The 56557-nt window shown below is 73.4% G+C and carries 55 protein-coding genes and 1 pseudogene (2 of these 56 running past the window's edge); 19 read left to right on the forward strand and 37 right to left on the reverse strand.

Features of this window, described 5'->3' with window-relative positions:
* Positions 1-113, forward strand: the 3' end of a protein-coding gene (locus tag SNR22_RS11160) for a phosphatidylserine decarboxylase (protein ID WP_320066447.1). The gene continues 1141 nt to the left of window position 1, outside the view; the window shows 113 of its 1254 coding nt (coding positions 1142-1254); its start codon lies beyond the left edge, outside the window; it ends in the stop codon at positions 111-113.
* A gap of 61 nt (positions 114-174) precedes the next feature.
* Here SNR22_RS11160 and SNR22_RS11165 read toward each other — a convergent pair whose 3' ends face one another.
* The 3 genes from SNR22_RS11165 to SNR22_RS11175 all read right to left on the reverse strand — a co-directional run bounded on the left by SNR22_RS11165 (position 175) and on the right by SNR22_RS11175 (position 3436).
* Positions 175-1092 carry a CDP-alcohol phosphatidyltransferase family protein gene (locus tag SNR22_RS11165; protein WP_320066448.1) on the reverse strand — a complete coding sequence of 306 codons (918 nt, stop codon included), beginning with the start codon at positions 1090-1092 and terminating at the stop codon, positions 175-177.
* 343 nt (positions 1093-1435) lie between these two features.
* Positions 1436-2338 (reverse strand): NUDIX domain-containing protein, encoded by a 903-nt coding sequence (locus SNR22_RS11170; protein WP_320066449.1) that lies wholly within the window; start codon positions 2336-2338, stop codon positions 1436-1438.
* 150 nt (positions 2339-2488) lie between these two features.
* Entirely contained in the window at positions 2489-3436 is a 948-nt protein-coding gene (locus SNR22_RS11175) for an NUDIX hydrolase (protein WP_320066450.1), read from the reverse strand.
* Positions 3437-3580: 144 nt separating this feature from the next.
* On the opposite strand from SNR22_RS11175, the gene SNR22_RS11180 reads away from it, so the two are divergent.
* Positions 3581-3967 carry a PspC domain-containing protein gene (locus tag SNR22_RS11180; RefSeq protein WP_320066451.1) on the forward strand — a complete coding sequence of 129 codons (387 nt, stop codon included), beginning with the start codon at positions 3581-3583 and terminating at the stop codon, positions 3965-3967.
* 16 nt (positions 3968-3983) lie between these two features.
* On the opposite strand, the gene guaA is transcribed toward SNR22_RS11180, so the two are convergent.
* Together guaA and SNR22_RS11190 are read right to left on the reverse strand one after the other, a co-directional pair.
* Entirely contained in the window at positions 3984-5540 is a 1557-nt protein-coding gene (gene guaA, locus SNR22_RS11185) for a glutamine-hydrolyzing GMP synthase (protein WP_320066452.1), read from the reverse strand.
* A gap of 62 nt (positions 5541-5602) precedes the next feature.
* Entirely contained in the window at positions 5603-7300 is a 1698-nt protein-coding gene (locus tag SNR22_RS11190) for a GMC family oxidoreductase (protein WP_320066453.1), read from the reverse strand.
* A 138-nt stretch (positions 7301-7438) separates the two neighbouring features.
* Between SNR22_RS11190 and SNR22_RS11195 the strand changes: the two genes are divergently transcribed.
* Positions 7439-8557, forward strand: coding sequence for an LCP family protein (locus SNR22_RS11195; protein WP_320066454.1), 1119 nt, complete (start codon positions 7439-7441; stop codon positions 8555-8557).
* Between the two features lie 5 nt (positions 8558-8562).
* Here SNR22_RS11195 and SNR22_RS11200 read toward each other — a convergent pair whose 3' ends face one another.
* On the reverse strand, positions 8563-9411 hold the full coding sequence (locus SNR22_RS11200) for a LysR family transcriptional regulator (RefSeq protein ID WP_320066455.1): 849 nt from the start codon (positions 9409-9411) through the stop codon (positions 8563-8565).
* A gap of 138 nt (positions 9412-9549) precedes the next feature.
* Between SNR22_RS11200 and SNR22_RS11205 the strand changes: the two genes are divergently transcribed.
* Positions 9550-10281: an SDR family oxidoreductase gene (locus SNR22_RS11205; protein ID WP_320066456.1), complete on the forward strand. Its 732-nt coding sequence runs from the start codon at positions 9550-9552 to the stop codon at positions 10279-10281.
* A gap of 23 nt (positions 10282-10304) precedes the next feature.
* On the opposite strand, the gene SNR22_RS11210 is transcribed toward SNR22_RS11205, so the two are convergent.
* The 4 genes from SNR22_RS11210 to guaB all read right to left on the reverse strand — a co-directional run bounded on the left by SNR22_RS11210 (position 10305) and on the right by guaB (position 16185).
* Complete coding sequence (locus SNR22_RS11210) at positions 10305-11759, reverse strand: M1 family metallopeptidase (protein WP_413775622.1); 1455 nt, start codon at positions 11757-11759, stop codon at positions 10305-10307.
* Positions 11760-11876: 117 nt separating this feature from the next.
* Entirely contained in the window at positions 11877-13274 is a 1398-nt protein-coding gene (locus tag SNR22_RS11215) for a M1 family metallopeptidase (RefSeq protein WP_320066458.1), read from the reverse strand.
* Between the two features lie 199 nt (positions 13275-13473).
* Entirely contained in the window at positions 13474-14592 is a 1119-nt protein-coding gene (locus SNR22_RS11220; protein WP_320066459.1) for a GuaB3 family IMP dehydrogenase-related protein, read from the reverse strand.
* A 30-nt stretch (positions 14593-14622) separates the two neighbouring features.
* Positions 14623-16185 (reverse strand): IMP dehydrogenase, encoded by a 1563-nt coding sequence (gene guaB, locus SNR22_RS11225; protein ID WP_320066460.1) that lies wholly within the window; start codon positions 16183-16185, stop codon positions 14623-14625.
* A 233-nt stretch (positions 16186-16418) separates the two neighbouring features.
* Between guaB and SNR22_RS11230 the strand changes: the two genes are divergently transcribed.
* Complete coding sequence (locus SNR22_RS11230; protein ID WP_320066461.1) at positions 16419-16829, forward strand: DUF5319 domain-containing protein; 411 nt, start codon at positions 16419-16421, stop codon at positions 16827-16829.
* A gap of 2 nt (positions 16830-16831) precedes the next feature.
* Here SNR22_RS11230 and SNR22_RS11235 read toward each other — a convergent pair whose 3' ends face one another.
* Positions 16832-17650, reverse strand: a complete 819-nt coding sequence (locus SNR22_RS11235) for a helix-turn-helix transcriptional regulator (RefSeq protein WP_320066462.1) — start codon at positions 17648-17650, stop codon at positions 16832-16834.
* A 255-nt stretch (positions 17651-17905) separates the two neighbouring features.
* Between SNR22_RS11235 and SNR22_RS11240 the strand changes: the two genes are divergently transcribed.
* Positions 17906-18289 (forward strand): WhiB family transcriptional regulator, encoded by a 384-nt coding sequence (locus SNR22_RS11240; RefSeq protein ID WP_320066463.1) that lies wholly within the window; start codon positions 17906-17908, stop codon positions 18287-18289.
* Positions 18290-18772: 483 nt separating this feature from the next.
* Here the strand turns inward: SNR22_RS11240 and SNR22_RS11245 are convergent, their stop codons facing one another.
* From SNR22_RS11245 to groES, 3 genes are all read right to left on the reverse strand, one after another.
* Positions 18773-20374, reverse strand: coding sequence for a molybdopterin-dependent oxidoreductase (locus SNR22_RS11245; protein ID WP_320066464.1), 1602 nt, complete (start codon positions 20372-20374; stop codon positions 18773-18775).
* 136 nt (positions 20375-20510) lie between these two features.
* Positions 20511-22157: a chaperonin GroEL gene (gene groL / locus SNR22_RS11250; protein ID WP_320066465.1), complete on the reverse strand. Its 1647-nt coding sequence runs from the start codon at positions 22155-22157 to the stop codon at positions 20511-20513.
* Between the two features lie 69 nt (positions 22158-22226).
* Entirely contained in the window at positions 22227-22541 is a 315-nt protein-coding gene (gene groES, locus SNR22_RS11255) for a co-chaperone GroES (RefSeq protein WP_320066466.1), read from the reverse strand.
* Positions 22542-22968: 427 nt separating this feature from the next.
* Here groES and SNR22_RS11260 point away from each other — a divergent pair, with 427 nt between their 5' ends.
* The 6 genes from SNR22_RS11260 (at position 22969) to SNR22_RS11285 (ending at position 29137) form a co-directional block, all read left to right on the forward strand.
* Positions 22969-24168: a THUMP-like domain-containing protein gene (locus SNR22_RS11260; RefSeq protein WP_320066467.1), complete on the forward strand. Its 1200-nt coding sequence runs from the start codon at positions 22969-22971 to the stop codon at positions 24166-24168.
* Positions 24169-24377: 209 nt separating this feature from the next.
* Complete coding sequence (locus SNR22_RS11265) at positions 24378-25472, forward strand: sugar ABC transporter substrate-binding protein (protein ID WP_320066468.1); 1095 nt, start codon at positions 24378-24380, stop codon at positions 25470-25472.
* A 33-nt stretch (positions 25473-25505) separates the two neighbouring features.
* On the forward strand, positions 25506-26315 hold the full coding sequence (locus SNR22_RS11270; protein WP_320066469.1) for an ATP-binding cassette domain-containing protein: 810 nt from the start codon (positions 25506-25508) through the stop codon (positions 26313-26315).
* A complete protein-coding gene (locus SNR22_RS11275) occupies positions 26312-27574 on the forward strand; it encodes an ABC transporter permease subunit (protein WP_320066470.1) in 1263 nt (420 codons plus the stop codon). The genes SNR22_RS11270 and SNR22_RS11275 overlap by 4 nt, the downstream gene beginning before the upstream one ends.
* A gap of 28 nt (positions 27575-27602) precedes the next feature.
* A complete protein-coding gene (locus SNR22_RS11280; protein ID WP_320066597.1) occupies positions 27603-28784 on the forward strand; it encodes an ROK family protein in 1182 nt (393 codons plus the stop codon).
* A gap of 62 nt (positions 28785-28846) precedes the next feature.
* Positions 28847-29137 carry a DUF1707 domain-containing protein gene (locus SNR22_RS11285; RefSeq protein ID WP_320066471.1) on the forward strand — a complete coding sequence of 97 codons (291 nt, stop codon included), beginning with the start codon at positions 28847-28849 and terminating at the stop codon, positions 29135-29137.
* Positions 29138-29186: 49 nt separating this feature from the next.
* Here the strand turns inward: SNR22_RS11285 and SNR22_RS11290 are convergent, their stop codons facing one another.
* From SNR22_RS11290 to ung, 7 genes are all read right to left on the reverse strand, one after another.
* Entirely contained in the window at positions 29187-29441 is a 255-nt protein-coding gene (locus tag SNR22_RS11290) for a hypothetical protein (RefSeq protein WP_320066598.1), read from the reverse strand.
* 32 nt (positions 29442-29473) lie between these two features.
* Positions 29474-30520 (reverse strand): tRNA (adenosine(37)-N6)-threonylcarbamoyltransferase complex transferase subunit TsaD, encoded by a 1047-nt coding sequence (tsaD, locus tag SNR22_RS11295; protein WP_320066472.1) that lies wholly within the window; start codon positions 30518-30520, stop codon positions 29474-29476.
* 6 nt (positions 30521-30526) lie between these two features.
* The gene (gene rimI / locus SNR22_RS11300) at positions 30527-30982 is read right to left on the reverse strand and encodes a ribosomal protein S18-alanine N-acetyltransferase (protein ID WP_320066599.1); all 456 of its coding nucleotides are present in this window, start codon (positions 30980-30982) and stop codon (positions 30527-30529) included.
* Between the two features lie 129 nt (positions 30983-31111).
* Entirely contained in the window at positions 31112-31789 is a 678-nt protein-coding gene (tsaB, locus tag SNR22_RS11305) for a tRNA (adenosine(37)-N6)-threonylcarbamoyltransferase complex dimerization subunit type 1 TsaB (protein WP_320066473.1), read from the reverse strand.
* A 142-nt stretch (positions 31790-31931) separates the two neighbouring features.
* Entirely contained in the window at positions 31932-32135 is a 204-nt protein-coding gene (locus SNR22_RS11310) for a hypothetical protein (RefSeq protein ID WP_320066474.1), read from the reverse strand.
* Positions 32132-32419: a hypothetical protein gene (locus SNR22_RS11315; protein ID WP_320066475.1), complete on the reverse strand. Its 288-nt coding sequence runs from the start codon at positions 32417-32419 to the stop codon at positions 32132-32134. Before SNR22_RS11315 ends, SNR22_RS11310 begins: the two co-directional genes overlap by 4 nt.
* A gap of 163 nt (positions 32420-32582) precedes the next feature.
* Positions 32583-33284, reverse strand: a complete 702-nt coding sequence (ung, locus tag SNR22_RS11320) for a uracil-DNA glycosylase (protein WP_320066476.1) — start codon at positions 33282-33284, stop codon at positions 32583-32585.
* Positions 33285-33542: 258 nt separating this feature from the next.
* Between ung and SNR22_RS11325 the strand changes: the two genes are divergently transcribed.
* Positions 33543-34946 carry a lipase family protein gene (locus SNR22_RS11325; RefSeq protein WP_320066477.1) on the forward strand — a complete coding sequence of 468 codons (1404 nt, stop codon included), beginning with the start codon at positions 33543-33545 and terminating at the stop codon, positions 34944-34946.
* Positions 34947-35024: 78 nt separating this feature from the next.
* On the opposite strand, the gene tsaE is transcribed toward SNR22_RS11325, so the two are convergent.
* From tsaE to SNR22_RS11350, 5 genes and pseudogenes are all read right to left on the reverse strand, one after another.
* On the reverse strand, positions 35025-35537 hold the full coding sequence (gene tsaE, locus SNR22_RS11330; RefSeq protein WP_320066478.1) for a tRNA (adenosine(37)-N6)-threonylcarbamoyltransferase complex ATPase subunit type 1 TsaE: 513 nt from the start codon (positions 35535-35537) through the stop codon (positions 35025-35027).
* Positions 35534-36622, reverse strand: coding sequence for an alpha/beta hydrolase (locus SNR22_RS11335; RefSeq protein ID WP_320066479.1), 1089 nt, complete (start codon positions 36620-36622; stop codon positions 35534-35536). Before SNR22_RS11335 ends, tsaE begins: the two co-directional genes overlap by 4 nt.
* Positions 36623-36636: 14 nt before the next feature.
* On the reverse strand, positions 36637-37755 hold the full coding sequence (alr, locus tag SNR22_RS11340; protein ID WP_320066480.1) for an alanine racemase: 1119 nt from the start codon (positions 37753-37755) through the stop codon (positions 36637-36639).
* 138 nt (positions 37756-37893) lie between these two features.
* Positions 37894-39363 (reverse strand): NAD(P)H-hydrate dehydratase, encoded by a 1470-nt coding sequence (locus tag SNR22_RS11345; RefSeq protein ID WP_320066481.1) that lies wholly within the window; start codon positions 39361-39363, stop codon positions 37894-37896.
* Between the two features lie 68 nt (positions 39364-39431).
* Positions 39432-39557 (reverse strand): annotated as a pseudogene (locus SNR22_RS11350) (holo-ACP synthase); the annotation flags it as partial.
* A 179-nt stretch (positions 39558-39736) separates the two neighbouring features.
* Between SNR22_RS11350 and SNR22_RS11355 the strand changes: the two are divergent.
* Both SNR22_RS11355 and SNR22_RS11360 read left to right on the forward strand, forming a co-directional pair.
* Positions 39737-40033, forward strand: coding sequence for a hypothetical protein (locus SNR22_RS11355; protein ID WP_320066482.1), 297 nt, complete (start codon positions 39737-39739; stop codon positions 40031-40033).
* A complete protein-coding gene (locus SNR22_RS11360) occupies positions 40030-41712 on the forward strand; it encodes an alpha/beta hydrolase (protein ID WP_320066483.1) in 1683 nt (560 codons plus the stop codon). The genes SNR22_RS11355 and SNR22_RS11360 overlap by 4 nt, the downstream gene beginning before the upstream one ends.
* An 86-nt stretch (positions 41713-41798) precedes the next feature.
* Here SNR22_RS11360 and glmS read toward each other — a convergent pair whose 3' ends face one another.
* A complete protein-coding gene (gene glmS, locus SNR22_RS11365) occupies positions 41799-43712 on the reverse strand; it encodes a glutamine--fructose-6-phosphate transaminase (isomerizing) (RefSeq protein WP_320066484.1) in 1914 nt (637 codons plus the stop codon).
* Positions 43713-43940: 228 nt separating this feature from the next.
* Here glmS and SNR22_RS11370 point away from each other — a divergent pair, with 228 nt between their 5' ends.
* Positions 43941-45128: a pyridoxal phosphate-dependent aminotransferase gene (locus SNR22_RS11370; RefSeq protein ID WP_320066600.1), complete on the forward strand. Its 1188-nt coding sequence runs from the start codon at positions 43941-43943 to the stop codon at positions 45126-45128.
* 33 nt (positions 45129-45161) lie between these two features.
* Here SNR22_RS11370 and SNR22_RS11375 read toward each other — a convergent pair whose 3' ends face one another.
* Positions 45162-45788, reverse strand: coding sequence for a PadR family transcriptional regulator (locus tag SNR22_RS11375; protein ID WP_320066485.1), 627 nt, complete (start codon positions 45786-45788; stop codon positions 45162-45164).
* 105 nt (positions 45789-45893) lie between these two features.
* On the opposite strand from SNR22_RS11375, the gene SNR22_RS11380 reads away from it, so the two are divergent.
* Together SNR22_RS11380 and SNR22_RS11385 are read left to right on the forward strand one after the other, a co-directional pair.
* Positions 45894-48725 (forward strand): FtsX-like permease family protein, encoded by a 2832-nt coding sequence (locus SNR22_RS11380; protein ID WP_320066486.1) that lies wholly within the window; start codon positions 45894-45896, stop codon positions 48723-48725.
* A 2-nt stretch (positions 48726-48727) separates the two neighbouring features.
* Positions 48728-49474, forward strand: a complete 747-nt coding sequence (locus SNR22_RS11385) for an ABC transporter ATP-binding protein (RefSeq protein WP_320066487.1) — start codon at positions 48728-48730, stop codon at positions 49472-49474.
* Between the two features lie 81 nt (positions 49475-49555).
* Here the strand turns inward: SNR22_RS11385 and glmM are convergent, their stop codons facing one another.
* The 5 genes from glmM to SNR22_RS11410 all read right to left on the reverse strand — a co-directional run bounded on the left by glmM (position 49556) and on the right by SNR22_RS11410 (position 52867).
* The gene (glmM, locus tag SNR22_RS11390) at positions 49556-50911 is read right to left on the reverse strand and encodes a phosphoglucosamine mutase (protein WP_320066488.1); all 1356 of its coding nucleotides are present in this window, start codon (positions 50909-50911) and stop codon (positions 49556-49558) included.
* A 114-nt stretch (positions 50912-51025) separates the two neighbouring features.
* Positions 51026-51571: a 30S ribosomal protein S9 gene (rpsI, locus tag SNR22_RS11395; protein WP_320066489.1), complete on the reverse strand. Its 546-nt coding sequence runs from the start codon at positions 51569-51571 to the stop codon at positions 51026-51028.
* Positions 51572-51591: 20 nt separating this feature from the next.
* Complete coding sequence (gene rplM / locus SNR22_RS11400) at positions 51592-52035, reverse strand: 50S ribosomal protein L13 (RefSeq protein WP_320066490.1); 444 nt, start codon at positions 52033-52035, stop codon at positions 51592-51594.
* 291 nt (positions 52036-52326) lie between these two features.
* Positions 52327-52620, reverse strand: a complete 294-nt coding sequence (locus SNR22_RS11405) for a hypothetical protein (protein ID WP_320066491.1) — start codon at positions 52618-52620, stop codon at positions 52327-52329.
* Entirely contained in the window at positions 52610-52867 is a 258-nt protein-coding gene (locus tag SNR22_RS11410) for a DUF6364 family protein (protein ID WP_320066492.1), read from the reverse strand. The genes SNR22_RS11405 and SNR22_RS11410 overlap by 11 nt, the downstream gene beginning before the upstream one ends.
* Positions 52868-53170: 303 nt before the next feature.
* On the opposite strand from SNR22_RS11410, the gene SNR22_RS11420 reads away from it, so the two are divergent.
* Positions 53171-54259: a uroporphyrinogen-III synthase gene (locus SNR22_RS11420; protein WP_320066493.1), complete on the forward strand. Its 1089-nt coding sequence runs from the start codon at positions 53171-53173 to the stop codon at positions 54257-54259.
* Positions 54260-54393: 134 nt separating this feature from the next.
* On the opposite strand, the gene SNR22_RS11425 is transcribed toward SNR22_RS11420, so the two are convergent.
* The 4 genes from SNR22_RS11425 to SNR22_RS11440 all read right to left on the reverse strand — a co-directional run.
* Positions 54394-55017: an ATP/GTP-binding protein gene (locus SNR22_RS11425; protein ID WP_320066494.1), complete on the reverse strand. Its 624-nt coding sequence runs from the start codon at positions 55015-55017 to the stop codon at positions 54394-54396.
* A complete protein-coding gene (locus SNR22_RS11430) occupies positions 54998-55363 on the reverse strand; it encodes a DUF742 domain-containing protein (protein WP_320066495.1) in 366 nt (121 codons plus the stop codon). Before SNR22_RS11430 ends, SNR22_RS11425 begins: the two co-directional genes overlap by 20 nt.
* A gap of 68 nt (positions 55364-55431) precedes the next feature.
* On the reverse strand, positions 55432-55839 hold the full coding sequence (locus tag SNR22_RS11435; RefSeq protein ID WP_320066496.1) for a roadblock/LC7 domain-containing protein: 408 nt from the start codon (positions 55837-55839) through the stop codon (positions 55432-55434).
* A protein-coding gene (locus SNR22_RS11440; RefSeq protein WP_320066497.1) for a nitrate- and nitrite sensing domain-containing protein crosses the window boundary here: on the reverse strand, positions 55836-56557 show its 3' portion. It continues 2380 nt past the right edge of the window; the window shows 722 of its 3102 coding nt (coding positions 2381-3102); its start codon lies beyond the right edge, outside the window; it ends in the stop codon at positions 55836-55838. Before SNR22_RS11440 ends, SNR22_RS11435 begins: the two co-directional genes overlap by 4 nt.

The following is a 56557-nucleotide window of genomic DNA, read 5'->3' on the forward strand; positions in this document are numbered from 1 at the left end:
TCCGGTTCGGCTCACGGACCGACGTCTACCTGCCGGTCGACGCGGCCGACCCGCTGGTCGGACCGGGCGACAAGGTCATCGGCGGGTCCACGGTCATCGCCCGCTGGCGCTGACCCCGGGCACAACAGCAGGGGCGCCGCTTTCGCGGCGCCCCTGCTGTTTTCGTTCGTCGGGTCAGACGGTGCGGCGCTGGTGCAGCCAGAGCAGCGGGCCACTGACCAGGTAACCCATCACGACCAGGGCGAAGGTCAGCCGGACGTCGACCAGCGCGCCGACCACCGGGGCCAGCCACAGCCACGGCGGCAGCTTGACCAGCCGGGCCAGCTTCGCGTAGGGGAAGCTGGAGACCATCGCGACGGCCAGCAGCGCCACCCCGGCGATCTGTACCAGGCCGGGCAGCGGCAGCCCGATGGCGACGGTCAGGGCGAGCACGGCCGCGGCCATCGTGGTCGGCACGCCGCAGAAGAAGCGGCCGTCCTTCGGCGAGACGTTGAACCGGGCGAGCCGGATCGCCGCGCAGGCGGCGACGAGCGCGGCGGCCATCGCGGCTGCGGCGCGCGGTGCCTCGCCGGCGAGCGAGGCGTAGACCACAACCGGGGCGGCGAGGCCGAACGAGCACATGTCGGCCAGCGAGTCCATCTGGGCACCGAACGGACTGGCCACCCCGAGCTTGCGAGCAAGCAGGCCATCGAGCCCGTCGAAGACGACGCAGGCGATGAGGAGGAGCGCGGCAAGGCGCGCCTCACCCTGCATGGCCATGAAGATGGCGTTGATGCCGAGCACCAGGCTGGCCAGGGTACAGGCGTTGACCAGCGCGAACTTGGCCCGGCGGGCCGCCGTCCGCTCGCCCGGCAACAGCGGGATCGACATCGACGCCGCGTCATCGACCGGGGTGCTGGGGGCGAGCGCCGGACTCACCGGCACGATCGCCTGGAAGTCGGCGCGCTCGTACCGGTCGACGCCGTACCGACGGCGCTGCCGGTCGAGGTAGCGGTGCTCGGGTGAGGCCAGATCGCCGCCGGTGGCGGTGCCCTCGCGGCGACCCACCCGGACGAGCAGGACCTGACGGGCGAACGTGCTGCTGCGGCGCAACCGGCCCGCCCAGCGACGCCCTGCGGGGCGCGGACTGTCAGTCGTACGACGCCGGCGCCATGGGGCTCTCGGCACGTTTCCTCCATCACCGAATCGGCTGGCCGCCACGGGGGCGGGCGTCCGGCTATCTCGTGCCGGACCGCTGCTGGCCCGGCAGCCGTTCAAGCGGAGTACACCATTACATAGGGGACTGGGACTTGGCGATAGCTGCCGGTGATACCTACATCTCCGTCAAACCGCGCGAACCGCCTCTTCATTCCCGTCTCGGGCTTCATCGCCCGTTTCTCGTCAACCCTGCCTACAGACTACCGGAGTCCGTCGATGACGGCCGGGCGGGCGGGTGCTATGCGGTCTGATGTCCGATTGCCAGCGCCGCGACCTCGGTCATCAGGAGCCCCTGGAGCTGGTCGGGGAAAAACCAGGCCGCCTCCGCCGTCGATCCGCCGGCCGGCTCGGTGACCCGCGCCTCGGTCGGGTGGTCCACCACCACCCGGTAGACCACCCGAACCCCGTGCCAGTCCAGCGGCCGGCCCTCCGGCCCTTGCGCGGCGGGACTGTGCAGGTTGTGCACCATCAGCAGGTCGGCCACCCGACCGAGCTGGCCCGCCTCCTCGACCAGTTCGCGGAGCAGCCCGGTGGCCGGCTGCTCTCCGTGGTCGGTGCCGCCGCCGGGCAGGTGCCACCGGCCAGCACCCGGGTAGCCGTCCGCGATCAGCGTGAGCAGCACCCGCCCGGACGGGTCGGTGACCAGGCCGTACGCCGCGAAGCGCTGCCGCCGGCCGATCGACAGCGGCGGGTACGGCGAGCGGGACACGACGGGACGCGACGGGGTGACCGGCAGCCCGAGCGCCTCGGCGGTGAACGGCATCAGCGGCAGCCCGGTCGCCTCGTCGAGGCTCACCCAGCGCACCAGGTCGGTGGTGCCGTCGGTCTCGTTCCGCAGCGCGCCGCCGGTCGCCTCCACGGCGAAGACGATCCGGTCGGTGTGCACCGCGACACCCACGTCGGGCAGCGCGATGACGTCCGCGACAGCGGCGACCGGCCCGGCCGTCGCGACGGCGAGCCCGGTCTGGTCGGCGAACTCCCGCACGACGTGCGCCTCGGGTTCTTCCCCATGCCCCAGCCCACCTCCGGGCAGCTGCCACACCCCCGGGAAGTCGGCCAGCTCGGCCCCCCGCACGAGCAACACCCGCCCATCCCGATCCCGGCAGACCCCGTACGCCCCCACCCGCCGCCGCCGCTCCACACCCCCGCCCTCTCTCCCTCTCCCGCACCCAGGTACCCGTCGATCATGAAGTTATCGCCCACCGCCCCGGCGTGTCGCGACAATAACCTCATGATCAACGCTGCTCACCCCGGGTGGGGGTGGGGGTGGGGGTGGGGGTCAGGGTGGGGGTCAGGTCAGGTGGGCGGCTTGGACGGCTTCGGCGGTGACCTCGGTGAGGCGGTCGGCGGGGAGGGCGCCGAGCTCGTCGCGGGCGAACCAGCGGGCCTCGCAGGTGGAGCCGCCGACGTCCGTCACGGTGGGCGGGGCGGGCTGGTCGACCGCCACCCGGTAGAAGGCACGTACGCCGTGCCAGTCGATTGGGTAACCCTCCGGGCCGAGCGAGGCGGCGTCACGGTGGCTGGCCACGCCGAGCAGCTCGATCAGCCGGCCCCGCTGACCGGTCTCCTCGACCAGCTCCCGGATCAGCGCCGCGCCCGGCTGCTCGCCGTAGTCGGTGCCCCCGCCGGGCAGGTGCCAGCAGCCGGCCCCCGGGTACCCGTCGGAGACCCGGGTCAGCAGCACCCGGCCCTCCGGGTCGGTGGCCACCGCGTACGCGGCGAAGCGCTGGGCCCGGTGCAGCCCGTCCGGGCCGGGAACCGCGTAGAAGGAGGGGAACTCCGGGGCCTCGTCGGGCACCACGTCGGCCGAGGAGGTGGGCAGGCCGAGGGCCCGCGCGGTGAACGCGCGCAGCGGCAGCTCACGTGCCTCGGTGAGGGTGAACCAGCGGACCAGGTCGGTGGGTCGGTCGACCCGGTCGGCCAGCGTGCCACCGCGCACCGAGACCTGGTAGATGAGCCGGTCGGTGTGGATGGTGATGCCCCGCTCGGGCAGGGCCCGCATGTCCGCCAGGACGTCGGCCAGGCCGGCGACGGCGACCGAGAGCCCGGTCTCGGCGGCGGTCTCCCGGACGACGGTGTGGAACGGGTCCTCGCCGTGGTCGACCGCACCGCCGGGGAGGGACCAGGCGCCAGGGGTACCGGAGCGCTCCGATGCGCGAACCAGCAACACCCGGCCGACTGAATCAGCACAAACTGCGTATGCCGCGATCCTGCGGAGCGGCTCCAGCATGGTGGTCACGGGGGGAAATTCTCCCCGGCCAGCGTTACGCGAATCGAAAAGAGTCAGATTCCTGACTGAAGACTGGATCATCAGGGATCGGCCAGGGTAAGGATCGGGGCCCTCACCGAGGTCGGCGCGTCGCCCGACGCGGACCGTGGAGACATGACCTCGACACAGTCACACCAGCCCCCGTACAAGCAGCTCCGCCGCCCCACCACCGACCGGATGGTCGCCGGGGTGGCCAGCGGCCTCGGCCGCTACTTCGCCGTCGACCCCACCCTGGTCCGGGTCGCCTTCGCCGTCGTGGCCCTGCTCACCGGCGGGGTCGCCGCCCTCGCGTACCCGATCATGTGGTTCCTGATGCCGGAGGAGCCGACCGGCGCCCCGGCCTGGCCGCACCCGGCGGAGAACGCGACGCCCGGCCCGGCACCGGCGGCACCCACCCCGGGGTACGCCTCGGCGCCGTCCTACCCGCCGGCCGCCCCCCACACCGGCCCGGCCGACCAGCCCACCCAGGGCATGGGGTCGGTGCCGCCGACGGCCGGCTGAGCCGACCGGGGCGGGATCACTCCCACTCGATGGTGCCCGGCGGCTTGCTGGTGACGTCCAGGACCACCCGGTTCACCTCGGCCACCTCGTTGGTGATCCGGGTGGAGATCCGGGCGACGACCTCGTACGGCAGCCGGGACCAGTCGGCGGTCATCGCGTCCTCGCTGGAGACGGGGCGCAGCACCACGGGATGCCCGTAGCTGCGCCCGTCGCCCTGCACACCGACGCTGCGCACGTCGGCCAGCAGCACCACCGGGAACTGCCAGACCCCCCGGTCCAGACCGGCGGCGGTCAGCTCCTCACGGGCGATCAGGTCGGCCTGGCGCAGCAGGTCGAGCCGCTCCCGGTCGACCGCGCCGATGATCCGGATGGCCAGGCCGGGGCCCGGGAACGGGTGCCGCCAGACCATCGCCTCGGGCAGCCCCAGCTGGAGCCCGAGCGCCCGGACCTCGTCCTTGAAGAGCGTGCGCAGCGGCTCGACCAGGGCGAACTTCAGGTCCTCCGGGAGGCCGCCGACGTTGTGGTGACTCTTGATGTTGGCGGTGCCGGTGCCGCCGCCGGACTCCACCACGTCCGGGTAGAGGGTGCCCTGCACCAGGAACTCGACGTCGCCGTGCGAGGCGATCTCGCGGGCTGCGGCCTCGAAGACCCGGATGAACTCCCGACCGATGATCTTGCGCTTCTGCTCCGGGTCGATCACCCCGGCCAGCGCGCCGAGGAACCGGTCGGTCGCGTCGACGACCTTGAGCTTGATGCCGGTGGCGGCGACGTAGTCCTTCTCCACCTGCTCGGCCTCCCCGGCCCGCAGCAGCCCGTGGTCGACGAAGACGCAGGTGAGCTGGTCGCCGACCGCCTTGTGCACCAGGGCGGCGGCAACGGCCGAGTCCACCCCGCCGGAGAGGCCGCAGATGACCTCCTTGTCGCCGACCTGGGCACGGATCCGGGCCACCTGCTCGTCGATGATGTTCTCGGGCGTCCAGGTCGGCTCGATGCCGGCGATGTCGTAGAGGAAGCGGGTCAGCATCTCCTGGCCGTGCGCGGTGTGCCCCACCTCCGGGTGGAACTGGACGCCGGCGCGGCGGCCGGCCAGGTCCTCGAACGCGGCGACCGGAGCGCCCGCCGACTCGGCGGTCACCGTGAAGCCGGCCGGGGCCTCGGTGACACAGTCGCCGTGGCTCATCCAGACCGGCAGGTCGGCCGGCAGATCACGGAGCAGCACACCGGGCTCGAGGAGGCGAGGGCGCAGCGGGGTGCCGCCGTACTCCCGGTTACCGGTCCTCGCCACGGTGCCACCGAGCGCCTGGGCCATCGCCTGGAAGCCGTAGCAGATGCCGAAGACCGGGACGCCGGCGGTGAACATCCCCGCGTCGATCTGCGGGGCATCGGTGGCGTAGACGCTGGACGGGCCGCCGGAGAGGATGATCGCGGCCGGGTTCTTCGCCAGCATCTCGGCCACCGGCATCGAGTGCGGCACGACCTCCGAATAGACCTTCGCCTCACGCACCCGGCGCGCGATGAGCTGGGCGTACTGGGCTCCGAAGTCCACGACGAGGACGGGACGAGGCGTGCTCATGGGCAGGAAGCCTACCGACAGTCACACCGGCTCCGGGCGGCGGCCGGCCACTCCCAGTTCCCTCACCCCCGCAGGGCGCCGGGCGCGTCCGCCGGCACGGCCGGGTGGGCCGGCGGCACCGGGTCGAGGCGCAGGTACGGCTCCCCGAGCGGCGGGCGCGGGTCGGCCTCGCCCTTGTTGGGCCAGAAGGACATCGCCCGTTCGGCCTGGGCGGTGATGGTCAACGACGGGTTCACCCCGAGGTTAGCCGAGACGGCCGCCCCGTCCACCACGTGCAGGCCCGGGTGCCCGTACACCCGGTGGTAAGGGTCGATCACCCCGTCGGCGGGGGTGGCGCCGATCACCGCCCCGCCGAGGATGTGCGCGGTCACCGGGATGTTGAACGGCTCGGTGAGCGACCCGCCCGGCGTGCCGTCGATCTCCTCGGCGAGCAGCCGGGCCGCCGTGTTGCCGGCGGGGATCCAGGTCGGGTTGGGCGCGCCGTGGCCGGGGCCGGAGACCATCCGCCGGCCGAACAGGCCGCGCCGCCAGCGGGTGGTCAGCGAGTTGTCGGCCGACTGCATCACCAACGCGATGATGGTCCGCTCCGACCAGTTGCGGACGGTGAGCATCCGGGCGGCGGTCCCGGGTTGCCGCAGCAGGGTGGCCACCCAGCGACGGATCCGGTGCGGGCCGCCGTCGACCAGCAGCGACTGGAGCAGCCCCATGGCGTTGGAGCCCCGCCCGTAGCGGACCGGCTCGATGTGGGTCTGCGGGTCGGGGTGGAAGGAGCCGGTGATCGCCACCCCCTCGGTGAAGTCCAGCCCCTCGGCCCGGGCCCGTCCCGGCGGCACGGACGCGCCGAGGATCGCCTCGGAGTTCGTCCGGGTCAGCTCGCCGACGCGCGGCGACAGGGCGGGCAGCGCCCCGGTGGCCCGCATCTCGTGCAGCAGCCGCTGGGTGCCGAGCGCACCGGCCGCGAAGACCACCTCGTCGGCGTGGAACACCTGGCGACGGTTACGCAGCCAGGCCCCGGTGCGGACCGTCTCGACCCGGTAGCCGCCGCCGGCTGCCGGGCGGACGGCGGTGACCGTGGTCAGCGGGTGCACCTGCACGCCGAGCCGCTCGGCCAGCCACAGGTAGTTCTTGACCAGGGTGTTCTTCGCCCCGTGCCGGCAGCCGGTCATGCACGCGCCGCAGTGCGTGCAGCCGGTGCGCTCCGGGCCCGCCCCGCCGAAGTACGGGTCGGCGACCCGCTCCCCCGGCCGGCCGATGTGCACCCCCACCGGGGTGGAGTGGTAGGTGTGCCCGACCCCCATCCGGTCGGCCACCGCCCGCATCGCCCGGTCCGCCCGGGTGTGCACCGGGTACGTGGTGACGCCGAGCATCCGCTTCGCCTGGTCGTAGTGGCGGGCCAGCTCGGCCCGCCAGTCGGTGATGTCGCGCCACTGCCGGTCGCCGTAGAACGCGTCGAGGGGCTCGTAGAGGGTGTTCGCGTAGACCAGTGAGCCGCCGCCCACCCCGGCGCCGGAGAGCACCAGCACCCCGCCGCCGGCCTTCCGGCCGGCGGACCGCAGCAGGGTGATGCGTTGCAGGCCGTAGCAGCCGAGTTTCGGCGCCCAGAGGAACCGGCGCAGCCGCCACGAGGTCTCGGGGAACTCCTCGTCGGTGAAGCGCCGCCCGGCCTCCAGGACGCCCACCGAGTAGCCCTTCTCGGCCAGTCGGAGCGCGGTGACGCTGCCGCCGAAGCCGGACCCTATGACGAGGACCTCGTACCGCATCAACGCATCATTACCGACGGGTAGCTATCGCGCCACTGCCCGTTTTCGCGCGATCATGCACAACGCCGCCGGCGATCCGTCGTCACGCGGCCGCAACCCGACGCCTCGGTCGGGGCGTTGTACGGGCGGGGGTGCGACATGACCGGACAGGCGGAGACTCCACGCCGGAGATGGCGACCGGGGCTGGCCGTCCTCGTGGCGGCCGTCCTCGTGGCGGCCGGCGCGACGGTCGGCATCCGACTGACCGCCGACCGGCAGCCCCAGCGCGAGGCCACGCCGGCCACCGCCGCGCCCACGCCGTCCACCGCCGCGCCGAGCCCCACGCCTCCGCCGGGGGCGGACGTGACCGGCCCGCTGAACCTGCTCCTGGTCGGCGTGGACACCCGGGTCAGCGTGCCCGGCTGGGAGCCGCACGGCGACGCCGTGCTGGTGGCGCACGTGACGAAGGAGCTGGACCAGGCGTACGTCTTCTCACTCCCCCGCGACCTGCTGGTCGACATCCCGGCCTTCACCAAGGCCGGATACTCCGGCGGCAAGACCAAGCTCACCCACGCGATGAGCTACGGCAGCCGGGTGCCCGGCAAGCCGAAACAGCCGAGCACCGCCCAGGGATACGAGCTGCTGCGCAGCACGGTCAGCGGGTACACCGGACTGCGCATCGACGCCGGGGCGGCGGTCACCTTCCAGGGTTTCGAGAAGCTGGTCAACGCGGTCGGCGGGGTCGACATCTACATCGACCAGCGAACCGTCTCGCTGCACCGGCGGCCGGACGGCCGGCACCGCGACCCGGCACCGGGCGGCAACGGCTACGTCGGGCCGCAGATGGTGTACGAGAAGGGCGAGCGGCACCTCTCCGGTTGGCAGGCGCTGGACTACGCCCGGCAGCGCTACGGCCTGGACGGCGGGGACTACGCCCGGCAACGCCACCAGCAACAGCTGATCCGGGCGCTGATGCGCAAGATTCAGGGGGAGGGCCTGTCCCGGCAGCCGGACCGGGTCGAGGAGATCGTCGGCGCGCTGGGCGACACCCTCAGCTATGCGGGCGGGCCTCGGATCGTCGACCTCGCGTACGCCCTCGGTGGGCTGCCGGCCGACCGCCTCGTCCTGGTCGGCCTGCCCGGCGAGGGGGTCGGCAAGGGCAGCGCCTACCGCGGCGAGCAGCTCAAGCCGGTCGGCCGGGAGTTCCTCACCGCGCTGAAGAAGGGCCGCGCCGAGGAGTACCTGGCCGCCCACCCCGAGCTGGTGGTGAAGAACTAGCCCGGCTAGAGCCGGGTCGCGGTCCGGATCAGCTCGGCGAGGGGCCGGGACCGGCTGTGCGGCGGCCACGCGATCACCGTCGTCACCGTGGGCGCATCCAGCACCGGCACGACGGCGAGGTCAGGGCGCAGCTGGAACCGGCACGACTCGGGCAGGACCGCCGACGCCCGGCCGAGCGCGATCAACTGGTACAGCTGCGCGGGGTCGCGAACCTGCGGACCGGGGCCGTCCGGGTACGTGCCGTCTCGGTCTGGCCAGCGCGGCAGCGGCAGGCCGGGAATGTCCGTGACGTCGGCCATCCGCAGGTGGGCCCGGCTGGTGAGGGGATGCCCGGCCGGCAGGATCACCACCTGCCGCTCCGTGCACAGCTCCTCGGTGTCGAACCCGGCGATCGAGTCGAACGGCCGATGCAGCAGCGCCACGTCCGCTCGCCCGTCGCGCAGCAGCCGCTCCTGCTCGCCGATCCCACACAGGTGCACCTCGACGGCGACCGCACCGGGTTCGGCGGCGTATGCGTCGAGCAGCTTCGCCAGCAGTTCGCTGGACGCTCCGGCCTTGGTGACGAGGACCAGGCCGGAATGGCCGGTCACGGCGAGGGCAGCACGGCGGGTACGGCGGTCGGCGGCGGCGACCGCGTCGAGGGCCGCCCGGCCCTCGACCAGCAGCACCGAGCCGGCCTCGGTCAGCGCGACGGTACGGCTGGTGCGTTCCAACAGCGCCACCCCGAGCCGCCGTTCGAGCTGCCCGATCGCCCGCGACAGCGGCGGCTGCGCGATCCCGAGCCGCTGCGCGGCCCGGCCGAAGTGCAGCTCCTCGGCGACGGCGACGAAGTACCGCAGCTCCCGCGTCTCCATGCCTCCACGGTACGCGCGCAACGGCCCGTGCCACGCCGGCCGGAGCGGCGCACGAGACCCAGGGTCGATACCCGGAAGGTATCGCTGCCCACCCAAACGGTGTTGGCCGCCCTGCCGGACACGGACAGGATCGACTGCATGAGCGAACAGACAATCGCGCTGATCACCGGCGCCAACAAGGGAATCGGGTACGAGATCGCGGCCGGCCTGGGCGCCCTCGGCTGGAGCGTCGGCGTCGGCGCCCGGGACGAGCAGCGCCGGGAAACCGCCGTGGCGAAGCTGCGCGCGGCCGGCATCGACGCGTTCGGCGTGCCGCTGGACGTGACCGACGACGCGAGCGTGACCGCCGCCGCCGGACTGGTCGAGGAGCGTGCCGGCCGCCTCGACGTGCTGGTCAACAACGCCGGCGTGACCGGTAGCGCACCGCAGCTGCCCACCACGGTCGACCTCGCGGTCGTGCGGACCGTCGTGGAGACCAACGTGATCGGCGTCATCCGCGTCACCAACGCCATGCTGCCGCTGCTGCGCCGTTCGGCGTCGCCGCGGATCGTGAACATGTCCAGCGGCGTCGGCTCCCTCACCCGGCAGTCCACCTCCACCGACGAGCTCTCGACCGGCCCGGTGGCCGTCGCCTACTCGCCGTCGAAGACGTTCCTCAACGCCGTCACCGTCCAGTACGCCAAGGAGCTGCGCGACACGAACATCCTGATCAACGCCGGCTGCCCCGGCTTCGTCGCCACCGACCTCAACGGCTTCCGGGGCATCCGCACCCCCGAACAGGGCGCGGCGATCGCGATCCGGCTCGCGACCCTGCCCGACGACGGCCCCACCGGCGGATTCTTCGAGGACGCCGGGGTGGTGCCCTGGTGACGGCGGGTCGGCGCGACCCCGCCTCAGCGGGCCGCGGGTCGCGCCGGCCGCTCGGTGCCGTACAGCCAGGCGTCGAAGAGCGCGTCGAGCTGCCGGCCGGAGACCCGCTCGGCGAGGGCGACGAACTCCGCGGTGGTGGCGTTGCCGTCGCGCTTGTCGGCCGCCCAGGTCCGCAGCAGCTCGAAGAACACCCGGTCGCCGACGGTGGTACGCAGCGCGTGCACGGTCATCGCCCCGCGCTGGTACACCGACTCGCTGAACAGGTTCGCCGCGCCCGGCCGCCCGGGCGGGGTCCGCCAGACCTCACCGGACGAGCCGGCGTACACCATGTCGAACGACTGCCGCACGGTCCGCCCGCTGCGGTGCTCCTCCCAGAGCCACTCCGCGTACGTGGCCATCCCCTCGTTGAGCCAGATGTCCTGCCACCTCGCCAACGCGACGCTGTTGCCGAACCACTGGTGGGCCAGCTCGTGGGCGACCACCCCGGTGTTCTCGCCCCTACGGAAGAAGGTGGCCGAGTAGACGGGGCGGCTCTGCGTCTCCAGCGCGTAGCCGATGCCCGGCTCGGAGACGACCACCCCGCCGTACGCGTCGAACGGGTACGGCCCGAAGACGCCCTCCAGGTAGTCGGCCACCTCGATGGTGCGGGCGACCGAGGCGTCCCCGGCGCCCTTCGGCAGCTTCGTGGTGACGGCGCTGAACACCGGCCGCCCCTTGTGCTCGCCACGGGTCACCCGGAACTTGCCGATCGCCACCGCGCTCAGGTAGCTGGCCATGGGCGAACGCTCGGCCCACTTCCAGGTGGTCCAGCCGGCGCGGGTGCTATTGCCCACCGGCACCCCGTTGCTGACGGCGGTCAACCCCTCCGGCACGGTGATCTCGAAGTCGTAAGCGGCCTTGTCGGAGGGGTGGTCGTTGACCGGGAACCAGGTGCTCGCCGATTCAGGCTGGCCGAGGGCCACCGCGCCGTCGGAGGTGTGCCGAAAGCCGCCCTCGCCGAGGTCCTCGTTGCGCAGCGGCTCCGGCGTGCCGTCGTAGCCGATCTCGGCGGTGAAGCCGTTGCCGGAGGTCAACCCGGCGGCGGGGGTGACGACCAGTTCGCCGTCGGCGTGGGCGTGCCGGGCTGGTGCGCCGTCCACAGTCACCGCGCGCACGGTCAGCCCGACCAGGTCCAGGTTGAACGAGGAGAGGTCCACGGTGGCGGTGGCCTGCACGGTGGTGGTGCCGGAGAGCCGGTCCTTCGCCGGGTCGTACCGAACCTTGACCGTGTACCGGGTGACGTCGTACCCGGCGTTGCCGTACCCGGGAAAATACGCGTCGCCCACCCCGGCCCCGCCGGGCTTGAACTGCCGCGAGGGGGTCGGCGACGGGGTGGCCCGCTGCCCGGACGGCTCGGGGGCGGCCGAGGAGCAGGCGGCCGGCCCGAGCACCACTGCCAGCAGCAGCCCGGTGCCGAGGCGCAGCCCTCGCAGGCGCAGCGTCATCACGTCGTCCCTCCCGGGGCGGAAACCTCTGGCCCGTCGGCCCCCGGCCGGTCCGCTCCGCCCGCGGCAGCCTACCGAGCGTGCGCCACCCGGCGGTCACGCAGGGTGGGATCAGGGCAGGGCGGGGGCGGCGCCGCCGACGAGCCAGGCGTCGAAGAGCGCGTCGAGCTGCCGGCCGGAGACCCGCTCGGCGAGGGCGACGAAGTCGGCGGTGGTGGCGTTGCCGCCGCGCCGCTCGGCCGTCCAGACGCGCAGGGCCCGGAAGAAGACCTCGTCGCCGACGGTACGCCGCAGCGCGTGCACCGCCAGCGCGCCCCGCTGGTAGACGGCGTCGCCGAACATGTCCGCCCGGCCCGGGTCGACCGACGGCCGGGACCAGTCGGTCGCCGCGTACCGCAGCTCGAAGGCGCGTTGCGCGGTCCGGCCGCCGTCGTGCTCGGCCCAGAGCCATTCGGCGTACGTCGCGAAGCCCTCGTTGAGCCAGATGTCGCTCCACCGGGTCAACGAGACGCTGTCGCCGAACCACTGATGGGCCAGCTCGTGGGCGACCACAGCGGTGTCCGGCCGGCCCGAGCGGAAGAAGCCCGGCCCGTAGACCGGCCGGGACTGCGTCTCCAACGCGTACGAGACGCGGTCGTCGGCGAGGGCGATCCCGCCGTACGAGTCGAACGGGTACGGCCCGATTCGATCGGCGAGGAAGTCGACGATCTCCCCGGTGCGGGCGATCGAGGCGGCGGCCGGCCCGTCCGACGGAAGTCCCGCCGCGACGGCGGTGACCATCGGCTTGCCGGCGTGGGTGCTCGTGGTGACCCGGTAGTCGCCGATCACCAGCGTGCAGAGGTAGCTGGCCATCGGCGCCCGCTCGGCCCAGCGCCACGTGGTCCAGCCGCCGCTGCCGCTTCGCCCCGCCGGGACCCCGTTGCTGAGCGCGGCGAGGCCGTCGGGGACGGTCACCTCGACGTCATAGGTGGCCTTGTCGGAGGGGTGGTCGTTGACCGGGAACCAGGTGGCCGCCGAGTCGGGCTGGCCGAGGGCCACCGCGCCGTCGGCCGTGGCGAGGAAGCCGCCAACGCCCAGCTCGCTTCCGACCGGCACGGGCACCCCGGCGTACTCGACGTCAACCGCGAACCGGGCACCCCTCGCCAGCCCGCGTGCCGGGGTGACCACCAGTTCGCCGCCGTCGCGGGTGTGCCGGGCCGGGGTTCCGTCGACGCGGACCGTGGAGACGGTGAGGCCGCTGAGGTCGAGGTTGAAGCGGGACAGGGCGGCGGTCGCCGTGGCGGTGACCGTGGCGTGCCCGGTGAGCCGGTCGTCGGCCGGGTCGTAGCGAACGCGCAGCCGGTACCCGGCCACGTCGTAGCCACCGTTGCCGTGCCCGGGGACATACGGGTCGCCGACGTCAACCGCGCCGCGGCGCGGACGGTCGGGGTCCGAGGGCGCCCCCGGGCATCCACCGAGGACACCCAAGGCAGCCACGGCGAGGCCCCCGGCCAGCAGCGGCCGCCCCACCCAACCCCTGCGAACCCCCCCACGCGCAACTCCCCGGACCACCCACCCCACCACTCGAAACACCCTCCACCCCACCCCGCACCCCTCCACCCCACCCCACCCCGCTCTCCCACCCGCCTTATTCACGGAAAGAGTGGTTATTCCGGCCGGAATAACCACTCTTTCCGTGAAAGTGCAGCACGCAGAGGCGGGGGGTGGGTTAGCGGTCGAGGACCAGGCCAACCTTCTGGAACTCCTTGAGGTCGCGGTAGCCGCACTTGGCCATTGCGCGGCGTAGGCCGCCGAAGAGGTTGAGCTGGCCGTCCGGCTCGTCGGCCGGGCCGAACAGCAGCTGCTCCATCTCGCCGAGCGGCTCGCCGGCCACCTCGAAGGCGCCGCGCGGGAGCGACGGGTGGCTGGCCGCCGAGTGCCACCACGCGCCGCCGGCCGGGGCCTCCTCGCAGAGCGTCAGCGGCTCGCCGAGCATCACCGCGTCCGCGCCGCAGCCCAGCGCCTTGGCGATGTCACCGGAGGTCTGGATGTCCCCGTCGGCGATGAGGTGCACGTACCGGCCGCCGGTCTCGTCCAGGTAGTCACGGCGGGCCGCGGCGGCGTCGGCGATCGCGGTGGCCATCGGCACCCGGATGCCGAGCACCGACTCGGTCGTCGACCAGTCGTCGCCGCCGATCCCGACGATCACCCCGGCCGCGCCGGTGCGCATCAGATGCAGCGCGGTCTTGTAGTCGGTGCAGCCGCCGACGATGACCGGGAGGTCGAGGTCGGCGATGAACTCCTTGAGGTTCAGCGGCTCGTCGGTGGTGGAGACGTGCTCCGCCGAGACGATGGTGCCCTGGATGACCAGGATGTCCACCCCGGCGTCGAGGATCACCGGGGCCAGCGCCAGGGTGTGCTGCGGGGAGACCCGGACGGCCACCGTGCTGCCGCCGGCCCGCAGCTCGCGTACCCGCTCGGCGATGAGGTCCGGTCGGATCGGCTCGGCGTAGACCTCCTGGAGCCGCTTGGTGGCGCGAGCGTCCTCGCCGAGGTCGGCCAGCTCCTGAAGGATCTTGGTGGGGTTCTCGTACCGGGTCCACAGGCCCTCGACGTTGAGCACGCCGAGCCCGCCGAGCTGGCCGAGCCGGACGGCGGACTGCGGGCTCATCGTCGCGTCCGAGGGGTGGCCCACGCACGGGATGTCGAACGGGTACGCGTCGAGCTGCCAGGCCGTGGAGACGTCGTCGACGTCCCGGGTACGGCGGCTCGGCACGATGGCGATGTCGTCCAGGTGGTAACCGCGCTGCGCGGTCTTCCCCTGACCGATCTCGACCACGTCACGCATGGGGGCTCCAGGTGTCTTGAGGGGATGGGGTCAGCGGGAGTGGTAGTTCGGTGCCTCGACGGTCATCTGGATGTCGTGCGGGTGGCTCTCCTTGAGCCCGGCCGCGGTGATCCGGATGAGCTGGCCGCGCCGGTGCAGATCGGGGATGTTCTCCGCACCGGCGTACCCCATCGCCAGGCGCAGCCCGCCGACCAGCTGGTGGGCCACCCGGGAGAGCGGGCCCCGGTAGGGCACCTGGCCCTCCACACCCTCCGGGACCAGCTTGTCGTCGCTGAGCACGTCCTGCTGGAAGTAGCGGTCCTTGCTGTAGGACTTGGTCTGGCCCCGGGACTGCATCGCGCCCAGCGAGCCCATCCCCCGGTACGCCTTGTACTGCTTGCCGTTGACGAAGATCAGCTCGCCGGGGCTCTCCTCGCAGCCGGCCAGCAGGCTGCCGAGCATCACCGTGTCGGCGCCGGCCACCATGGCCTTGGCGATGTCGCCGGAATACTGGATGCCGCCGTCGCCGATCACCGGAACGCCGGCCGGCCGGGCGGCCCGCGCCGCCTCCATGATCGCGGTGATCTGCGGCACGCCGACCCCGGCGACGATCCGGGTGGTGCAGATCGCACCCGGACCCACCCCGACCTTCACCCCGTCGGCACCGGCCTCGACCAGGGCCTTCGCCCCCGCGTACGTGGCGACGTTGCCGCCGACGATGTCGATCGTGACGTCCTTCTTGAGCCGGCGGACCATGTCCAGCACCGCCCGCTGGTGGCCGTGCGCGGTGTCCACGATGATCACGTCCACGCCGGCGTCGACCAGGGTGCGGGCCCGCTTGTACGACTCCTCGCCCACGCCGATCGCGGCGGCCACCCGGAGCCGGCCGGCGTCGTCCTTGCTGGCGTCCGGGTACTGCTCGCTCTTGGTGAAGTCCTTGACGGTGATCAGCCCGCGCAGCCGGCCCTCGGCGTCGACGATCGGCAGCTTCTCCACCTTGTGCTGCCGCAGCAGCGCCAGCGCATCGTCCTTGCTCACCCCGACGGACGCGGTGACCAGCGGCGTACGGGTCATGATCTCGTGGACCGGGGTGGCCGGCTCGGAGACGAAGCGCATGTCCCGGTTGGTGACGATGCCGACGAGGTGACCGTCGCCGTCGACCACGGGCACCCCGGAGATCCGGTACCGCCCGCAGAGCTCGTCGACGTCGTGCAGGGTGTCCCCTGGGCTGGCGGTCACCGGATTGGTGATCATGCCGGACTCGGAGCGCTTCACCAGGTCGACCTGGAGCGCCTGGTCCTCCAGGGAGAGGTTGCGGTGCAGCACGCCGATGCCGCCCTGGCGGGCCATGGCGATGGCCATCCGCGCCTCGGTGACGGTGTCCATCGCGCTGGACAGCAGCGGAATGGACAGCTCGACGTTGCGGGTCAGCCGGGTGCGGGTGTTGACCCGGCTGGGCACCACGTCCGACTCGCCGGGCTGGAGCAGCACGTCGTCGAAGGTGAGGCCGAGCGGGACCACCCGGGCCGAGCCGGCGGGCAGCTCCGGCAGGTGGCCGCCCAGCTCGCCGCGGTCCGCGCCGGCCGGAAGATCGATGCTGGGCGAATTGTCCACGAAAGGCTCTCCTGAGCTGGTCGGGCGGGGCTTCAGCGAGGCGGCGCGCGCGGAAATCCGGCGCACGCCGGGTGATGGCGCGTCGGTGCCATCGTACCCATCGGGCTCGTCCGGGTCCGCCGGTGCCGGGCCGATCGTCGACGCTGCGTGACGGCGGCCACGGCCGGCACGACTCCGGGTGGCCGAGCGGACGGGGGCGGGCGTCATGCGATCGCGGGGGCTACGGTGAGGGGGTGCACGACGAGCCCATCGACCCGTTCAACGGCGACCCGGCCGATCCGGCGGCGGAGCTCCACGACCCGGACGGCGACGCCGCACTCGACCCGCTGACCGAGGTCGAGCGGCAGGACGTGCTTGAGGACCTCGCCGACCTGGAGATCTACCAGGCCCTGCTGGCACCCGTCGGGGTGCGCGGGCTGGTGATCGAGTGCGAGGACTGCCGGGAGCCGCACTACTTCGACTGGGACCTGCTCCGGGGCAACCTGCGCCACCTGCTCAACTCCGGCCGGCCCCGGGTGCACGAGCCGGCCTACGACCCGGACCCGGACCACTACGTCACCTGGGACTACGCGCGGGGGTACGCCGACGGCGTGCACGACACCCTCACCGAGGGCACCGAGGACGACACCGACTCGAAGGACTGATCTCAGGCCACCAGGCCGGCGCGGAAGCCGGCGGCCACCGCGTGCGCCCGGTCGCGGGCGCCGAGCTTGCGGAACAGCCGGCGGGCGTGCGTCTTGACGGTGTCCTCCGAGACGAACAACTCCCGGCCAATCTCCGCGTTGCTCTTGCCCTCGGCCATCCCGAGCAGCACCTGGAGCTCCCGCTCGGTCAGGCCGACCGCCCCCCGGGTGCCCCGGGCCGGGGCGGTCCGACGCGTGTTCGCCTGCTCCGCCGGCTCGCCCCCGGTCGCCTCCGGCTCGTCGTCGCCCCGCTGCACCGGCACCACCGTCGGCGCCCCGCCCGGCCCTTCCGGGCCGCCCGACCAGGGCTGGCCGGGATTGTTCGGGGTCCGGCCGCCCGGCGCGGGGCGCGTCGGGCCGCCGACGGCCGCGGCGTCCCGGGCCGGGTCGGTGACCCGGTGCCGGGTGGCCCGCCCGGGCGCGGAGAGCAGCAGCAGGGCCTTGGCGACCGCGCTGGTCAGGTCGTGGTCGGTGCCCTGGATCAGCCCCCGGGCCCCGGCACCCATGGTGGCGGCGGCCGCCGCGGACTCCTCTGCCCCGAGCAGCAGCACCGCGGCCTGCGGCGCGCGGGCCAGCACCCGGCGCACGAAGCCGGCGCTGTCCGGCCGCGTGAGCGCCGTGTCGGCGAGCACGACATCGGCCGGGCCCTCCGCGAGCCGCAACATCACCTCGGGATCGGAGACGGCAGTACGGACAGCGGCGGACAGTCCGAGCCGCGCAGCTGCGGAGTTCAGTTGCTGCGCGGCGAGCGGTGTCCGAACGCACACAAGAACGGTAGGCACTGTGGTCTCCTCTCCGGACTCCGAGCAGACCATGGCGGGGTCGACTCGGGTGGGTGTTCCGGGCAATCCTTCGAACTTTTCCGACAGATAGGGCATATGCCGCATCTCTCCCCATGTTCTGGATCACAGAAGTGTGAGTCGGCGCAAGGCGGGGTACCGGGAGCCGAGCCGGAAACGGTGCGCCAGCGCGGCCCGCCGCCCCGGACACCGGTCAACTGAGGATCTCCGCGGTGCCGCGCGGGAGGAGGGGTGCTGATGTCGAACGTACGCAGGCTGCCCGGACCCATCGTCGACCTCTGGGATTGGCAGCGACTCGGTGCCTGCCGAGGCCGCGACAGCGCCCAGTTCTTCCACCCCGACGGCGAACGCGGCTCCTCCCGGCTGCGCCGCGAGTCCGGGGCCAAGTCGGTCTGCCGGGCCTGCCCGGTGCGTGCCGAGTGCGCCGCGCACGCCCTCGCTGTCCGCGAGCCGTACGGGGTCTGGGGCGGCTTCAGCGAGGCCGAGCGGCTTCGGCTGCTCGCGGTCGGCTGGGAGGACCTGGCCGACCGCCGGCAGAGCCGCGTCGATGTGGCCCGCCTGGAGGCCCGCCTCGGTCGTCCGCACAAGTCCACGGTGCCGGCCCAACGCAACGTGGCCTGACCCCGCACCCCCCGAACTCCGACGCCGCGCCCCGAACGCCCGGGGCGCGGCGTCTTTTCTCACGCCCACCGCGCCCGACCGGAGGCCGGGCCGATGTCCCACCGTTCTGTGAGGATCCCCGAGCCTGTCGCGCCACGGCCCGCCGCGAGTGTCGGCTGCGGGCGGAGCTGGACCGCCGAACACCGGAGTACCGGCCCGCATGGGCGGTGCTGGTCGCCCCGGAAATCGCCTACCTCGCCGCCACCGCCCTTCGACACGCCCACCGACGGGTGAGCCCCGCCCGGCGCGCCCGGCGGCAGCCGGTCGACACGCCCACCGACGGGTGATTCTTGCCGACACGCCCAATGGCGGCCGGCCCTCCGCGCGGCCGGCCGGCCCACCGGGGCGGGTGCCCGCCGGCTTCGGGTGCGTTTTCTTGTGGCCAGGCGCCGAACATCAACGGTGGAGTCTCGGCCGTGCGATGTGAAACGCACCCGTCGTCGGTCAGCGGACGGTGACCTTGACCGTGTGCCAGCCGGTCGCACCGTCCGGGTCGACCCGCTGCCGACGCTCGGTCTGCGTCTCGCCGTCGGCGTCGGTGGCCCGCACCTGGAGGGTGTGCTCGCCGGGGGTGGCCACCCAACGCCAGGACCACTGCACCCAGGTGTCCACCGAGGCCGTCGGGGCAAGCGTCGCCTCCTGCCAGGGGCCCTGGTCGACGCGGACCTCGACCGTGCGGATACCCCGATGCTGCGCCCAGGCGACGCCGGCCACCGCCACCGGGCCGGCGGTCAGGCGATTGCGGGGGCGAGGCGTGTCGATCCGGGACTGGGTCTTGATCGGCCCCTGCGCCGACCACCCCCGGGGCACCCAGTACGCGTCGAAGTCGGCGAAACTGGTCAGCTCCAACTCGGTCACCCACTTGCAGGCCGAGACGTAGCCGTACAGACCGGGCACCACCATCCGGACCGGGAATCCGTGTTCGATCGGCAGCGGCCCGCCGTTCATCCCCACCGCGAGCAGGGCGTCGCGGCCGTCGCGCAGTACCGCCGTCGGGGTGCCGCACGTCCAGCCGTCGACCGAGCGCCCCACCACCTGGTCCGCGCCCTCCTCCGGCTGGACCTCGTCAAGCAACTCCCGGATGGGCACGCCCAGCCACCGGGCGGTGCCGACCAGGTCCCCGCCCACCTCGTTGGAGACGCAGGCCAGGGTGATGTGGCGCTCGACCATCGGACGGGCCAGCAGGTCGGCGAAGCTCAGCTCCACCGGATTGCGGACCCGGCCGTGGATGCGCAACCGCCAGCTCTCCGGGTCGACCTGCGGCACCACCAGGGCAGTGTCGATCCGGTAGAACTCGGGGGTCGGGGTGACGTAGGGGGCGAGCTGGGCGAGGGCCAGGTCCGCCCCGGCCGGCACCGCCGGCGCGGGCGAGGCCGGCGCGGGCAGGACGACGGCCCGTCGCGCCGCCGACACACCCCGTCGCCCGGCCAGCCAGTGCCCGCCCAGCCCGGCGACTGCCGCCGCCCCGGTCAACGCCCCGACCCCGGTCAGGAACCGCCGCCGCCCTGCCGGGTCGGCTCCTGCGTCGCCCGGCCGCGCCGACCCCGCTCCCCCGGCCGGGGCGCTCGCGGCGGGCGTCGTCGGGGTGGGCGGGGACCAGGGCCAGGGGGCCGGTTGGAGCGGGCCGGCGATGAGGAGCCAGAGCACCAGCGCGCCGAGGCCCGCCCCGACCAGGGAGGGAAGCGCGTCGGCGGCGTCCGCGCCGGCCCGGGTCAGCGCGGCGGCCACCCCGAGGGCGGCGAAGGCCGCGATCCCGGCCATTCCCACCCCGAGTCGGCGCACGGCGGCCATGCCGAGCAGTGCCGCGATGCCGGCCAGCACCAGGCCCGTCCCGACCAGTAAGGCAATCTTGTCGTACGTGCCGAAGACCGCGATGGCGAACTGCTTGAGTGGCTCGGGGACGGTGTCCACCACCACTGACCCGACGGCGACCAGCGGCGCGGACCGGGCACCGGTCAGCACCGCCACCGGTTCGGCCGCGCCGATCGCCACGGCGGCGGCGGTGATCCCGGCCAGCGCGGCGTACCCGCGCGACATGCTGCTCATCCCGCCAGTGTCCGCGTCCGACGGTCCGCCGCCCAGTCGCGTCACCGCTTTCTGGTGAGCCTCCGCGCCGGGGCCGGAAAGCGTCAGGGCACGCCGTCACCCGACGGCGCGCCCTGAGCAGTGTCGTACGGCCAGGTCAGAAGCCCGGGCCGTGCTGGTGGCCGTGGCCGTGCGAGTGGCCGTGGCCACCGGCGCCGGCCGGCTCGGAATGCTCCGGCTTCTCCACCACCAGGCTCTCGGTGGTGAGCAGGAGACCGGCGATCGAGGCGGCGTTGGTGACCGCGTTGCGGGTCACCTTCACCGGGTCGATGATGCCGGCCTTGACCAGGTCGACGTACTCGCCGACGGCGGCGTCGAGGCCGTGGCCCCACTCCTTGTCGGCGACCTTGTTCACCACGACGTAGCCGTCGTGGCCGGCGTTCTGGGCGATCCAGCGCAGCGGCTCGACCAGCGACTTGCGCACGATCGAGACGCCGACCTTCTCGTCACCGGTGAAGCCGAGGTCGTCATCGAGCACCGAACGGATCTGCACCAGGGCGGCGCCACCGCCGGGCACCGTGCCCTCCTCGACGGCGGCCTTGGTCGCGGCGATGGCGTCTTCGATGCGGTGCTTACGCTCCTTCATCTCGACCTCGGTCGCCGCGCCCACCTTGATGACCGCGATGCCGCCGGAGAGCTTCGCCAGCCGCTCGGCCAGCTTCTCCCGGTCCCAGTCGGAGTCCGAGGCCTCGATCTCCTTGCGGATCTGCGCGACCCGGTCGGCGACCTCACTGGACTGCCCGCCGCCGTCGATGACGGTGGTGTTCTCCTTGTCGACCACGACGCGCCGGGCGGTGCCGAGCACCTCCAGGCCGACCTGGTCGATCTTGTAGCCCAGCTCCGGGGCGACCAGTTCGGCGCCGGTCATGATCGCCATGTCCTGGAGCATCGCCTTGCGGCGGTCGCCGAAGCCGGGGGCCTTCACCGCGCAGACCTTGACGGTCTTGCGGATCGCGTTGACCACCAGGGTGGACAGGGCCTGGCCCTCGACGTCCTCGGCGATGATCAGCAGCGGCTTGCTGTTCTGGAGAACCTTCTCCAGCAGCGGCAGCAGCTCCTCGATCGACGAGATCTTCTGCGTGGTGATCAGGATGTACGGGTCATCGAGGACCGCCTCCTGCCCCTCCACGTCGGTGACGAAGTTCGGGGAGATGAAGCCCTTGTCGAACTGGAGACCCTCGGTCACCTCCAGCTCGGTGTGCAGGGCGGAGCCCTCCTCGACGGTGATGACGCCGTCGCGGCCGACCTTCTCCATCGCCTCGGCGATCAGCTCGCCGATGGTGGCGTCCTGCGCGGAGATCGTCGCCACGTGCGCGACCGACTCCCTGTCGGCGACCTCGACGGCCCGACCGAGCAGGGCCTCGGAGATCTTGGCGGCGGCGGCGTCGATGCCGCGCTTGAGACCGGACGGGCTGGCCCCGGCGGTCACGTTGCGCAGGCCCTCGCGGACCATCGCCTGGGCCAGCACGGTCGCGGTGGTGGTCCCGTCGCCGGCGACGTCGTTGGTCTTGGTCGCCACCTCCTTGACCAGCTGCGCGCCGAGGTTCTCGTACGGGTTGGTGAGCTCGATCTCCTTGGCGATGGTGACGCCGTCATTGGTGATCGTGGGCACACCGAATTTCTTGTCCAGGACGACGTTGCGCCCGCGCGGTCCGAGAGTGACCTTGACCGTGTCCGCGAGGGCGTTGACACCGTGCTCCAGCAGGTGCCGGGCGTCGTCCGAGAAGCTCAGGATCTTCGCCATAAATGTCCCTTCGAAGCGTCCTGCCCCGGCCCGGCGAGCCGGACCGGGGCAGTGACACTGATCGGTTAGTTACTTCTCGATGACCGCGAGGACGTCGCGGGCGGAGAGCACCAGGTACTCCTCGCCGGCGTACTTGACCTCGGTGCCGCCGTACTTCGAGTAGAGGACGGTGTCGCCGACGGAGACGTCAACCGGGATCCGGTTGCCCTTCTCGTCGACGCGCCCCGGGCCCACAGCGAGGACGGTGCCCTCCTGCGGCTTCTCCTTGGCGGTGTCGGGGATCACGATGCCCGACGCCGTGGTGGTCTCAGCCTCGTTCGCCTGGACCAGGATCCGGTCCTCGAGCGGCTTGATCGCAACCTTGGTCGCGGTAGTCACGGGCATACCCTCCTGGGGTATTGGTTTCGTTACTGGCCGGCGAGCCGACCAGCGTCAATCTGCCACATGCCACCGGGCGGGACCGTCGTCGCGGGAGCCGGTCCGCCTGGCGTTCAGCTCCCAGGCACGGGGCCCGGAAGCTGGCACCCTCGATGGGAGAGTGCTAATCGCAGGTTATGCCGTGGCTAGCACTCCGTCAAGGAGAGTGCCAACGTGCCGCCTGTCGTGTCGCCACAGTTCCGCCACTCATAACCGCGACACGCCGACAGCACCTCGCCGCGCCCGTGGCCGATTCCCTACCGCCAGTGACCTCTTCGGCACATGCTGGAGTTCGTCGCCGCCGCTCCGCCCGCTGACACCACCGTCCGGCCGCCGGACGGACCCTTGACGGCCCGCAGCCGAACAGCCCGGCCGGAGCCGGGACAATGAGCGGGTGGATCTCGACCAGTTCGCCGCCCTGCGTACCCCCGAGGGGTCGGCCGCGCTCGACGCGGCGACCGAGAGAGCCGGCGGTGACCCGCTGGCCGCGGCGGGCGCGCTCCGCTCGGCCGGCATCCCGGCCGGGCTCGCGGCGGCGGCGCTGACCCAGGCCGAGCTGCGCCGCCGGGCGGTCGGCAAGTTCGGGCCGGCGGCGGCCGGCATGTTCCTCACCCGCGCCGGGCTGGAGCAGGCCACCCGGGGGGTGGTCGCCGCCCGCCGGGCCGACCGGCTGCGCGCGGCCGGCGTGCGCACCCTCGCCGACCTGGGCTGCGGCCTCGGCGCAGACGCGCTCGCCGCGGCCCGCGCCGGCATCCGGGTGTACGGGATGGAGGCCGACCCGGTGACCGCCGCGATGGCCGCCGCGAACGCCGAGGCCGCCGGGCTGGCCGAGGCGTTCACCGTGGAGTGCGGCGATGCCACGGCGTTCGACGTGACCCGGGTCGACGCGGTCTTCTGCGACCCGGCCCGTCGCCGGGCCGGCACCGGGCGGCGGATCTTCGACCCGAACTCCTACTCGCCCCCGTGGGACTTCGTCGTCGGCCTGGCCGAGCGGGTGCCGCACACCGTGGTCAAGGTGGCCCCCGGGCTCGACCACGCGCTGATCCCGGCGGGCGCCGAGGCGGAGTGGGTGAGCGTGGCCGGCGACCTGGTCGAAGCCGCCCTCTGGTGCGGCCAGCTCGCCGAGGTCCCCCGCCGCGCCACCCTGCTGACGGAGAAGTCGTCCGCCGGGGTGGCCCGTCACCAGCTCACCGGCTCCGGCGCTGTCGAAGCCACGGTCGGCCCGGTCCGCCGGTACCTCCACGACCCCGACCCGGCGGTGGTCCGCGCCCACCTGGTCGCCGAGCTGGCCGACGCCCTGGACGCCACGCTCGCCGACCCGAGCATCGCCTACCTGTACGCCGACGCCCCGGGCGGGACGCCGTTCGCCCGGTGCCTGGAGGTCACCGACGTGCTGCCGTTCTCGCTGAAGCGGCTGCGCGCCCTGCTGCGGGAGCGCCGGGTGGGCCGGGTCGAGATCCTCAAGCGCGGCTCGGCGCTGGAGCCGGAGAAGCTGCGGCGGGACCTACGGCTGGCCGGCCCGGAGCCGGCGAGCCTGGTGCTGACCCGGGTGGCCGGCGCGCCCACCGTGCTGCTGTGCCAACCGGTGGGCTGAACGCTCTCCGCCGGTCTTCAGGTCGGGGCCGACCGGCACGGGGCGACAGGCCCGTTACCGGGACGTAGCGGCAGGGTGTCGTGGGCGTTGCCCAATTGTTACTGCCGCCGACAAGACTTCAGAGCTCGACGGCCTTGTGTCGGGCCCCGGAGCGGAATACGTTGCCGGACACAACAAACCGCAGCCCCGTCCCCGAAAGGACCCCGCAGATGCGCAAGGGTTTCCTCACCCTCGCCGCGGTGGGCATGCTGGCCGCCACAGGCACGGCCGCCTGCGCCCCCGCCGGGCCGGAGGCCGGCAGCGGCGGCGACAGAAAGCCCAAGATCGGGGTGATCCTGCCGGACAGCAGGACCAGTGCCCGTTGGGAGGGCGCGGACCGCAGGTACCTGGAGGAGGCGTTCCGGGCCGCCGGGGTCGACTACACCATCCAGAACGCGCAGGGCGACAAGTCCAGCTTCTCGACCATCGCCGACGGCATGCTCGCCGACAGCGTCACCGCGCTGATGATCGTCAACCTCGACTCCGGCACCGGCCGGGCCGTGCTGGACCGGGCAAGGTCACAGGGCGTCGCCACGATCGACTACGACCGGCTCACCCTGGGCGGCTCGGCCGAGTACTACGTCAGCTTCGACAACGAGGCCGTCGGCCGACTCCAGGGCGAGGGGCTCAGCCGGTGCCTGGCCGACCAGGGCGTCGAGAACCCGGTGGTGGCGTTCCTCAACGGCTCACCCACCGACAACAACGCCACCGAACTGAAGGCCGGGTACGACTCGGTGCTCGGACCGAAGTTCGCCGCCCGGACGTACGTCAGGGGCCCGGACCAGCCCGTGCCGGACTGGGACAACGCGCAGGCCGGGGTGCTCTTCGAGCAGATGCTCACCCGGACCGAGGGGCGGATCGACGGGGTGCTGGCCGCCAACGACGGCCTCGGCAACGCCGCCATCTCGGTGCTGAAGAAGAACAAGCTCAACGGCAAGGTCCCGGTGACCGGGCAGGACGCCGACGTGCAGGGCCTGCGCAACATCCTCGCCGGCGACCAGTGCATGACCGTCTACAAGGCGATCCGCAAGCAGGCCGACGCCGCCGCCGCGTTGGCCGTCGCGCTGGCCAATGGCATCCGCCGGGACACCGGCCAGACGGTCCGTGACCCGGAGAACGGTCGGGACGTGCCGGCTGTGCTGCTGGAGCCGAAGGCGATCTACCGGGAGAACGTGCAGGACGTCGTGGCCGACGGCTACGTCACCCGGGACAAGCTCTGCGCCGGCCCGTACGCCGAGCTCTGCGCCGACACGGGCCTGAGCTGACCCGCACGCCGACCGTCGTACGGAGGAGACCCTGTGTCCGCAACCCCCCTGCTGGAACTGCGCGGGATCGACAAGAGCTTCGGCCCCGTCCAGGTCCTGCGCGACGTCGCCCTGACCGTCCGGGAGGGCGAGGTGACCGCGCTGGTCGGCGACAACGGCGCCGGCAAGTCCACCCTGGTCAAGTGCATCAGCGGCATCCACCCCACCGACTCCGGCGAGTTCCTCTTCGAGGGCCGCCCGGTCAGCGTCAACAGCCCCCGGGACGCCGCCGCCCTGGGCATCGACGTCGTCTACCAGGACCTCGCCCTCTGCGACAACCTCGACATCGTGCAGAACATGTTCCTCGGCCGGGAGCGGAGCAACGGCCTGGTCCTGGACGAGTCGGCCATGGAGCAGATGGCCGCCGAGACCCTGGCCAGCCTGGGGGTACGGACGGTGAGGTTCATGCGCCAGCACGTCGTCAGCCTCTCCGGCGGGCAGCGGCAGACCGTCGCCATCGCCAAGGCGGTGCTCTGGAACAGCCGACTGGTCATCCTCGACGAGCCGACCGCCGCGCTGGGCGTCGCGCAGACCGCCCAGGTGCTGGAGCTGGTGCGCCGGCTGGCCGACAACGGCCTGGCCGTGGTGCTGATCTCGCACAACATGAACGACGTCTTCGCCATCTCCGACCGGATCGCCGCGCTCTACCTCGGCCAACTGGTCGCCCAGGTGCGGACCGCCGACATCACGTACGCCCAGGTGATCGAACTGATCACTTCCGGCCGCTCCGGCGACCTCGGCCGCGCCGAACCGGGCGGCTCCGACACGGAGTTCGACGCCACCATCCGGGGAGCCGTCCGATGACCGCCACCGTCGTCAAGCAGCAGGAGGGGTCGTCGGACGTCGCCGGCGAGCCGACCGTCGGCAGCCACATCCGCGACTACCTGGCCCGACTGCGCGGCGGCGACCTCGGCTCGCTGCCGGCTGTGACCGCACTCGTCGTGCTCTGCCTGGCCTTCGCGATCGTCCGACCGGTCTTCTTCTCGGCCGCCAACTTCGCCAACCTCTTCACCCAGGGCGCCGCCGTCATCGTGATCGCGATGGGTCTGGTCTTCGTCCTGTTGCTCGGCGAGATCGACCTCTCCGCCGGCGTCGCCAGCGGGGTCTGCGCCACCGTCCTGGCCCGGGTCGTCAGTGACCTGGGCTACCCGTGGTACGTCGCGGTGCTCGCCGCCGTCGCCACCGGCGTCCTCATCGGCCTGACCCTCGGCTTCCTGGTGGCGAAGGTCGGCATCCCGTCGTTCGTGGTGACCCTGGCCGGCTTCCTCGCCTTCCAGGGTGTGGTGCTGCTGCTGATGCGGGAGGGCACCAACATCGCGATCGACGACGAGGTGATCATCGCGATCGAGAACCGGTGGGTGCCGCCCGTGATCGGCTGGCTGCTGGTGGGGTGCGCGGTCGCCGGCTACGCCGTCGTGCAGTTCCTGCGGCACCGCGACCGGACCGCCCGGGGGCTGGTCACCGAGCCGGTCGCCGTGGCCGTCGGCCGGGTCGCGGCGCTGGTGCTGGTCCTCGGTACCGCCATGTACGTGTTCAACCAGGAGCGCAGCATCAACCCGCTGGTCAGCTCCAACAAGGGCATGCCGATCGTGGTACCGCTCATCGCCGTCCTGCTGATCTTCTGGACCTTCGTGCTCCACCGCACCGCGTACGGCCGGCACCTGCTGGCCGTGGGGGGCAACCGGGAGGCCGCTCGGCGCGCCGGCATCAACGTGGACCGGATCCGAATCTCCGCGTTCGTCGTCTGCTCCGCCATGGCGGCCGTCGGCGGCATCATCGCGGCCAGCCGGGACAGGTCGGTGGACCCGAACACCGGGGGCAGTAACGTTCTGCTCTACGCGGTCGGAGCGGCCGTGATCGGCGGCACCAGCCTCTTCGGTGGGAAGGGCCGCGTCGTCAACGCGGTGCTGGGTGGGGCGGTGGTAGCGGTGATCGTCAACGGGATGGGCCTGCTCGACCTGAGCTCCGGTCTCAAGTACCTCTTCACCGGGCTGGTGCTGATGCTGGCGGCCGGGGTGGACGCGCTGTCCCGCCGGCGGTCCGCCGCCACCGGCGCTCGCTGACGACATGCGACATGCAGTGCCGGTGACGATGCGTGCGGGACCGAGCCAGGACGAGGTCCGTCGGCAGAACCTCGGTGCCCTGCTGCGCTACGTGCACGTCCACGGTGCGACGACCCGCGCCGAGCTGACCGGGGTGCTCGGGCTCAACCGCAGCACCATCGGCGCGCTGACCGCCGACCTGACCGGGGCCGGGCTGGTCAGCGAGGGGACGTCACGGGAGACCGGCCGGGCCGGCCGGCCGTCGCTGGTCGTCCGGCCAGAGTCGGAGCGGGTGTACGCGTACGCGTACAGCGTGGAGGTGGACCGGCTGCGGGCCGCGCGGGTCGGCCTGGGCGGGGTGGTACTCGACCGCCGGGAACTGGACCGGCCCCGCAACCTGCTGGCCGGGGAGGCCGCGCCGCTGCTGGCCGGGGCGGTTAAGGAGATGCACCCGGCGGTCCCGGCCGACGGGGTCTGCGTCGGGGTCGGGGTGGCGGTCTGCGGCATGGTCCGCCGCGAGGACGGCATGGTCCGGCTGAGCCCGCCGACGGGCTGGGTGGACGAGCCGATCGGCGCGGCGCTCGCCGCCGAGCTGGGCATCGACGTGCCGATCACGGTGGGCAACGTGGCCGACGTGGCGGCCTTCGCGGAGCACTGCCGGGGCGTCGCCGCCGGCTGCGACAACGTCATCTACCTGTACGGGGACGTCGGTGTCGGCGCCGGCATCATCGCCGGCGGCCGGCGGCTCACCGGGCACGGCGGGTACGGCGGAGAGGTCGGCCACATGGTGGTGGTCCGGGAGGGCACCCGCTGCGAGTGCGGCTCCCGGGGCTGCTGGGAGACGGAGATCGGCGAGCACGCGCTGCTGCGGGCCGCCGGCCGGCACGACAGCCGGGGCCGCGACGCGCTGCTGGCCCTCTTCGACGCCGCCGGCCGGGGTGACGCCCGAGCCCAGACGGCGGTACGCCGGGCCGGCGACTGGCTCGGCTTCGGCGTGGCCAATCTGGTCAACATCTTCAACCCGGAGATGGTCATCTTCGGCGGCACCATCCGCGACCTGTACCTGGCCTCCGCCGCCCAGGTGCGCAGCCGGCTCAACTCGACCGGGCTGCCGGCCTGCCTGGAACACGTCCGGCTGCGCACCCCGCAGCTCGGGGCCGACGCAGCCCTGGTCGGCGCGGCTGAACTGGCCTTCGAACGGCTGCTCGCCGACCCCCTCGCCGCGGCCTGACCCCGGTTTCCCCCGCCCCCTGCCCCGCGCCCGGCGCGGTCCGGCTGCGTACGCTGTCCGGTGTGGACGTCGAGCTGCGCGCCTCCGACGACGATCGGCACCGAGTGGTCGCCGAGCTGCAACGGCACACTGCGGCGGGCCGGCTCACCCTGGACGAGTTCTCCGAGCGGGTCGGCGCGGTCTGGGCCGCCCGCACGCTCGGCGACCTGGCCTCGGTGACCCGGGACCTGCCGACCGAGCCGATCACCATCGAACCCGCTGCCGAGCACGGCCGACGCGAACTGCTGGTCGTCTTCGCCGTCGCCGTCGCCACCCTGCTGCTGCTCGGCCTGCTGATGGCCGTGACCCGCTGACCAGCGGCCGTCCCAGGTGAACCGTGTTGGAGAGGTGTGGGCCTTCGTTTCAGCGGTCGACCTGGGTGAAGTCCCACGAGTGCGGCGGGCGGGCGACCAGCGTGGCGGGCGGGTCGGGCAGCGATCGGGGGCTGCTGCGCCACTTCGAGATCACCACCACCCGGTGATCGGTGGAGCTGAACACCTCGCTGGAGAGGTGCAGTGGTTCGTGCTCGAACTCGGGCAGGGCAGTGTCACAGACCCAGGTGATCAGGTCGGCGAAGCCGTACGCCTCGGCCCGCGCCTCCCACATCCGTACGATCACGTCGCCGTTCCCCTCGCCGTCACGTCGGGTTGTCACACGCTGACCGTCGTCAGTGGCAGGGCCGAGTCGGCCGGCAGGTCCAGCCGGCTCGGCGCGACCCCTGCGGCGACCAGGTGCGCGCCGAGCGCGGCCACCATCGCCCCATTGTCGGTGCACAGGTTCGGCCGGGGCACCCGGACCCGGATGCCCAGCTTCGCCGCCCGGTCCTCCGCGAGCACCCGCAACCGGGAGTTCGCCGCCACTCCCCCACCGATCACCAGCGTATCGATCCCGTGGGCCCGGCAGGCGGCCAGTGCCTTCGTGGTGAGCACGTCGCAGACCGCCTCCTGGAACGACGCGGCCACGTCGGCCACCGGCACCGGCTCGCCGGCCCGTTCCCGGGCCTCCACCCAGCGGGCCACCGCCGTCTTCAGCCCGGAGAAGGAGAAGTCGTACTCGTGCTTGGCGAGGTCCTTCGCGGCGGTGAGCCCGCGCGGGAAACCGATGGCGGTGGCGTCGCCGGCCCGGGCCTCCCGGTCGATGTACGGCCCGCCGGGGAACGGCAGGCCGAGCAGCCGGGCCACCTTGTCGAACGCCTCCCCCGCGGCGTCGTCGATGGTCGCGCCGAGCGGGGTCACCCCCCGGGCCAGATCGTCGACGAGGAGCAGCGACGAGTGCCCGCCCGAGACCAGCAGGGCGATCGCCGGCTCGGGCAGCGGGCCGTGTTCAAGGGTGTCCACGGCGACGTGCGCGGCGAGGTGATTCACCCCGTACACGGGCTTCTCGGCGGCCAGCGCGTACCCCTTGGCTGCGGCGACGCCGACCAACAGCGCGCCGGCCAGCCCCGGGCCGGCTGTCACCGCGATGGCGTCGATGTCGGCGATGGTCACCCCCGCCTCGCGCAACGCCCGTTCCATCGTCGGCACGATGGCCTCCAAGTGGGCCCGGCTGGCCACCTCGGGTACCACGCCGCCGAAGCGGGCGTGCTCGGCGACGCTGGAGGCCAGCGCGTCGGCGAGCAGGGTGTGCCCGCGCACGATGCCGACCCCGGTCTCGTCGCACGAGGTCTCGATGCCGAGGATGAGCGGTTCGTCGGCCATGGCTCCTCAGTCCTGCTCGCGCCGCATGACCAGCGCGTCGGTGTTACTGGGTTGGTAGTAGCCGCGGCGTACCCCGATCGGCTCGAAGCCGTACGTCGCGTAGAGCCGCTGAGCGGGGGCGTTGTCCGCCGCGACCTCCAGCAGCGTGCTGCGGGCACCCCGGTTGGCGGCCTCGGCCAGCAACGCCTCCAGCAGGGACCGGCCCACGCCACGCCGCTGGGCGTCGCGGCGGACCGCGATGTTCTGCACCCACGCCTCGTCCGGGGCGGCGACGGCCAGCCCGGCGTAGCCGAGCACGCTCCCGTCGGTGGCGGTGGCCTCATCGGTGGCGACCAGGTAGAAGTGGCCGTTGGCCAGCTCGCTCCAGAACATGCCCGGCGACCACTGCTCGGCGCCGAACAGGTCCGCCTCGATCGGCAGCACCTCGTCGACGTGCCACCACCGGAACGGTTCCAGCCGCACCGCGGCGGGGCTCACGGCAGGACCTCGGCTCGCGACTGCGGGGCTCGCAAACCCGGCTCACTCCTCACACTCACGGCAGGACCTCGGCTCGCGACTGCGGGGCTCGCAAACCCGGCTCACTCCTCACACTCACGGCAGGACCGGTTTGCGGGCGGTGGCCGCCACGGCGTCCGGGCGGCGCAGGTACAGGGGGGTGAGCGGGTCGCCGGGCGCGCCGGAGCGGATCCGCTCGGCCGCCAGTGCGGCCAGCACGGTCGGGTCCGGGTATCGCGGCTCGGCCCGCAGCGGCAGGTCGAAAACGTCCGCGTACCGGTACGCGCCGTCGCCGACGGCGGCGGTGACCCCGAGGTCACGGGCGCGCTGCGCGGCGACCGCCGGGGTGTCCACGTTCGGGCCGGCGATCCGCTGGCCAGCGCCGTCGTAGACCGCCCAGTAGACCTCCCGACGGCGGGCGTCGCTCGCCGCCAGGACCGGCTCGCCGGCCGCCGCCGGGTGGCCGATCCCGTCGAGCGAACAGACGCCGTACGTAGGGATGGCGAGCACCTGGGCCATGGTGGCGGCGGTGACCAGCCCCACCCGCAGCCCGGTGAACGGGCCGGGGCCGAGGCCCGCGACGATCGCGGCCAGGTCGGCCGGGCGGGCACCGACGTCGGCGAGAACCTCGTCGACGTGCGGGGCGAGCAGTTCGCCGTGCGCGCGGGCGTCGACCGTGCGGCGCTGCGCCCGCAGCGTCACGCCGTCCGCCGAGACCTCCACCAGCGCCGCGGTCACCGCGGGGGTCGAGGAGTCCACCACCAGTACGAACACGAACGCAACCCTAACGGGCCCCCCGCCACCCCCGACGCCCCCCCGCCGCACACCCCGTCCCCGTCCCCGCTCCCCTCCCGCTCCCCCGCACTTTCAGAGAAAGAGTGGTTAATCCGGCCGGGATAACCACTCTTTCCGTGAATTAGGCCTGGGGGTGGGGTGGGGGTGGGGTGCGGAGGACTCGGAGGAAGGGGAGGAGTAGCCAGGGGCGGCGGCCTCGGGCGGCGACGCCACCGGTGAGCGCCGTGCGGACCCGGCTGACCCGGCCGAACAGCATCAGGTTGAGCAGCGCCGGGTCGAACCTGAGCCGCACGTCCGGCGGGCTGCCCGGGTCGGCAACCGTCACCACCCCCGGTGCAGGACGAGGGTGATGTCGGCGCTGTACGCCGACCGGAACTCGACGGTGATCGGGCGTTCCCGGGCCGGCTCGTCGTTGTCGAACCAACTCAGCCGCTCGTCCGGCCGCCGGTCGGCGGTGATCGCGAGGATCTTGTCCACGTCGGCGCGGAGCCGGGCCATCAGCGGTTGGGGGGACCGGTCGGTCAGGTGCCGCAGGACCATGTCGTTGACGTCCGCGATGGTATCCACGGTGACCGTCGGGAGTTGGGCGACGAGGCCGGGAATCGGCAACGGCGGATGGTCGGGGTCGAGCTTCGTCGCATACCACCAGGCGACCGAGGCCAGGGGGACGACGGTCTCCGCGACGCCTCCGATCGTGGAGCCAACGAGTCTGCGGAGTCCACTGCGGACAGTGACGTCATGTCACTGCACTCATGTCCTCCGCCAGCACCCCTCACCCATTGGGCCGCTCCCAGTCGATGGTCGGCAGGCCTGCGTCGGCGAGGGCCTTGTCGGTCGCGCTGAACGGGCGGCTGCCGAGGAAGCCGCGCGGGTTCATCGGGCTCGGATGGCCGGCCTCCAGCACCACGTGCTGCGGGTTGGTCACCAGGGCCGCCTTCTTGCGGGCGTAGCCGCCCCAGAGCAGGAAGACCACCCGGGAGTCCATCGCGTCGAGAGCGCGGATGGTGGCGTCGGTGAACTCCTCCCAGCCGCGGTTGGCGTGCGAGCCGGGCGTCGCCTCGCGGACGGTGAGGACGGAGTTGAGCAGCAGAACGCCCTGCGCCGCCCAGCCGCTGAGGTCGCCGCCGCGCGGCTTCGGCACGCCGAGATCCTCGCCCAACTCCTTGAAGACGTTGCGCAGCGACGGCGGCACGCTCACGCCCTCCCGCACGCTGAAGCTGAGCCCGTGTGCCTGCCCCGCCTTGTGGTAAGGGTCCTGCCCGAGGATCAGCACCCGGCAGTCGGCCGGCGCGCAGAGTCGGTAGGCCGAGAAGAGGTCCTCGACCGGCGGGAAGACGGTGCGGGTCGCGTATTCCCCGGCGACGAAGGCGGCCAGCGCGGCGGTGCGGGCCGGGTCGAGGTGGGGGGTGAGCACGGCACGCCAGTCCTCCGGCAACAGCGCCAGCAGGTCCAGGGTGGGGGCGTCGTCGGGCATCGGCAACCTTTCGTAGTCGATCGCCACCTTCATACCAGGCGCAACCGACACTCCTCGGCACCGACAGCGGTGGGGCGCAGGGGACGGATCGTACGCACGAAGGGCGGTCCGAGGAGTCTCGACGTGGTCGACCAGCGGCGATGACGCGGAACCCGACCCACCATAGTTACCGTAGCGTAACTTACTGGCGAGTCACTTACGGTACGGGCCGCTGCTAGCTTGCATTCACCTTCGTTCATGTCTCATGAGGAGTGATCTGTGAGCCGTAGGAGCCCCCGTCCCTGTTCCACCCTCAGCTCCACGCAGTCGACGATCTCCCACCGCCGTCGGCAGCCACCGGCGGGCAGGCGTTTGCTGGCCGTCGCCACGGCAGCGGCAGCCTGCCTGGCCGTATCCGGCGTGCCGGCCGCCGCCGACGGGTCGACGCCCGTGGTCTCCCGAGGGGTGACCATCCCCGCCTTCTACAACCCGCCTGCCGAACTTCCCGCCACGAACGGCACGCTGATCCGCAGCGAGCCCATGCCGCTCGGCCTGAGCATTCCCGGGCTGGACGGTCGTCCGATGCCGGGCACGGCGACCCGGCTGCTGTACCGGTCCACCGACTCCAACGGCCGGGCCGTCGGCGTGACCGGTGCCTACATCGAACCGTCGGCGGCGTGGCGGGGCGGCGGCCCGCGCCCGCTGGTGGCCGTCGCCTCGGGCACCATGGGGCAGGGCGATCAGTGTGCGCCCTCGTTCGCGTTGCAGTATCCGCTGACCCTGCGCGGTGAGACCGTGTCGGTCGGCTACGAGGCCCTGGCCATCTACCGCCTCCTCTCCACCGGGGCGGCGGTCGTCGTCACCGACTACGTCGGTCTGGGTGCGACCGACCGGCTGCACACCTACGTCAACCGCCTCGACCAGGGGCACGCCCTGCTGGACGCGGCCCGCGCCGCACGTGCCGTGCCGGGAGCGTCGGTCACCCGTGACTCACGCGTCGGCCTGTACGGCTACAGCCAGGGAGGCGGCGCCAGCGCCGCAGCCGCGGAACTGCAGCCCAGCTACGCACCCGAGGTGCCACTGGCCGGCACCTACGTCGGTGCGCCGCCCGCCGACCTGACCGCGGTCATCCGGGGCATCGACGGCAGCGCCCTGGCGGGGGCGCTGGGCTGGTCGCTGAACGGCTTCGCCCAGTCCGACCCGGCCCTGCGGGACGTCGTCGAGGCGAACATCAACGCCACCGGCAGGGCAGCGCTGAAGGACACGTCGACCATGTGCGTCGGCGACGCGATCTTCGGTTACGGATTCGTGAAGAGCACCAGGTGGATCACCGGCGGCAGGTCACTCAACGACGTCATCGCGGCCGCGCCCGAGGCGCAGGCCGCGCTCGACCGGCAGCGCATCGGCACGCTCAAGCCCGCCGGCCCGGTACGCCTGGCAACCGGCATCCAGGACGACATCGTTCCCCATCAGCAGGCCCGCCAACTGGCCGTCGACTGGTGCCGCAAGGGCGGCAACATCACCTACCAGGCCATCAGTCTGCCGAACCTCGGTGACAAGATCCTCACCAACCACCTGGTCCCACTCATCACCGACCAGGGTGACGCGGTGTCCTGGCTGACCGACCGCCTCGCAAACAGGACGGTCTACTCCAACTGCTGGACGATGCCCCTGCAGCCCTAGGCGTTCCCGCCGACCGGCTCGGCGGCACTGGTCGAGGCGTGGCGATCTGCACGGAGGGCAGACGCGGACATCCACCACTCAGCGCAGGGCGACGAGGCGGGCGGCCCAGTCGCCGCCTGCCGGCTCCAGCTCGACCACGCGGGTGTCGTCGTCGCGGCGGCCGATACGGACCCACAGGTGGGCGTCGACCAACTGCTCGACCAGCCCCTCCCCCCACTCGACCACGGTCACCGAGTCGTCGACCGAGGCGTCCAGGTCGAGGTCGTCGATCTCGGCGCGCGGGTCGGCGACGGCGGAGAGCCGGTACGCGTCGGCGTGCACCAGCGCCACCGCGCCACCGCGCTCCGGGTCCGGCCGGTGCACCCGGGCGATCACGAAGGTCGGCGAGGTGACATCGCCGCGCACCCCGAGGCCCGCGCCGATGCCTCGGGTGAGCGCGGTCTTACCGGCGCCCAGCGGGCCGGTGAGCAGCAGCAGATCCCCGGCGCGCAGCACACCGGCCAGCCGCCGGCCGAACGCGTGAGTGTCCTCGACGGTGGGCAGCGTGACGACGACCGACCCGGGCGCCCGCGGCGCGTCGAGGGCGCTCACAGCGCCTCCAGGAAGTGTTCCAGCGCGGCGTCGACCTCGTCGGCGTGCTCCAGCATCACCACGTGCCCACTGTCGTGGATCTTCACGAACTCGGCGTGCGGCAGCCGCCGGACGATCTCCTCCGAGTGGGTCACCGGGGTGAGCATGTCCTTGTCTCCGACCACCACCAGCACCGGGGTGCCGGCCAACGCAGCCAGCGCCGGGTACCGGGAGTGGGTGGCCAGGGTGCGCAGGTAGCGGGTGACGGTGTCGGCGGAGGTCCGGGCATTCATCTGCTCGACGTACGACACCAGGGCCGGGCTCGGATTCGGGGTGCCGAAGCCGTACCGGCGGGTGAGCAGCCAGGCGACGTTCGAGGTCGACTTCCGGGCCTTCTCGATCACCGTGCCGCCGTACCGGGTGGCGTTGTTCATCACGTAGAGCATCGGCGCGCTGACCCGGCCCAGCAGTGCCGGAGCCACCAGCTTCGTCTCGGCCAGCAGCCCGCCCGAGGTGGCCATCAGCACCGTGCCGACCACCCGGTCGCCGAACAGCTCCGGGTGCAGCTCGGCGAAGGCCATGATGGCCATCCCGCCCATCGAGTGGCCGACCAGCACCAACGGCCCCTCCGGGGTGGTCCGGTCGATCACCCGGCGCAGCGTGCGGCCGAGCGCGGCGAGGTCGTACTCGCCGCTCTCCAGCCGCCCCGACCGGCCGTGCCCCGGCTGGTCGTACGCGACAATTCGGTAGTCGCCGCGGGCGGCGAGCATCTTGCGCTGGAAGTGGAACGTCCCCATGTCCAGGCAGAAGCCGTGCACCAGCACCACGGTCGGGTGCCCCGGGACGGGGCGGGTCGGCTCCACCACCTCGACGTGGACGTCGGTGCCGTCGGGCATCTCCAACTCGAACGCCTCGTCGTACCGCTGCTCGCCGAAGACCTCGCCGACGTACCGGTCGGTGGGGTCGTTCCTGAGCCGGCGGACCAGGGCGCGTTCGCTCACCACGCCCGCCGCGAGCCCGGCGGCGGCCACCCCGACCGCGGCCCCGAGCACGCCAGCGACCCGGCCGGCGGCGGTGCGCGGCCGGGGGATGCGGAACCTGCTCACGACGCCCTCCCCGATCACGGCCGCTCACCGTCGTACACGCGGGGCACCCGGACCCCGCCGAACCGGGTGACAATCTCGTAGTTGATGGTGCCGACGGCCTCGGCCCAGTCGTCGGCGGTGGGCTCCCCGTCGGTGCCGGGGCCGAAGAGGGTCGCCACGTCGCCAGCGGCCACCGGGTCGTCGCCGCAGTCGACCACGAACTGGTCCATGCAGACCCGGCCGGAGATGGTCCGCCGCCGGCCGGCGAGCTGCACCGGCCCGGCGTTCGAGGCCTGCCGGGGCACCCCGTCGGCGTAGCCGAGCGGCACCACGGCCAGGTTGGCGTCGGCCTCGGTGAGGTAGGTGTGGCCGTACGACACGCCGATGCCGCCCGGGACCTGCTTGGTGAGCATGACCCGGGCCCGGGCGGTCATCGCCGGGCGCAGCCCGAAGGTGTCCCCGGCCACCGGGGAGAGCCCGTAGAGGGCGACCCCGGGCCGGACCAGGTCGAAGTGGGTGTCGGGGCGGGTCAGGGTGGCGGCGGAGTTCGCCAGGTGCCGGTAGCGCGGGCGCAGCCCGGCCCGCTCGACCATGGCCAGCCCCTCGTGGAAGACGGCGAGTTGGCGGTCGGTGGTGGGGTGGCCGGGCAGGTCCGCGTACACGAAGTGGCTCCACACACCCACCACCTCGACCAGGCCCTCGGCCTGGGCCTTCCCGGCGGCCTCCAGCAGCTCCGGCCAGTCGGCGACGGAGGCACCGCCCCGGGCCAGTCCGGTGTCGATCTTCAGGTGCAGCCGGGCCGGGCGGTCGGCCCGCCGGCTCGCCTCGATCATCTCGTCGAGCTGGCCGAGGCTGGCGGCGGCCAGGTCCACCCCGACCGCGACGCCCTCGTGCAGCGGCAGGCCGGGGGCGAGGAGCCAGGCCAGCACGGGCGCGGTGATGCCGGCCCGGCGCAGGGTCAGCGCCTCGTCCAGGGTGCAGACGCCGAGCCAGTCCGCCCCGGCGTCGAGCGCCGCGCGGGCCGACGGGATCATGCCGTGGCCGTACCCGTCGCCCTTGACCACCGCCATCAGCTCGGCGCTGGTTCCCGCCCGCAACCGCGTCACGTTCTCCCGGATCGCGTCAAGATCAACCCGCACCTCGGACTGCCACATGCCCCCAGCCTACTGACTGGGGAGATCAACCCGGCCGGAGCCGCGCACCGACCCGCCGTTCCGGCGGGCGGCACCGGCACGCAAACAGCCGCGCAGTGACCCGGGACCGGGCGGGCGGACTCACCCATCTCCGCACTGTCAGCCCAGGCGGGCGAGGACCGGGCGGAGCGCGACCGCCACGTCGGGCGCGGTGACCGGGCCGCCCCGGGCCGCCTCCCGGCCGGCCAACCCGTGCAGGTACGCCGCCACCACGGCCGCCCGCTCCGGAGCCAGCCCGGCGGCGAGCAGCGAGCCGAGCAGCCCGGCGAGCACGTCGCCGGTGCCCCCGGTGGCCAGCGCGGGGGTGCCGGTCGGGTTGACGTACGCCCGACCGTCGGGGGTGGCGACGATCGTGCGATCCCCCTTGAGTAGCACCACCGCGTTCATCCAGGCGGCCAACTGCAGCGCGGCACCCACCCGGTCGGCCCCGGGGTCCCTGCCGCAGAGCCGGGAGAACTCCCGGTCGTGCGGGGTCACCACGATCGGGGCGTCCCGCCCGCGCAGCCGGCCCGCCATCGACCCGTCGACCAGCAGGGTCAGCGCGTCGGCGTCGAGCACCACCGGCACCGGGGCGGCGAGCACCGCCCGCAGCTCGGCGGCCGCCTCCGCACCGGTGCCCAGGCCGGAGCCGCAGACCCACGCCTGCACCCGCCCGGCATCGGCGACCCGCTCGCTGGCGATCACCGACGGGTGGTGACGCAGCACGTCGTCGCGGGCACTCCCGGCATACCGGACCAGGCCGGTCGGCCCGGCGAGCGCGCCGCCGGCGGAGAGCACGGCCGCCCCCGGGTACCCCGCGGAGCCCGTGGCCAGACCCACCACACCCCGGGTGTACTTCTCCGCCGCCGAGCCCAGCTCCGGCCACCACTCGACGACGTCGGACCACTGGGTGACCCGCAGCGCGGGGGTGCCACGCAGCCACGGCCCCAACCCGATGTCGACCAGCTCGACCTGGCCGGCCAGCGCCGCCGCCGGGCCGACCACCAGCGCAGGCTTCAGCGCGCCGAACGCCACCGTCACGTCGGCCCGGACCGCCGCGGGCCGGCCGGCGGCGGCCGGCGGCACATGGCCGGTGTCGACGGCGACCCCGCTCGGGGTGTCCACGGCGACCACGCAGGCCCGCCCGCCGTCCCGGCCGCGTAGCCCGGGCAACTCGGCGGCAAGCCGGTCGGCCGCGTCGCGCAGCCCGCCGGTCCCGCCGATCCCGACGATCCCGTCGAGCACCAGGTCGACCACCGCGGGCGGCCGCTCCACCAGCCGGCCGCCGGCGGCCCGCAGCGCGGCCAGCCCCTGCCCGTGCGCCCGACCGGGGGTGAGCAGCAGCGCCGAGACGGCGGCGCCCCGGCGGGCCAACCGCTCCCCGGCGTACAGGGCGTCGCCGCCGTTGTCACCGGTGCCGACCAGCAGCAACACCCGGGCGCCGTACACCCCGCCCCGGTCGGCGAGCAGCAGCGCGCAGCGGCGGGCCAGCCCGGCGGCGGCCCGCTGCATCAGCGTCCCGGCGGGGAGGGTGGCCATCAGCCCGGCCTCCGCCGCCCGTACGTCCGCGACCCGCCACACCGGTTTCATGCCACTCCGTTCCGTCCGTCCCGCTGCCGGGCCCGTCCCCGCCCCGGTCGAGCAACCATCGGGGCGCCTCACCGTTCCGCGACCACCATCGCCGACGCGATCCCGCCGTCGTGGGACAACGACAGATGCCAACGATTGACCCCTCGTTCGGTCGCCGCCGCCGCCGCGACCCTGCCGGACACGGTAAGCCAAGGCCCGGCGGGAACGGCCGCAGATTAGCGTCCGGCTCGGCGGTGGGCAATACCTGTGGAAAACCCGGGGGTACGCCCAGCCGCCCGTTGTCCACAGGCCCTGCCGGTCGCGCCCCGGGCTGCCTAGCGTCATCGGCGTCAACTGCCGCCCGTCGACGGCACCGAGCCGGAGGAGTCCGCCGATGAGCGAGGAGCCCTACACCGTCCACCCCGAGCTGCTGCGGGAGGTGGCCGGGGCGCTGCACGCCGAGGCGTACCGGCTGGGGCACGGGCTGGCCGGGGCACCCGGGCTGGTGGTGCCCGCACCGGCGTGGCGGTCGGCCGCGGCCCTGGCCACGCTGGAGTCTGCGGTGCACGCGTGGTGCGGCCTGCTCGGCACACGGGTGGCCGCCGCCGCGAACGCGGTGTCCGGCGCCGCGGACAGCTACGAGGCTGCCGACGAGCGGGCGGCCCGCCGACTGACGGTCCTGCCCAGGTGAGCGGGGCGGCGACAGGCAACTGGGGTGCGGCACCCGGCCGGGTGGGGCCGCCCGGCGCGCGGGCCCCGGGCCGCCCGCCGGCCGGCGTTGCCCCCGCCGGGGACGGCGGCTACGCCCGGCTGTGGTCGGCAGACCCGGCCGGCTGGGCGGCGGCCGGGTCTGCCTGGCGAGGAATCTCCGGGCTGGTCGACCGACGGGCGGCCGAGCTGGACCGGGCGGCCGGGGCGCTGCGCGCCGGGTGGACGGGAGCCGCCGCCTCGGCGGCGGGCGGCCGGATCGGCAGCCTCCGGTCCGACCTGGCCGCCCTCGCGCCAGCGGTGATCGAGGCCGATCAGGTGCTCTCCGAGCTGGCCGGGCGGCTGCGCCGGGCGAAGGCGGGGCTGACCGAGGCGGTCGCGCTGGCCGACGCCGGTGGGGTGCGCATCGACCGACGGGGCCGGGCGAGCGCCGACCCGGCGCGGGCCCGACCCGGCGCACCCGAACCGCCGGTGAGGCAGGTCGCCGCCGCCGTGACCGCCGCCCTCGCGCTCGCCGAGACCGCCGACCGGGAGGCGGCCGGCCGGCTCGACGAGCTGACCGCGGCGGCCCGCGTGGGCTGGGTCGCCCCACCGCCGCCCTGGCGGCCGGCGCCCAGCACCGCCCCGGCGACCGTCCGGTCGTGGTGGGCCGGGCTCACCCCGGCGCAGCGCCGGTGGCTGGTGGCCCGCGAGCCGCAGCTGGTCGGCCGGCTCGACGGGGTGCCGGCGACGGCCCGCGACCAGGCCAACCGACTGCTGATCGACCGGCGGCGGGAGGTGCTGCTGGCCGAGCGGCGACGGCTGCTCGGCCGGTGGCCGCACGGGCCGGTGGAGACGGTTGGGTTGGCTCGGGTGGGGGCGGCCCTGAGCGGGCTGGACGCGCTGACCGCCCGGCTGGCCGGCGGCGGGCAGCCGCGCGCGTACCTGCTGGGTCTCGACCCGGGCGGCGAGGGCCGGGCGATCGTGGCGCTGGGCGACCCGGACCGGGCCGACCGTGTGCTGACGTACGTTCCGGGCATGACCGCCGGCCTCGCCGACGCCACCGGCGAGTTGGGCCGGGCGGGCCGGGTACAGGCCCGATGCGCGGCGCTGGACCCGACGGTGGCCACGGCGGCGGTGCTCTGGCTGGACTACGACGCACCGGACTTCCTGCACGAGGCCGTCCTGCCCGGTCAGGCCCGGGACGCCGGCCCGGCGCTGCACCGGTTCCAGGAGGGGCTGCGGGCCACCCACGACGGCCCACCGGCCCGGCAGACGGTGCTCGGGCACAGCTACGGCTCGCTGGTCGTGGGCACCGCCGCCCGGGACCACGGGCTCGCCGCCGACGCGCTGGCCTTCGTGGGCTCGCCCGGGGTGGGGGTGGACCGGGCCGACGGGCTGCGCCTGCCCGCGGGCGAGGTCTGGGCGAGCACCGCGTCGAACGACGCCATCCGGTTGGCGCCGCCCCCGGACGAGTTGCCCCGTCGGGTGGTACGCGGGCTGAGCCCCCTGACCGCCGTGCTGACCGGCCACGACGACCACGAGCTGTGGTTCGGCCACGACCCGGCCGACCCCGGCTTCGGCGGTCGCACCTTCCCCAGCGGCCGGTACGGCCACACCGGCTACTGGGAGCAGGAAAACCCCGCCCTGGACGGCATGGCCCGCATCGTCCTGGGCCGGTGACGGCGGTGGTGGTGCGACGGGCCTCGGAAACGGCATCGGCCCCCTGCCGCCGCTGGCGGGCGAAGGGGGCCGGTGACCGCGGTCGACTACTCGACGGTGACGGACTTGGCCAGGTTTCGGGGCTGGTCGACGTCGTGGCCCCGGGCTGCGGCGATCTCCGCCGCGAGCACCTGCAACGGCACGGTGGTCATCAGCGGGGCGAGCAGGGTCGGGGTCCGCGGCACGCGGATCAGGTGGTCGGCGTAGCGGACCACCGCCTCGTCACCCTCCTCGGCGATCACGATCGTCCGAGCGCCCCGCGCCCGTACCTCCTGGATGTTGGAGACGATTTTGTCGTGCAGCATGCCCCGGCCGATCGGCGACGGCACGATGCAGATCACCGGCGTGCCCTCGTCGATCAAGGCGATCGGGCCGTGCTTCAGCTCGCCGGCGGCGAACCCCTCGGCATGCATGTACGCCAGTTCCTTGAGCTTGAGCGCGCCCTCCAGTGCCACCGGGTAACCCACATGCCGGCCGATGAAGAGCACCGTGGGCTCGTTCCTGATCTCCCGGGCCAGCTCCCGCACCGGCTCGATCCGGTCCAGCAGCTCGCGCAGCTTGCCGGGCATCTGGTGGAGCTGGTCCACCACCGCGGCCACCTCGTCGGCGAACTTGATGCCGCGCACCTGGGCCAGGTGCAGCCCGATCAGGTAGCAGGCCACCAGTTGGGTGAGGAACGCCTTGGTGGAGGCGACGGCGATCTCCGGCCCGCCGTGGGTGTAGAGGACGGCGTCGGACTCGCGTGGGATGGTCGACCCGTTGGTGTTGCAGATGGCCAGCACCCGGGCCTTCTGCTCCTTGGCGTGGCGCAGCGCCATCAGCGTGTCCATGGTCTCGCCGGACTGCGAGATCACCACGATCAGCGTGGACCGGTCGAGTACCGGGTCGCGGTAGCGGAACTCGCTGGCCAGTTCCACCTCGCAGGGAATCCGGGTCCAGTGCTCGATGGCATACTTGGCGACCATCCCGGAGTGGTACGCGGTGCCGCAGGCGACGATGAAGATCTTGTCCACGTCGCGCAGGTCCTGGTCGCTCAGGCGGACCTCGTCGAGCGCGATCTCACCGCTCTCGGTGAGCCGGCCGAGCAGGGTGTCGGCGATGGCCTGCGGCTGCTCCTCGATCTCCTTGAGCATGAACCAGTCGTAGCCGCCCTTCTCCGCGGCCGAGACGTCCCAGTCGACGTGGAAGTCCTTGCCGGCCGCCGGCCGGCCGGCGAAGTCGGAGATCTCGACGGCGTCGGCGGTGATCAGCACAATCTGATCCTGGCCCAGCTCGATCGCGTCGCGGGTGTGCTCGATGAACGCGGCGACGTCGCTGGCGAGGTAGTTCTCCCCGTCGCCCCGGCCGACCACCAGGGGGGAGTTGCGTCGGGCGCCCACCACCGCGCCGGGCACCCCGGCGTCGACGGCGAGCAGCGTGAACGCCCCTTCGAGACGCTGGCAGACCACGCGCATCGCGGCGACGAGGAGTTGCGGACCGTCCGGCTCACCGGCGGCCCGCAACTCGGCCAGCGCGGCGGAGAGCAGGTGGGCGGTGCACTCGGTGTCGGTGTCGCTGCTGAACTGGACACCGTCGTCCTCCAGCTCGGCGCGGAGCTTGGCGAAGTTCTCGATGATGCCGTTGTGGATCACCGCGACCCGGCCTTCGGGGGCGAGGTGCGGGTGGGCGTTGCGGTCGGTGGGCCCGCCGTGGGTGGCCCAGCGGGTGTGGCCGATCCCGGTGGTGCCGTCGCCGATGCCGATCGGACTGGCGGCGCAGCCCTCGGGATCGACGGCGGCGCGCTCGGCCAGCACCTTCTCGAGGTTGGCCAGCTTGCCGGCCTTCTTCTCGGTCAGCAGCACGTCCTCGCACACGATGGCCACGCCGGCCGAGTCGTAGCCGCGGTATTCCAGGCGGCGCAAGCCGTCGAGCACGATACCGAGCGCCGGGCGCGCGCCAGCGTAACCCACGATTCCACACATGATCCGCAGCCTAACCCACTTTCGCTCATCGCGCGTGCGTGGAAGTGGGGTAAACAAGCAGCGGATCTGAGCGAACGGGGGAAGCGCGGCAGGCCCGGGGAACCCGGACCGGACGGCTGCCACCGGCCGGGGCCGGCCTGCCGGTGCGCCGGGCGGACCGGCCCCGTCCCGGCGCACCGGCTGAGATGGGCGCGGCCGGGCGCGGCCCGTAGGCTCACGGGGGTGACGATGCCCACCGATGTCGACCCGCTGGTTGCCCGGATGCGTCCCTTCGGGACGACGATCTTCGCCGAGATGTCCGCCCTGGCCGTCCGCACCGGCGCGGTCAACCTCGGGCAGGGCTTTCCCGACACCGACGGCCCGCCGGAGATGCTCGCCGCCGCCGCCGAGGCGCTGCGCGGCGGCCAGAACCAGTACCCGCCGGGCCCGGGCATTCCCGCGCTGCGCGCCGCCGTCGCCGACCACCAGCGCCGCTTCTGGGGACTGGAGTACGACCCGGCCGGCGAGATCGTCGTCACCGCCGGGGCCACCGAGGCGATCGCCGCGACCATCCTCGCCCTCTGCGAGCCCGGCGACGAGGTGGTCTGCTTCGAGCCCTACTACGACTCGTACGCGGCCTCGATCGCCCTCGCCGGCGCAGTCCGGCGGCCGGTGACCCTGCGGCCCGGGGCGGACGGCCGGTACGCCTTCGACCCGGACGCGCTGCGCGCGGCGTTCGGGCCCCGGACCCGACTGGTGCTGCTCAACTCGCCGCACAACCCGACGGGCAAGGTCTTCACCCCCGACGAGCTGGCGCTGGTGGCCGCGCTCTGCCGCGAACACGACGCCTACGCGGTGACCGACGAGGTGTACGAGCACCTGGTCTTCGGTGACGCCTCGGCCCCCCATGTGCCGCTGGCCACCCTGCCCGGGATGCGGGAGCGGACGCTGCGCATCTCCTCGGCCGGCAAGACGTTCTCCTGCACCGGCTGGAAGGTCGGCTGGGTCAGCGGGCCGGCCCCGCTGGTCTCGGCGGTGCTGCGGGTCAAGCAGTTCCTCACGTTCGTCAACGCGGCCCCGTTGCAGCCGGCGGTGGCGGTGGCCCTCGCCCTGCCCGACGCGTACTTCGCCGACTTCACGGCCGGCATGCGGGCCCGCCGGGACCAGCTCGTGGCCGGCCTGGCTGATGCCGGCTTCGACGTGCTCACCCCCGAGGGGACCTACTTCGTCACCGCCGACGTCACCCGGCTCGGCGGGCGGGACGGGGTCGAGTTCTGCCGGTCGCTGCCGGAGCGCTGCGGGGTGGTCGCCGTGCCGACCCAGGTGTTCTACGACGACGCCGAGGCGGGCCGGCGGCTGGTCCGGTTCGCCTTCTGCAAGCGCCCCGAGGTGCTCACTGAGGCGGTCGCCCGGCTGCGCCGGCTCGCCACGACCTGACGTCGCGCCGTCGGCCGGCTGTGCGGGGCGCCGTCAGCCAGCCGCCCGCGTCGGGCCGGCGCCCGGCGCGGGCGGCGTCGCCCCGGGGGCGTTCTCGGCGGGCCCGGGCCGGCTGCCGGCGAGCGTGGCGACCAGCGCGCCCCCGTCGGCCAGCAGCGTCGCCTCGGCGTCGTCGACGAACGCGAGGTCGGCCTCGACGTGCCGGCTCGCGGCGGAGAGCAGCAGACCTACCACCGGGTCGTCGGCCCGGCGGCGCAGCCCGTCGAGGTTGCGCAGCTCGCGCATGAGGTGCCCGCGCTGGTTGCCGAGCACCGTCCGCACCGTGTCCGCCACGCCGCAGCGGGCCGCCGCGGTGACCTTGAGGAAGAAGTCGTCCCGGAAGCCGCCGCTGCGCGGGCTGGGCTCGGCGAGCCAGCGGTCCAGCTCGGCCCGGCCCGCCGGGGTGACCTCGTAGACCACCCGGTCGGGTTTCACCGGCTGGGCCTGTCGTTCGGCCACGACCAGCCCGTCCCGGGAGAGCCGGTCGAGGATCTGGTAGAGGTGCCCGATGTTCAGCGGCCCCCACTGTGGGCCCACCGTCTCCTCGAACACGCCCTTGAGTTCGTAGCCGTAGCTGGGCCCCCGCGCGAGCAGGGCCAGGACCGCGTGCTGGATCGCCACCGTCTCCTCCGTCCGCCGGGCCCGGCCGGAACGACTTCCAGCCCCGGCCTTGCATTGTCACAATGTATCGCGCAGAGTGGGCAGCAGCACACGGGAGGGCGCGACATGATCACATTTGTCTGGCGGCAGCTGCGCGGCCGCGCGGGGCGGTCGGTGGCGCTGATCGTCGGCGTGCTGGTGGCGACGACCGGGTTCGTCGTCCTGACCGGGGCCACCACCACCTCCCGACTCGCCGTCACCGGCACCGTCGAACGGGGCACCGACGTCGCCTACGACATCCTGGTCCGCCCCAAGGGTGCCCGCACCCCGCTGGAGGCCGAGCGTCGGCTGGTCCAGCCCAACTACCTCTCCGGCCTCTTCGGCGGCATCACCACCGCCCAGTACGGCCAGGTCAAGGCAATCGAGGGCGTGGACGTCGCCGCCCCCATCGCCATGCTCGGCCACTCGACGGCCCCCGTGCCGACCCCGCTCGACCTGACCGACGCCGTGGACCGGTCGCTCGAGCGCCAGGTCATCCGGGTCGACCCCCGATTCGTCGCCGAGCGCGGGCTCTCCAGCACGGCCGGCCAGCCCCGCTACGTGTACGTCACGACCCACCCCTTGATCTACCCCCGCATCGACCTGATCCAGCCGTCGGACGCCACCCCGTACACCGACGGGCGGAGCTACCCGTGGGTCGACTCCTGCGGGCCCGCGACCCGCGAGGTGCTGCCCGACGGCCGCACCCGGGCGATCTGCGACCCCCGGTACGCCCTGGGCAGCCCGGGCGCGTACTCGGAGCGCGAAGAGTGGTCGCTGGTGGCCGTGCGGCTGCTGGCCGACGGCCGGTTCGAGTCCAGCGTGAGCGTGCTCGCCGACGGGCACTCCGGCGTCTCCGCCACCTCGGACCGGCTGCGGATCACGGTCAGCCTGACGGTGCCGCTGCTGCTCGCCGCGGTGGACCCGGCCGCCGAGGATCGCCTGGTGGGCCTCGGCGGAGCGCTGGTCGACGGGCGGGCGCTGCGGCCGGACGACACGGCGAGGTTCCGGCCGTTCAAGCCGAAGGGCGGCACGCTCACCGTGCCGGTGCTCGCCACCGGCAGGGCCTTCGTGGACGAGGAGCTGCGCGCCAGCATCACGCGGCTGCCGTCGGCCCGGCCGGCCGGCGTCGAACGGGAGGAGCTGGAGCGGGCCCTGCGGCGCGGCCCCGCGCTCCCCGCCGGTGACGTCCGGCACGACGTGGCCACCGGCTGGCGGGCCTGGCTCGCCGCGGGCGTCTCCCCGGACGGCTGCTGCTTCGGCCAACTCCAGGCGATGGTCCAGGCCGGGCCGACGCGGTACGACCGGCTGCCCGACGGCACGCTTCGGGTCGGCACGCTTCCGGCCGCCGACCCGAAGGTCTACGGCGACCCGAGCACCTTCAACCCCTTCCCGCGTCCCTGGCTGGCCGACGACACGGGTGCGCGGCCGCTGCGCAGGACCCCGCTGAAGGAGGACCTGTCCGCTCAGACGTACCGGAGCTGGCGGGCCGTGGGGGTCTTCGACCCGGCAAAGCTGACCGGCTTCAGCGACCTCGGGCGGGTGCCGCTGGAGACGTACGAGCCGCCGTCGGCGCAGGGCGCGGACGACCGCAGCCGGGCCGCCCTCGGTGGGCGACCGCTGGAGCCGGGTGGCAACCCGGCCGGCCACCTCACCGCCCCGCCGCTGCTGCTGACCACCCTGGAGAGCGTGCCGAAGCTGCTGGCCGGCGGCGGCAGCCCGCAGCTCGCCGCGCCGATCAGCGCGATCCGGGTCCGGGTCGCCGACGTGGGCGGCTACAGCGAGTCGGCCGCCGAGCGGGTCCGGCTGGTCGCCGAGCGGATCGCCCAGGCAACCGGCCTCGACGTGGACATCACCCTCGGCTCCTCCCCCGCGCCGCAGGCCGTCGACCTGCCGGCCGGGGCATTCGGGCGGCCGGCGCTGCGGCTGGCCGAGAGCTGGTCGGCCCTCGGGGTCGCCTCGGTGATCACCCAGGCCGTGGACCGCAAGAGCGTCGCGCTCTTCGTGTTGGTGCTGGTGGTCTGCGCGCTCTTCCTCGGCAACGCGGTCTCCGCCGCCGTCCGGAACCGTCGCCCCGAGCTGGCGGTGCTGGCCTGCCTGGGCTGGCCGGCCCGGCGGATCGGCGCGCTGATCCTCGGCGAGGTCGCCGCGCTCGGGCTGGCCGCCGGGCTCCTCGCGCTGGGGCTGGCGGTTCCGCTCGGGACGGCGCTCGGCATCGACGTGGGGTGGGGGCGGGCGCTGCTGGCCGTACCGGTGGCCCTGCTGCTGGCACTGGTCGCGGGCCTGGTGCCGGCGCTGCGGGCCGCGCGCGCCCACCCGGCCGCCGCGCTGCGACCGCCGGTGGCGACGGCCCACTGGGTACGCCGGCCGCGCACCCTGGCCGGCCTGGCCCTGGCCAACCTGGCCCGCACTCCCGGGCGCACCCTGCTCGGCTCCGGAGCGCTGGCCATCGGGGTGGCCGCGCTGACCCTGGTCACCGCCGCGGGGTACGCGTTTCGCGGCGCGATCGTCGGCAGCCTGCTGGGCGACACGGTGTCGCTGAGCGTCCGGGGCGCGGACACGCTGGCCGCCGTCGCGACGGTGCTGCTCGGTGCGGCGGCGGTCGCCGACGTGCTCTACCTGAACATCCGCGACCGGGCCGCCGAGCTGGCCACGCTGCGGGCGGTCGGCTGGACCGACGCCGCGCTGGCCCGCCTGATCGGGTACGAGGGCCTCCTCCTCGGTGTGCTCGGCGCCCTCGCCGGGGCGGCGCTCGGTCTGGGCGGGGCAGCCTGGCTGGCCGGCGCCCTGCCGGGGTCGCTGGTGCTGACGGCCGCCCTGGTCGCCGCCGCCGGGGTGCTGGTCACCTGCGCGGCGACGCTGGTCCCCGCCGCGCTGCTGCGCCGCCTGCCGACCGCACGACTGCTCTCGGAGGAGTGACGATGGACGCGACCACGGGCAGCACCGTCCGGGTGACCGGGCTGGTCCGGCAGTTCCGCGCCGGCACCGAGCGGCTCACCGCCGTCGACGACGTGGCCCTGGAGATCACCGCCGGGTCGGTGGTGGCCCTGACCGGGCCGAGCGGCTCCGGCAAGACGACGCTGCTGCATCTCATCGGGGCGATCGAACAGGCCGACAGCGGGACCATCACGGTCGACGACGTGGAGGTCACCGGCCTGCGGCGGGCCGCCCTCGCCCGGTACCGGCAGCGAATCGGCTTCGTCTTCCAGCGTTACCACCTGCTGCCCGCGCTGACCGTGCTGGACAACGTGATCGCCCCGGTGCTGCCCCGGCGCGGCCGGGCCGACCACGCGGGCCGCGCCCGAGGGCTGCTCGACGCGGTCGGCCTGGCCGGCCGGGAAAGAGCCCTGCCGGCGCAGCTCTCCGGCGGCCAGCAGCAGCGCGTCGCCATCGCCCGCGCGCTGATGGGGGAGCCCCGGCTGTTGCTGGCCGACGAGCCCACCGGCAACCTGGACTCGACCACCGGCGGGCAGATCCTCGACCTGCTGCTGGACCTGCGGGACCGGCACGGGATGACGATCCTGCTGGCGACCCACGAGCGGGCGATCGCCGCCCGCTGTGACCGGCTGGTCCGGCTCGGCGACGGACGGGTCGTCGAGGACGTGGACCTCACCGAGGGTGAGGACCCGGCCGACACCTACGACCGGGTGGCCCGCCTGCGGCTGTGAGCCGGCGGCGGGCCCCTCTGTCGACGCCGGCCTATGAGCTGCCGGCGGGTACCTCGGTCGACGCCCGAACGGGCCTCTGCGTCAGGCGGTGGGGCTGGCGGCGCGGACCTGCTCGGCGATCCGCTCGGCGACCTCGCGGGCGGTCCGCTCGGTGGCCGCCTCGACCATGACCCGGACCAGGGGTTCCGTCCCCGAGGGGCGCAGCAGCACCCGACCGGTCTCGCCCAGCTGCGCCTCGGCCCGCTCGACCTCGGCCCGGACGGCGGGCGCGGCGGCGCCCACGGAACGGTCCCCGACCGGGACGTTGATCAGCACCTGCGGCAGTTTGGTCAGCACGGCGGCCAGCTCCGCGAGGGATTTCCCGGTGGCGGCCATCCGGGCCATCAGGTGCAGCCCGGTGAGCACCCCGTCGCCGGTGGTGGCGTACGCCGGCATGACGATGTGCCCGCTCTGCTCACCGCCGAGGGCGAGGTTGGAGGCGCGCAGCTCCTCCAGGACGTACCGGTCGCCGACCTTGGTCTCGAGCAGCCGGATGCCCTGCGCGGACATGGCCAGCCGCAGGCCGAGGTTGCTCATCACCGTGGCGACCAGGGTGTCGTCGGTGAGCGCGCCGGCATCCCGCATGGCCAGAGCCAGGATCGCCATCACCTGGTCCCCGTCGACCTCCTCGCCGTCGGCGGTGACCGCGAGGCACCGGTCGGCGTCGCCGTCGTGGGCGATACCCAGGTGTGCGCCGTGCTCGACCACGGCCTCGCGCAGGGCGTCGATGTGGTTGGAGCCGCAATCGTCGTTGATGTTGAGGCCGTCCGGCTCGGCGTAGATGGCGATCACCTCGGCGCCGGCCTCCCGGTACGCCACGGGTGCAACCTCGGCCGCCGCGCCGTTGGCACAGTCGACCACGACCTTGATCCCGGCGAGGGGATGCGGCACGGTGCCAATCAGGTGCTGGACGTAGTGGTCCGCGCCGTCGAGCAGGTCGTGCACCCGCCCCACCCCGGCACCGATCGGGCGGTCCCAGGCGGTGGTGGCGTTCGCCTCGACGGCCGCCTCGATCTTCATCTCGATCTCGTCGGGGAGCTTGTGCCCGCCGGCGGCGAAGAGCTTGATGCCGTTGTCCGGCATGGGGTTGTGCGACGCGGAGAGCATCACGCCGAGGACTGCCTTGGTCTCGGCGGTGAGGAACGCCACGGCCGGGGTGGGCAGCACGCCGACCCGGACCACGTTGGCGCCGGCGCTGGTCAGCCCGGCCACCACGGCGGCCTCCAGCATCTCGCCGCTGGCCCGGGTGTCCCGGCCGACCACGGCCAGCGGCGGATGAGTCCGATCCGTCTCGGCGAGTGTGTGGGCGGCGGCGACCGCCACCGCGAGCGCGAGCTCGGGAGTGAGATCCGCGTTCGCCCGCCCGCGTACGCCGTCCGTGCCGAACAACCGGCCCATACCCGCCAACCTCCGAGGAAATGGTGCAGAGAAGATATACGAAACGGCCGGGCCGCCTCCCGCGTGGGGAGGCGGACCCGGCCGTCCGTCAGAAGTACAACGTGCCGCTGATGATCAGCGCTTCGAGTACTGAGGAGCCTTACGGGCCTTCTTGAGGCCGTACTTCTTGCTCTCCTTGACCCGGGCGTCCCGGGTGAGGAAGCCGGCCTTCTTGAGCGCCGGGCGGTCGTCCGGCTCGTTGACGATCAGCGCCCGGGCGATGCCCAGCCGGAGCGCACCGGCCTGGCCGGTGGTGCCGCCGCCACGCAGGTTGGCGATGACGTCGAAGATCTCGGGCTTCTCGGCGGTCACCAGCGGGTCCTTGATCAGCTGCTGGTGCACCTTGCTCGGGAAGTACGCCTCGAGGTCACGGCCGTTGCAGGTGATCTTGCCGGTGCCGGGGACGAGGCGGACCCGGACGATGGCCTGCTTGCGCCGGCCGACGGTCTGGATCGGCCGGTCGCCAAGGGGGGCGCGGGCAACCGGCGCCGGGGCCTCAGCAACCTCGGTCTCAGCAACCTCGGTGGCCTCGGTGGCCTCAGTCTCAGCAACCTCGGGGGCCTCAGTGGCCTCGGCGACCTCGGTGGCCTCAGCAACCTCGGGCTCGATGGTGTCGGTCATGCTGCTTCCTTCGCCCGCGCTCACTGCGCGATCTGCTTGATCTCGAACGGCGCCGGCTGCTGCGCGCCGTGCGGGTGCTCGGCACCGGCGTAGACCTTCAGCTTCTTGATCAGCTGACGGCCGAGCTTGTTGTGCGGAAGCATCCCCTTCACGGCCAGCTCGATGGCCCGCTCGGGACGCTTGCTGAGCAGCTCCTCGTAGCTGACCTGCTTCAGACCACCCGGGTAACCGGAGTGGCGGTAGGCAATCTTGGTCTGACGCTTGTTGCCGGTCAGCGCAACCTTGCCCGCGTTCACGACGACGACGAAGTCGCCGGTGTCGACGTGCGGCGCGAAAGTCGGCTTGTGCTTGCCGCGCAACAGCGTGGCGGCGTGGGTGGCCAGGCGGCCCAGCACGACATCAGAGGCGTCGATAACGTGCCACTGACGCTCGATCTCACCCGGCTTCGGGCTGTACGTACGCACAGGTCTACCTTGTCTCGTCGTCGGTCTGCGGTCGCGCGCCGAGGTGACAGGCGCGCACGAACGACCAAGCGTACCTGATGCGGCACGCCTCTGGATGTCGTACAACAGCGGGCAACGATACTCGGGGGTACGTCCGCAGGTCAAAACGGGGGTCGCCCCGCGCGCCCCACACCCTTGATCATGACATGGGTCACACTTTACTCGGATGATCCGGTTGTCCGGCCCCGACGGGGGCTGCCCCGGCGAACCGCACCGGAGCGCACCGGCGCGCACCGGCGGGCGATCTTCCGGTCAGAGTTCCTGGAGGATCCGCAGTGCACGCCCGACCCGGAGCATCGTGTCGGCGTCGGCCACGTCCACGCACTCGGTGAACCACTTCTTCATCGGCGATGAGATCCGGTCGGGCATCACCACGTACCTGCCCATCGTGACCGCCAACGGCGAGTCGCGCAGCAACGCCTCCTCGACCACCTCGGCCACGATCACGATGGGCACATCGGTGGAGTTGTAGACGTCGGAGCTGACCACCAGCCCGAGCCGCTCCCGGGCGCCGAAGATGCGCCAGATCTCTCCCCTACGCAGCACGCGGGCGCCCGCCGAAGAGCACGTCGTCGACCATCGCCACCTCGCGGGCGTCCGCGAGGGCCGCTGCCTCCAGGTCCAGCCCGGCGCGACCGACGGCGGCGGCGTGCGCGGTGAAGACCTCGCGCAGCGCCTTCTCCCGGGCGGCCCGGTCCATCCAGGCGGAGAGCGACAGCCCTTCGCGCTTGGCGAACCGGCGCGCCTCCTCGATCGTCTCGTCGGAGAACGACAGCGTCACCTTGGCAGTCATGCCGCCCAGACTACCGCTGGTATGACCATCGGTCATCCCGCTCGGCACCAACCGCTGAATCACCCAGCGGGTGTGAGGCGCTCTTGACAGGAGCGAAACAAACGGGACCCGGAGTCGAAACCGGCCAACGGCACGCTTTGCCGACATGACAGACGGTGCACGGCCGGCGACTCGGACGGGGGACCCCGGGCGCACGACCCCCGTACCGGCACCTGCCTGGACCTGCCCGGGGGCGTTGTGCCCCGACACGACGTGCGCTGCCGCGACGGTCTGGCCGGGGTGCGGCTGAGACGGGAGCGGTGAATGCGCGACGAACTGGCCGGCTTCACCATCGGGGTCACCGCGGACCGCCGGCGTGACGAGCTGGCCGCGCTGCTGCAGCGGCGCGGCGCGCGGGTGGTGGTCGCGCCGGCCCTGCGGATCGTGCCGCTGCCCGACGACGCCGACCTGCGCAAGGCGACCCGCGCCTGCCTGGACCGCCCGCCGGACGTGCTGATGGCCAACACCGGCATCGGGATGCGCGGCTGGCTGGAGGCGGCCGAGGGCTGGGGGCTGACCGAGCCGCTGCGCGGGGTGCTGTCGCAGGCGTACGTGGTGGCCCGCAGCCCGAAGGCGCGGGGTGCGGTACGCGCCTTCGGGCTGCGCGACCAGTGGTCGCCGGACTCGGAGAGCTGCGAGGAGGTCGTCGACCACCTGGTCCGGCGTGGGGTGGCCGGGCAGGTCGTCGCGATACAGCTGCACGGCGACCGACAGCCCGCGTACACGGCCGCTTTGGAGCAGGCCGGTGCCACCGTGATCGAGGTGCCGGTCTACCGATGGGCCCCGCCGATCGACCCGGCACCCCTGCACCGGCTGATCGACCTGGTCGCCGGGCGGCTGGTGGACGCGGTCACCTTCACCTCCGCCCCGGCCGCCGAGGCGTTGCTGCGCGCCGCCGGGGACCGCACCGAGACGGTGCTGGAGGCGCTGCGGGGAGACGTGCTGGTCGGTTGCGTCGGCGCGATCACCGCCGAGCCGCTGGTACGACACGGCGTGCCGGTCAGCACACCGCACCGCGCCCGGCTCGGCGCACTGGTCCGGACGATCGTCGACGAGTTGCCCCGGCGCACGGTCAGCGTCAAGGCGGCCGGGCACCTGCTGACCCTGCGCGGACACGCAGCCGTGATCGACGGTGAGCTGCGCCCACTCGCCCCGGCGCCGATGGCGGTGCTGCGGGCGCTGGCCGCGTCACCGGGGCGGGTGTTCTCCCGTGCCGTCCTGTTGCGGATGCTGCCACGCGGCGCGGACGAGCACGCGGTGGAGATGGCGGTGGCCCGGTTGCGGGCCGGGCTGAAGGCCCCCCGGGTGGTGCAGACGGTAGTCAGGCGCGGCTACCGACTCCGGGTGGACTGAGCCGGAAACGGGCACCCCCACTCACGCCGACCACGCGTGGGCGTCCGACGCGCCACCGCCGGCCATCCCCACCCTGGTCATGCGGGAGGCGGCGGCGGCCCTGACGACCGGGGCCACCGCCGATCTCTCGAACGTCAGCCGACCGGTGCGGGGTAGCCCCGCCCGTGCTCGGACTGTAGCCGCAGCATCGCGTGCTCGACGACGGTGACCAGCACCTGCTTCACCGACTCGCGATGCCGGGCGTCGGTCATGATCAAGGGCACATGAGGCGAGATGGCGAGGGCCTCGCGGATCTCCTCCAACTCGTACTGCGGCGCGTTGTCGAACCGGTTGAGCGCCACCACGTACGGCAGGCGGCGGTTCTCGAAGTAGTCCAGCGGCGCGAACGCGTCGGTGATCCGGCGGGTGTCGACGAGCACCGCCGCACCCACCGCGCCCTTGATGATCTCGTCCCACATGAACCAGAACCGGGTCTGGCCGGGCGTGCCGAAGAGATAGAGGATCAGATCCTCGGCCATGGTGATACGGCCGAAGTCCATGGCGACCGTGGTGGTCTGTTTCTCCGGCACCTTTGACGGGTCGTCGATCCCGACGCCGGCCGCGGTCATCACCGCCTCGGTGGTCAGCGGAGTGATCTCCGAGACCGCGCCGACCAGGGTCGTCTTGCCCACGCCGAAGCCACCCGCAACCACGATCTTCGCGGAGGTGATCCCGCGGTTGCGGCGTGACCCGGCCGGGTCATAGCCTGCGAAGTCCACTTAGCACCCTTCCAAGGATTTCCATCCGCTCCTCGTACCCTTCGGGCGGAGCGGCAGTGTGTAGCGTCAGCAGGCCCTCGGCAACCATGTCCGCGACCAGCACCCGGGCGACGCCCAGCGGCATTCGGGTGTACGCGGCGACCTCGGCCAGCGACTGGGCCCGCCCCTCGCAGATCGTGGCGATCCGGTGCTTGTCGTGACCGGCGAACCGGGATTCGGCGACCGCCGTGGGGCTGGCCGTGAGAACCGCCTCCAGCGCGATGTTCTGGCGCGGCTCGGTACGGCCCCGGGTGACCGCGTACGGTCGCACCAGCGCGCCGCGCGGGTCCTCCCGCCGTTGGTCCATCCGCGATCACCTCCTCCGGTCGGCGTCGCCTGTCGACGCCTGATCGTCCGTCCGTGTGGCCGGTCGCGCTATGTGCGTACGGCGTCCCGGGGCAGCGGCACCAGTGCGGCACCCACCCGTTCGACCAGCAGTGCCATCTCGTATCCGACCTGCCCCACATCGCAACTGCGGGCGGCGAGCACCGCCATCGACGAGCCGTCGCTGATCGACATGAGGAACAGGTAACCGCTGTCCATCTCGATGACTGTCTGGAGCACCCCGCCTGCGCTGAACATGCGGGCCGCACCCTCGGTCAGGCTCACCACACCGGATGTGATCGCGGCGAGCTGATCGGCCCGGTCGGCGGGAAGATCCCGCGACGAGGCGAGCAGGAGCCCGTCCGCGGACACCGCCACCACGTGGGCGATGCCCGCCACACTGTCGGCGAAGTTGGTGAGCAGCCAACCCATGTCCTGCATGGCCGCTGGCCTGTTCATCGGCTCGTCTCCTTGGTCAAGGTGCTGTTGGGGTCCGCGCCGGCCGTCCGTCCGCGCTGCACGCCGCGGTGGTAGGCCGACAGCAGGCCGCGTACTTCGTCGGGGGTGCGCCGACTGCGGTCCCGGCCGCTCTTCGGCTCGATTCCACCGGGGACGAGTTGCGCCTGGGGTACCCGCTTGGGCAGGCCGGACCGGGTGGTGCCGGAGACGGCCGGTTCGGCCGCCCGGCTGGCCCGCGACCAGCCCTCGTCGGCGGCGGTCCGCCAGGCCTCCGGGTCGATCGCGGACGGCGCGGTGGCGGCTGCCGGCCCGCCCGGGCCGGCCGGATCCGGGGCCCGAACGGGAGCCGGGGCCGGCTCCGCAGGCGGTGCCACCGGCGGGGTGTACGCCGGCGGCGGGGCCGCCGCGACCGGAGCACCGTCCGCGGGGGTGGCCCCCGGGGTACGGGTCGGCAGCGGAGGCCGGGACGGGGCGGGTGCCTGCCTCCGGGTCTGCGCGTCGTCGAAGTTCGGGCGCTGGAAGATCGCCGTCACGTCGTCGCCGTGCGACCGGAACCAGACCGCCTCCATCTCCCGGAAGATCGGCGCCTCGGCCGGCTGGGCCGGACGGGCGACCACCGGGGTCGCCGGGGCGGAGGCGCCGGGCGCCGTCGCGGCGGCCGGGCCGCCGGGCAGTGCCGGCGGGGCGTGCTCCGTTGTCGGGGTCGGGGTGGCCGGCT

The sequence above is a fragment of the Micromonospora sp. RTGN7 genome (assembly GCF_033804645.1).
Classification (GTDB): domain Bacteria; phylum Actinomycetota; class Actinomycetes; order Mycobacteriales; family Micromonosporaceae; genus Micromonospora.

What these genes read in the sequence shown, in the direction of transcription:
- SNR22_RS11280 (WP_320066597.1), top strand. Translation starts at nt 27,603, where the DNA reads ATGCGTGCGGGACCGAGCCAGGACGAGGTCCGTCGGCAGAACCTCGGT.
- guaA (WP_320066452.1), bottom strand. Translation starts at nt 5,540, where the DNA reads ATGAGCACGCCTCGTCCCGTCCTCGTCGTGGACTTCGGAGCCCAGTAC.
- SNR22_RS11195 (WP_320066454.1), top strand. Translation starts at nt 7,439, where the DNA reads ATGACCGGACAGGCGGAGACTCCACGCCGGAGATGGCGACCGGGGCTG.
- SNR22_RS11380 (WP_320066486.1), top strand. Translation starts at nt 45,894, where the DNA reads ATGATCACATTTGTCTGGCGGCAGCTGCGCGGCCGCGCGGGGCGGTCG.
- SNR22_RS11355 (WP_320066482.1), top strand. Translation starts at nt 39,737, where the DNA reads ATGAGCGAGGAGCCCTACACCGTCCACCCCGAGCTGCTGCGGGAGGTG.
- SNR22_RS11430 (WP_320066495.1), bottom strand. Translation starts at nt 55,363, where the DNA reads ATGGACCAACGGCGGGAGGACCCGCGCGGCGCGCTGGTGCGACCGTAC.
- SNR22_RS11420 (WP_320066493.1), top strand. Translation starts at nt 53,171, where the DNA reads ATGCGCGACGAACTGGCCGGCTTCACCATCGGGGTCACCGCGGACCGC.
- SNR22_RS11240 (WP_320066463.1), top strand. Translation starts at nt 17,906, where the DNA reads ATGTCGAACGTACGCAGGCTGCCCGGACCCATCGTCGACCTCTGGGAT.
- ung (WP_320066476.1), bottom strand. Translation starts at nt 33,284, where the DNA reads ATGCCCGACGACGCCCCCACCCTGGACCTGCTGGCGCTGTTGCCGGAG.
- SNR22_RS11370 (WP_320066600.1), top strand. Translation starts at nt 43,941, where the DNA reads ATGCCCACCGATGTCGACCCGCTGGTTGCCCGGATGCGTCCCTTCGGG.
- SNR22_RS11345 (WP_320066481.1), bottom strand. Translation starts at nt 39,363, where the DNA reads ATGAAACCGGTGTGGCGGGTCGCGGACGTACGGGCGGCGGAGGCCGGG.
- rpsI (WP_320066489.1), bottom strand. Translation starts at nt 51,571, where the DNA reads ATGACCGACACCATCGAGCCCGAGGTTGCTGAGGCCACCGAGGTCGCC.
- SNR22_RS11435 (WP_320066496.1), bottom strand. Translation starts at nt 55,839, where the DNA reads ATGAACAGGCCAGCGGCCATGCAGGACATGGGTTGGCTGCTCACCAAC.
- SNR22_RS11385 (WP_320066487.1), top strand. Translation starts at nt 48,728, where the DNA reads ATGGACGCGACCACGGGCAGCACCGTCCGGGTGACCGGGCTGGTCCGG.
- tsaD (WP_320066472.1), bottom strand. Translation starts at nt 30,520, where the DNA reads ATGGCCGACGAACCGCTCATCCTCGGCATCGAGACCTCGTGCGACGAG.
- SNR22_RS11220 (WP_320066459.1), bottom strand. Translation starts at nt 14,592, where the DNA reads ATGCGTGACGTGGTCGAGATCGGTCAGGGGAAGACCGCGCAGCGCGGT.
- SNR22_RS11275 (WP_320066470.1), top strand. Translation starts at nt 26,312, where the DNA reads ATGACCGCCACCGTCGTCAAGCAGCAGGAGGGGTCGTCGGACGTCGCC.
- groL (WP_320066465.1), bottom strand. Translation starts at nt 22,157, where the DNA reads ATGGCGAAGATCCTGAGCTTCTCGGACGACGCCCGGCACCTGCTGGAG.
- SNR22_RS11265 (WP_320066468.1), top strand. Translation starts at nt 24,378, where the DNA reads ATGCGCAAGGGTTTCCTCACCCTCGCCGCGGTGGGCATGCTGGCCGCC.
- glmS (WP_320066484.1), bottom strand. Translation starts at nt 43,712, where the DNA reads ATGTGTGGAATCGTGGGTTACGCTGGCGCGCGCCCGGCGCTCGGTATC.
- SNR22_RS11245 (WP_320066464.1), bottom strand. Translation starts at nt 20,374, where the DNA reads ATGAGCAGCATGTCGCGCGGGTACGCCGCGCTGGCCGGGATCACCGCC.
- SNR22_RS11200 (WP_320066455.1), bottom strand. Translation starts at nt 9,411, where the DNA reads ATGGAGACGCGGGAGCTGCGGTACTTCGTCGCCGTCGCCGAGGAGCTG.
- SNR22_RS11180 (WP_320066451.1), top strand. Translation starts at nt 3,581, where the DNA reads ATGACCTCGACACAGTCACACCAGCCCCCGTACAAGCAGCTCCGCCGC.
- glmM (WP_320066488.1), bottom strand. Translation starts at nt 50,911, where the DNA reads ATGGGCCGGTTGTTCGGCACGGACGGCGTACGCGGGCGGGCGAACGCG.
- SNR22_RS11410 (WP_320066492.1), bottom strand. Translation starts at nt 52,867, where the DNA reads ATGACTGCCAAGGTGACGCTGTCGTTCTCCGACGAGACGATCGAGGAG.
- groES (WP_320066466.1), bottom strand. Translation starts at nt 22,541, where the DNA reads ATGCCCGTGACTACCGCGACCAAGGTTGCGATCAAGCCGCTCGAGGAC.
- SNR22_RS11205 (WP_320066456.1), top strand. Translation starts at nt 9,550, where the DNA reads ATGAGCGAACAGACAATCGCGCTGATCACCGGCGCCAACAAGGGAATC.
- SNR22_RS11190 (WP_320066453.1), bottom strand. Translation starts at nt 7,300, where the DNA reads ATGCGGTACGAGGTCCTCGTCATAGGGTCCGGCTTCGGCGGCAGCGTC.
- alr (WP_320066480.1), bottom strand. Translation starts at nt 37,755, where the DNA reads ATGTGGCAGTCCGAGGTGCGGGTTGATCTTGACGCGATCCGGGAGAAC.